General features: G+C 45.2%; 54 protein-coding genes, 1 pseudogene and 1 other annotated feature. Of the genes and pseudogenes, 7 read left to right on the forward strand and 48 right to left on the reverse strand.

The window, feature by feature from the left end; translation table 11 throughout:
* Nucleotides 1–4: 4 nt before the first annotated feature.
* From HC660_RS13670 to hemA, 7 genes are all read right to left on the reverse strand, one after another.
* The gene (locus HC660_RS13670; protein ID WP_168748374.1) at nucleotides 5–2,206 is read right to left on the reverse strand and encodes a LysM peptidoglycan-binding domain-containing protein; all 2,202 of its coding nucleotides are present in this window, start codon (nucleotides 2,204–2,206) and stop codon (nucleotides 5–7) included.
* Nucleotides 2,207–2,341: 135 nt separating this feature from the next.
* Nucleotides 2,342–3,634: a glutamate-1-semialdehyde 2,1-aminomutase gene (hemL, locus tag HC660_RS13675; RefSeq protein WP_168748375.1), complete on the reverse strand. Its 1,293-nt coding sequence runs from the start codon at nucleotides 3,632–3,634 to the stop codon at nucleotides 2,342–2,344.
* A 28-nt stretch (nucleotides 3,635–3,662) separates the two neighbouring features.
* Nucleotides 3,663–4,637 carry a porphobilinogen synthase gene (hemB, locus tag HC660_RS13680; protein WP_010335175.1) on the reverse strand — a complete coding sequence of 325 codons (975 nt, stop codon included), beginning with the start codon at nucleotides 4,635–4,637 and terminating at the stop codon, nucleotides 3,663–3,665.
* Complete coding sequence (gene hemD / locus HC660_RS13685; RefSeq protein ID WP_168748376.1) at nucleotides 4,634–5,422, reverse strand: uroporphyrinogen-III synthase; 789 nt, start codon at nucleotides 5,420–5,422, stop codon at nucleotides 4,634–4,636. The genes hemB and hemD overlap by 4 nt, the downstream gene beginning before the upstream one ends.
* A complete protein-coding gene (hemC, locus tag HC660_RS13690; protein ID WP_168748377.1) occupies nucleotides 5,412–6,353 on the reverse strand; it encodes a hydroxymethylbilane synthase in 942 nt (313 codons plus the stop codon). Before hemC ends, hemD begins: the two co-directional genes overlap by 11 nt.
* A 36-nt stretch (nucleotides 6,354–6,389) precedes the next feature.
* Nucleotides 6,390–7,220 (reverse strand): cytochrome c biogenesis protein, encoded by an 831-nt coding sequence (locus tag HC660_RS13695; RefSeq protein WP_010335178.1) that lies wholly within the window; start codon nucleotides 7,218–7,220, stop codon nucleotides 6,390–6,392.
* A gap of 7 nt (nucleotides 7,221–7,227) precedes the next feature.
* Nucleotides 7,228–8,595, reverse strand: a complete 1,368-nt coding sequence (gene hemA, locus HC660_RS13700; protein ID WP_168748378.1) for a glutamyl-tRNA reductase — start codon at nucleotides 8,593–8,595, stop codon at nucleotides 7,228–7,230.
* 229 nt (nucleotides 8,596–8,824) lie between these two features.
* Here hemA and HC660_RS13705 point away from each other — a divergent pair, with 229 nt between their 5' ends.
* Complete coding sequence (locus HC660_RS13705) at nucleotides 8,825–9,322, forward strand: hypothetical protein (RefSeq protein WP_168748379.1); 498 nt, start codon at nucleotides 8,825–8,827, stop codon at nucleotides 9,320–9,322.
* A gap of 25 nt (nucleotides 9,323–9,347) precedes the next feature.
* Here HC660_RS13705 and yihA read toward each other — a convergent pair whose 3' ends face one another.
* The 13 genes from yihA to ilvB form a co-directional block, all read right to left on the reverse strand.
* Complete coding sequence (gene yihA, locus HC660_RS13710) at nucleotides 9,348–9,935, reverse strand: ribosome biogenesis GTP-binding protein YihA/YsxC (protein WP_010335181.1); 588 nt, start codon at nucleotides 9,933–9,935, stop codon at nucleotides 9,348–9,350.
* Nucleotides 9,932–12,256 carry an endopeptidase La gene (gene lon / locus HC660_RS13715; RefSeq protein WP_168748380.1) on the reverse strand — a complete coding sequence of 775 codons (2,325 nt, stop codon included), beginning with the start codon at nucleotides 12,254–12,256 and terminating at the stop codon, nucleotides 9,932–9,934. Before lon ends, yihA begins: the two co-directional genes overlap by 4 nt.
* Nucleotides 12,257–12,436: 180 nt before the next feature.
* Entirely contained in the window at nucleotides 12,437–14,095 is a 1,659-nt protein-coding gene (gene lonB / locus HC660_RS13720; protein ID WP_010335183.1) for an ATP-dependent protease LonB, read from the reverse strand.
* Nucleotides 14,096–14,247: 152 nt separating this feature from the next.
* Nucleotides 14,248–15,510: an ATP-dependent protease ATP-binding subunit ClpX gene (gene clpX / locus HC660_RS13725; RefSeq protein ID WP_010335184.1), complete on the reverse strand. Its 1,263-nt coding sequence runs from the start codon at nucleotides 15,508–15,510 to the stop codon at nucleotides 14,248–14,250.
* 271 nt (nucleotides 15,511–15,781) lie between these two features.
* Nucleotides 15,782–17,056: a trigger factor gene (gene tig, locus HC660_RS13730; RefSeq protein ID WP_010335185.1), complete on the reverse strand. Its 1,275-nt coding sequence runs from the start codon at nucleotides 17,054–17,056 to the stop codon at nucleotides 15,782–15,784.
* Nucleotides 17,057–17,283: 227 nt separating this feature from the next.
* Nucleotides 17,284–18,288: a DNA damage checkpoint antagonist DdcA gene (gene ddcA / locus HC660_RS13735; protein ID WP_168748381.1), complete on the reverse strand. Its 1,005-nt coding sequence runs from the start codon at nucleotides 18,286–18,288 to the stop codon at nucleotides 17,284–17,286.
* A 121-nt stretch (nucleotides 18,289–18,409) separates the two neighbouring features.
* Complete coding sequence (gene leuD, locus HC660_RS13740) at nucleotides 18,410–19,009, reverse strand: 3-isopropylmalate dehydratase small subunit (protein ID WP_010335187.1); 600 nt, start codon at nucleotides 19,007–19,009, stop codon at nucleotides 18,410–18,412.
* Nucleotides 19,010–19,021: 12 nt separating this feature from the next.
* Entirely contained in the window at nucleotides 19,022–20,440 is a 1,419-nt protein-coding gene (gene leuC, locus HC660_RS13745) for a 3-isopropylmalate dehydratase large subunit (RefSeq protein WP_010335188.1), read from the reverse strand.
* A 51-nt stretch (nucleotides 20,441–20,491) separates the two neighbouring features.
* Complete coding sequence (gene leuB / locus HC660_RS13750) at nucleotides 20,492–21,589, reverse strand: 3-isopropylmalate dehydrogenase (protein ID WP_168748382.1); 1,098 nt, start codon at nucleotides 21,587–21,589, stop codon at nucleotides 20,492–20,494.
* 20 nt (nucleotides 21,590–21,609) lie between these two features.
* A complete protein-coding gene (locus HC660_RS13755; protein WP_168748383.1) occupies nucleotides 21,610–23,166 on the reverse strand; it encodes a 2-isopropylmalate synthase in 1,557 nt (518 codons plus the stop codon).
* Nucleotides 23,153–24,181 (reverse strand): ketol-acid reductoisomerase, encoded by a 1,029-nt coding sequence (gene ilvC / locus HC660_RS13760; protein ID WP_059352245.1) that lies wholly within the window; start codon nucleotides 24,179–24,181, stop codon nucleotides 23,153–23,155. Before ilvC ends, HC660_RS13755 begins: the two co-directional genes overlap by 14 nt.
* A 23-nt stretch (nucleotides 24,182–24,204) precedes the next feature.
* On the reverse strand, nucleotides 24,205–24,723 hold the full coding sequence (ilvN, locus tag HC660_RS13765) for an acetolactate synthase small subunit (RefSeq protein WP_010335192.1): 519 nt from the start codon (nucleotides 24,721–24,723) through the stop codon (nucleotides 24,205–24,207).
* Complete coding sequence (ilvB, locus tag HC660_RS13770) at nucleotides 24,720–26,444, reverse strand: acetolactate synthase large subunit (RefSeq protein ID WP_010335193.1); 1,725 nt, start codon at nucleotides 26,442–26,444, stop codon at nucleotides 24,720–24,722. Before ilvB ends, ilvN begins: the two co-directional genes overlap by 4 nt.
* A gap of 121 nt (nucleotides 26,445–26,565) precedes the next feature.
* Nucleotides 26,566–26,815, reverse strand: a binding site (T-box leader).
* Nucleotides 26,816–27,262: 447 nt separating this feature from the next.
* On the opposite strand from ilvB, the gene cotQ reads away from it, so the two are divergent.
* From cotQ to HC660_RS13785, 3 genes are all read left to right on the forward strand, one after another.
* Complete coding sequence (gene cotQ, locus HC660_RS13775; protein WP_168748384.1) at nucleotides 27,263–27,589, forward strand: inner spore coat protein CotQ; 327 nt, start codon at nucleotides 27,263–27,265, stop codon at nucleotides 27,587–27,589.
* A gap of 170 nt (nucleotides 27,590–27,759) precedes the next feature.
* Nucleotides 27,760–28,215, forward strand: coding sequence for a GNAT family N-acetyltransferase (locus HC660_RS13780; RefSeq protein WP_168748385.1), 456 nt, complete (start codon nucleotides 27,760–27,762; stop codon nucleotides 28,213–28,215).
* Nucleotides 28,216–28,400: 185 nt separating this feature from the next.
* Nucleotides 28,401–29,228: a YsnF/AvaK domain-containing protein gene (locus HC660_RS13785; RefSeq protein ID WP_168748386.1), complete on the forward strand. Its 828-nt coding sequence runs from the start codon at nucleotides 28,401–28,403 to the stop codon at nucleotides 29,226–29,228.
* Nucleotides 29,229–29,643: 415 nt separating this feature from the next.
* Here the strand turns inward: HC660_RS13785 and HC660_RS13790 are convergent, their stop codons facing one another.
* Together HC660_RS13790 and HC660_RS13795 are read right to left on the reverse strand one after the other, a co-directional pair.
* A complete protein-coding gene (locus HC660_RS13790; protein WP_168748387.1) occupies nucleotides 29,644–30,903 on the reverse strand; it encodes a Kelch repeat-containing protein in 1,260 nt (419 codons plus the stop codon).
* 801 nt (nucleotides 30,904–31,704) lie between these two features.
* Entirely contained in the window at nucleotides 31,705–32,520 is an 816-nt protein-coding gene (locus HC660_RS13795) for a helix-turn-helix domain-containing protein (RefSeq protein WP_168748388.1), read from the reverse strand.
* 126 nt (nucleotides 32,521–32,646) lie between these two features.
* Here HC660_RS13795 and HC660_RS13800 point away from each other — a divergent pair, with 126 nt between their 5' ends.
* Nucleotides 32,647–32,841, forward strand: coding sequence for a helix-turn-helix domain-containing protein (locus tag HC660_RS13800; RefSeq protein ID WP_161512377.1), 195 nt, complete (start codon nucleotides 32,647–32,649; stop codon nucleotides 32,839–32,841).
* Here the strand turns inward: HC660_RS13800 and HC660_RS13805 are convergent.
* From HC660_RS13805 to HC660_RS13815, 3 genes are read right to left on the reverse strand one after another with little or no spacing between them, the layout of a single operon-like run.
* Nucleotides 32,838–33,467, reverse strand: a complete 630-nt coding sequence (locus tag HC660_RS13805) for a replication-relaxation family protein (RefSeq protein ID WP_168748389.1) — start codon at nucleotides 33,465–33,467, stop codon at nucleotides 32,838–32,840. The genes HC660_RS13800 and HC660_RS13805 overlap by 4 nt on opposite strands.
* Nucleotides 33,454–34,596: an FtsK/SpoIIIE domain-containing protein gene (locus tag HC660_RS13810; protein ID WP_244956463.1), complete on the reverse strand. Its 1,143-nt coding sequence runs from the start codon at nucleotides 34,594–34,596 to the stop codon at nucleotides 33,454–33,456. The genes HC660_RS13805 and HC660_RS13810 overlap by 14 nt, the downstream gene beginning before the upstream one ends.
* An 8-nt stretch (nucleotides 34,597–34,604) precedes the next feature.
* Nucleotides 34,605–34,892, reverse strand: a complete 288-nt coding sequence (locus HC660_RS13815) for a hypothetical protein (RefSeq protein ID WP_129092576.1) — start codon at nucleotides 34,890–34,892, stop codon at nucleotides 34,605–34,607.
* Nucleotides 34,893–35,172: 280 nt separating this feature from the next.
* On the opposite strand from HC660_RS13815, the gene HC660_RS13820 reads away from it, so the two are divergent.
* Nucleotides 35,173–35,397, forward strand: coding sequence for a transcriptional regulator (locus HC660_RS13820; RefSeq protein ID WP_168748391.1), 225 nt, complete (start codon nucleotides 35,173–35,175; stop codon nucleotides 35,395–35,397).
* A gap of 45 nt (nucleotides 35,398–35,442) precedes the next feature.
* A complete protein-coding gene (locus tag HC660_RS13825; RefSeq protein WP_168748392.1) occupies nucleotides 35,443–35,778 on the forward strand; it encodes a YolD-like family protein in 336 nt (111 codons plus the stop codon).
* Between the two features lie 18 nt (nucleotides 35,779–35,796).
* Here the strand turns inward: HC660_RS13825 and HC660_RS13830 are convergent, their stop codons facing one another.
* The 23 genes and pseudogenes from HC660_RS13830 to HC660_RS13940 form a co-directional block, all read right to left on the reverse strand.
* Nucleotides 35,797–36,111 carry a DUF5362 family protein gene (locus HC660_RS13830; protein ID WP_168748393.1) on the reverse strand — a complete coding sequence of 105 codons (315 nt, stop codon included), beginning with the start codon at nucleotides 36,109–36,111 and terminating at the stop codon, nucleotides 35,797–35,799.
* Nucleotides 36,112–36,236: 125 nt separating this feature from the next.
* Complete coding sequence (locus HC660_RS13835; RefSeq protein WP_017695214.1) at nucleotides 36,237–36,494, reverse strand: holin; 258 nt, start codon at nucleotides 36,492–36,494, stop codon at nucleotides 36,237–36,239.
* A gap of 17 nt (nucleotides 36,495–36,511) precedes the next feature.
* Entirely contained in the window at nucleotides 36,512–37,450 is a 939-nt protein-coding gene (locus HC660_RS13840) for an N-acetylmuramoyl-L-alanine amidase (protein ID WP_168748394.1), read from the reverse strand.
* Between the two features lie 67 nt (nucleotides 37,451–37,517).
* Nucleotides 37,518–37,784, reverse strand: a complete 267-nt coding sequence (locus HC660_RS13845) for a hemolysin XhlA family protein (protein WP_088110622.1) — start codon at nucleotides 37,782–37,784, stop codon at nucleotides 37,518–37,520.
* Between the two features lie 223 nt (nucleotides 37,785–38,007).
* Nucleotides 38,008–38,091, reverse strand: a pseudogene (locus HC660_RS21120) (hypothetical protein); the annotation flags it as partial.
* A gap of 1 nt (nucleotide 38,092) precedes the next feature.
* Nucleotides 38,093–38,461, reverse strand: coding sequence for an XkdW family protein (locus tag HC660_RS13855; RefSeq protein ID WP_168748395.1), 369 nt, complete (start codon nucleotides 38,459–38,461; stop codon nucleotides 38,093–38,095).
* A gap of 12 nt (nucleotides 38,462–38,473) precedes the next feature.
* Nucleotides 38,474–39,892, reverse strand: coding sequence for a hypothetical protein (locus tag HC660_RS13860; protein WP_168748396.1), 1,419 nt, complete (start codon nucleotides 39,890–39,892; stop codon nucleotides 38,474–38,476).
* Between the two features lie 17 nt (nucleotides 39,893–39,909).
* Nucleotides 39,910–42,375 carry a phage tail protein gene (locus HC660_RS13865; protein WP_168749483.1) on the reverse strand — a complete coding sequence of 822 codons (2,466 nt, stop codon included), beginning with the start codon at nucleotides 42,373–42,375 and terminating at the stop codon, nucleotides 39,910–39,912.
* Nucleotides 42,372–43,202 (reverse strand): phage tail domain-containing protein, encoded by an 831-nt coding sequence (locus tag HC660_RS13870; protein ID WP_168748397.1) that lies wholly within the window; start codon nucleotides 43,200–43,202, stop codon nucleotides 42,372–42,374. Before HC660_RS13870 ends, HC660_RS13865 begins: the two co-directional genes overlap by 4 nt.
* Nucleotides 43,202–48,550 (reverse strand): phage tail tape measure protein, encoded by a 5,349-nt coding sequence (locus HC660_RS13875; RefSeq protein ID WP_168748398.1) that lies wholly within the window; start codon nucleotides 48,548–48,550, stop codon nucleotides 43,202–43,204. Before HC660_RS13875 ends, HC660_RS13870 begins: the two co-directional genes overlap by 1 nt.
* 244 nt (nucleotides 48,551–48,794) lie before the next feature.
* Entirely contained in the window at nucleotides 48,795–49,133 is a 339-nt protein-coding gene (gene gpG, locus HC660_RS13880; RefSeq protein ID WP_168748399.1) for a phage tail assembly chaperone G, read from the reverse strand.
* A gap of 82 nt (nucleotides 49,134–49,215) precedes the next feature.
* Nucleotides 49,216–49,824, reverse strand: a complete 609-nt coding sequence (locus HC660_RS13885) for a major tail protein (protein ID WP_168748400.1) — start codon at nucleotides 49,822–49,824, stop codon at nucleotides 49,216–49,218.
* A 2-nt stretch (nucleotides 49,825–49,826) separates the two neighbouring features.
* Nucleotides 49,827–50,171 (reverse strand): hypothetical protein, encoded by a 345-nt coding sequence (locus tag HC660_RS13890; RefSeq protein WP_168748401.1) that lies wholly within the window; start codon nucleotides 50,169–50,171, stop codon nucleotides 49,827–49,829.
* Complete coding sequence (locus HC660_RS13895) at nucleotides 50,168–50,596, reverse strand: HK97-gp10 family putative phage morphogenesis protein (protein WP_244956464.1); 429 nt, start codon at nucleotides 50,594–50,596, stop codon at nucleotides 50,168–50,170. Before HC660_RS13895 ends, HC660_RS13890 begins: the two co-directional genes overlap by 4 nt.
* Nucleotides 50,593–50,934, reverse strand: a complete 342-nt coding sequence (locus HC660_RS13900) for a phage head closure protein (RefSeq protein WP_168748402.1) — start codon at nucleotides 50,932–50,934, stop codon at nucleotides 50,593–50,595. The genes HC660_RS13895 and HC660_RS13900 overlap by 4 nt, the downstream gene beginning before the upstream one ends.
* 5 nt (nucleotides 50,935–50,939) lie before the next feature.
* The gene (locus HC660_RS13905; RefSeq protein ID WP_168748403.1) at nucleotides 50,940–51,179 is read right to left on the reverse strand and encodes a head-tail connector protein; all 240 of its coding nucleotides are present in this window, start codon (nucleotides 51,177–51,179) and stop codon (nucleotides 50,940–50,942) included.
* Nucleotides 51,180–51,181: 2 nt separating this feature from the next.
* Entirely contained in the window at nucleotides 51,182–51,721 is a 540-nt protein-coding gene (locus HC660_RS13910; protein ID WP_425321667.1) for an Ig-like domain-containing protein, read from the reverse strand.
* Entirely contained in the window at nucleotides 51,711–52,865 is a 1,155-nt protein-coding gene (locus HC660_RS13915; protein ID WP_168748405.1) for a phage major capsid protein, read from the reverse strand. Before HC660_RS13915 ends, HC660_RS13910 begins: the two co-directional genes overlap by 11 nt.
* On the reverse strand, nucleotides 52,865–53,611 hold the full coding sequence (locus tag HC660_RS13920; protein WP_168748406.1) for a head maturation protease, ClpP-related: 747 nt from the start codon (nucleotides 53,609–53,611) through the stop codon (nucleotides 52,865–52,867). Before HC660_RS13920 ends, HC660_RS13915 begins: the two co-directional genes overlap by 1 nt.
* On the reverse strand, nucleotides 53,565–54,863 hold the full coding sequence (locus HC660_RS13925) for a phage portal protein (protein WP_168748407.1): 1,299 nt from the start codon (nucleotides 54,861–54,863) through the stop codon (nucleotides 53,565–53,567). Before HC660_RS13925 ends, HC660_RS13920 begins: the two co-directional genes overlap by 47 nt.
* An 11-nt stretch (nucleotides 54,864–54,874) precedes the next feature.
* Nucleotides 54,875–56,656: a terminase large subunit gene (locus HC660_RS13930; RefSeq protein ID WP_168748408.1), complete on the reverse strand. Its 1,782-nt coding sequence runs from the start codon at nucleotides 56,654–56,656 to the stop codon at nucleotides 54,875–54,877.
* Complete coding sequence (locus HC660_RS13935) at nucleotides 56,631–56,954, reverse strand: P27 family phage terminase small subunit (RefSeq protein WP_168748409.1); 324 nt, start codon at nucleotides 56,952–56,954, stop codon at nucleotides 56,631–56,633. The genes HC660_RS13930 and HC660_RS13935 overlap by 26 nt, the downstream gene beginning before the upstream one ends.
* 121 nt (nucleotides 56,955–57,075) lie before the next feature.
* Nucleotides 57,076–57,411: an HNH endonuclease gene (locus tag HC660_RS13940; protein WP_168748410.1), complete on the reverse strand. Its 336-nt coding sequence runs from the start codon at nucleotides 57,409–57,411 to the stop codon at nucleotides 57,076–57,078.
* Between the last annotated feature and the right edge of the window lie 260 nt (nucleotides 57,412–57,671).

Below are 57,671 nucleotides of genomic sequence, written 5' to 3' on the forward strand. Positions count from 1 at the left end.
CGGCTTACGCATGGCTGCTTTTGTATTGAGGGATATAAAGAATTTGCCCTGCTTTCAATTCATCATCCAGCGCCAAAGAATTCATCCTGATCAGCTGCTGGGAGGTAATGTCGTACCGTTCGCATAAACGTTCAATGGTATCTTCCTGCTGAACAATACATATTTTCATTCTAGAAAACTCATCCTCTTCTCTCGTAAAGAGTTTTGTTAAATAAAGAGAATTATGATTTTCCTTTGTTTCAAGTTCCTTCGTTTGAGCAGCAGGAACATCCCTAGCAACAGCATCTGTTTCCTTCCTTTCAGGGTCGGAAGTGTCAGGCAGCTGGTAAGAATGAAAAGACGTCTCTTCCTCAGGTTCTTCAGGTGAAGGTGTTTTTCTCACTTCAATTTCAAAGCTTTCTTCCTTCTGCTCTTCTTCCTCCAGCAGCTTAGGTGCTGAATAGAAGGAATGCTCTTCTGAATCTTGTTCCGGCAGGAAGGTACGATAGGCCGGAGTGAGCTCTTCTTCCTGAGATTCCTCTTCAGCACTTATCTTTTGATTAAAATGCAGGGTTGGAGCTGCTGCTTCTTCCTTTAAAAGTGCAGCTGGCACTTTCTCCTGCTCTCTGCTTTCTTCTTCTAAAGAAACAACGTTTTCAGGTACCGTTTCCCGGACTTCCTCCAGTTGTTCTGCATCCTGTCGGAGTGCAGGCTCGATGTGATCCGATAGCTCCGATTCTGTTTCTTGTGATTCTTGACGCCGAGCATGCTCAAGAATAGGAGAATCTCGCTGTTCTATTTTTTCTTCTCCACGCTCAGCCTCTGCAGCAGGTGATTTTTCCGTCTCTAAAACAAGCGGTTCTGACAGTTCAGCCTGCTCTTCTTCCGTCTCTGCTTTTTTGCGGATCTCTCTTCCTGAAGCAGCCTTTGGGGACTCTGCTTCTATTGTCTCTACTTCCTCACGAAGCCCTGCCTCTGAAAGAATGAGCTCCGGCTGCTTCGCTTCTGCCGCATTTATATCTTCGCTGCCCTCTGGTTCTAAAGCAGGTGATTCTGATCGTACAGTTTCTTTCTCTTGACTCGCCTGCTCTTCACGAAGCCCCGCTTTCGAGACAAGGAGCTCTGGCGCCTCGGCTGGCGCTTCATTCGCTTTTATTTCTTCGCTGTCCTTCAAAGCAAATGGCTCTGACCGCTCAGCTTCTTCCTCTTCATGTTCCTGCTCTTCACGAAGCCTCGCTTCCGAGAAATGAAGCTCTGGCGCCTCGGCTGGCGCTTCATTCGCTTTTATTTCTTCGCTGTCCTTCAAAGCAAATGGCTCTGACCGCTCAGCTTCTTCCTCTTCATGTTCCTGCTCTTCACGAAGCCCCGCTTCCGAGACATGAAGCTCTGGCGCCCCGGCTGGCGCTTCATTCGCTTTTATTTCTTCGCTGTCCGCCTCTAAAGCAAATGGCTCTGACCGCTCAGCTTCTTCCTCTTCATGTTCCTGCTCTTCACGAAGCCTCGCTTCCGAGAAATGAAGCTCTGGCGCCCCGGCTGGCGCTTCATTCGCTTTTATTTCTTCGCTGTCCTCCAAAGCAGATGGCTTTGATTGCTCAGCTTCTTCCTCTTCATTTTTCTGCTCTTCACGAAACCCCGCTTCCGAGACATGAAGCTCTGGCACCTCGGCTGGCGTTGCTTCCGTCTTACTATCTTCGCTGTTCTCTGCTTCTAAAGCAAATGGCTCGGCTTCTGAGACTAGAAACTCTGGCGGCTCAGAAAAACCTTCACTAGGAGCTTCGTAGAGAGGAATGTCCTGCTCCCTGTCCGCTGTGTCATCAAGAAGGCCTTCTATTGCTAGATCAGCTTGGATCGTAAGGATGCGCGAGTCTGTTAGTTGATAGTCAAATGCATCAATAAACACAAAAACTTCATGTAAATGACTGACTTTGTTTTTCGGGATGGTAATATCGACAGGGAAACAATGAGTCAGTTCCGCTGTTCCATCCTCTCTCGTTCTGACCTCCTCGACAAACCGCTTATCAGTATAAAACTCCTCAGCATTTTTGCTTTGATCTATGTTGTACTCACCTGTAAGTTCAAGCGATCCTCTGATTGAAACGTAATCATTCACTTCCTGAACCCTAATATCAGGATCTAATGAAATGGAAAGCAGTTCAGAAACTTCCTGTCCTTTTTGGAAACAGATCGTTTCTTCTACAGAAAATTGCAATCGATGATTTTGCGGCAAGTTCATATCCTCCTTTCATCTAATCCTTAAAATTAGATGTCACTAAAGGTGTATGTATGAATTGGAGAAAATATGAATGAGAATGCACAGAAAAAACCGGTACAAGGAAATCCTTGATACCGGTTTTGATAGTACTTATCCGCGGCTGATCTCAGCGAATACGTTCTCAGCTGCCTGAATTGTTTTTTCAATATCCTCATCAGTATGCGCCGTCGAGAGGAAGAGTCCTTCGAATTGAGATGGCGGAAGGAACACACCTTCATTTGCCATTCCTTTATAATACTTGGCAAACAGCTTCAAATCTGATGCTTTGGCTGTTTCATAATTGATGACAGGTTCATTTGTAAAGAAGAAACCAATCATTGAACCTGCGCGGTTAAAGGTATGCGGAATACCGTGCGCCTCTGCCGCTTTTGAAATGCCTTCTTCCAGTCTGTCGCCTTTTTTCATAAAGGTCTTGTATGATTCAGGCGTGAGCTGCTTTAATGTTTCAAGTCCAGCCGTCATTGCAAGCGGGTTGCCTGACAGCGTACCTGCCTGGTAAATCGGACCGCTTGGAGCAATTTGCTCCATAATTTCAGCTTTACCGCCATAAGCGCCGACAGGAAGTCCGCCCCCGATCACTTTTCCTAAGCAAGTCAGATCAGGCGTTACACCGAAATAACCTTGTGCGCAGCTGTAATCAACCCGGAAGCCAGTCATGACTTCATCAAAAATCAGCAGCGTGCCGTACTGTTCAGTAATATCCCGCAGCCCTTGCAGGAAGCCTTCTTGCGGCGGAACCACACCCATGTTTCCGGCAACCGGTTCTACGATGACGCCTGCAATATCTTCACCAAACTGTTGGAATGCAAGCTTTACACTTTCTAAATCATTGTACGGAACAGTGATGGTGTTTTTCGCAATGCCTTCAGGTACGCCCGGGCTGTCAGGCAGACCGAGTGTTGCTACTCCTGAACCCGCTTTAATCAGCAGAGAATCTCCGTGTCCATGGTAGCAGCCCTCAAATTTCAAAATCTTATTGCGGCCTGTATATCCTCTTGCCAAACGAAGCGCGCTCATGGTCGCCTCGGTTCCCGAGCTGACCATCCGTACAATTTCTATTGACGGCACTCGATCAATGACGAGCTTCGCCAATTCATTTTCCACCTCAGTCGGGGCCCCGAAGCTTGTCCCGTATTCAGCCACTTTTTTAAGGCTCTCTACAACACGGTCATTTGTGTGTCCTAAAATTAAAGGCCCCCATGACAAGACGTAATCAATATACTCATTTCCATCAATATCATAGATTTTAGAGCCTTTTCCGCGCTCCATAAAAATCGGGTCCATGTCTACCGATTTAAAGGCGCGAACGGGGCTGTTTACACCGCCCGGCATGAGTTTTTGCGCTTCTTTAAAAGCTGTTTTTGATTTTTCATAGCTTCTCATCTGCCTCAACTCCTGTCAACTGAATAAGTTACTCCGCAAGCCATTTTGCTGCGTCTTTTGCATGATACGTGATAATCAGGTCGGCACCCGCACGCTTCATACTTGTCAAAATTTCTAAGACAATCTCTTTTTCCTTGATCCAGCCGTTCTGAGCTGCAGCCTTCACCATAGAGTACTCTCCGCTTACATTATAAGCCACAAGCGGCAATGTGAACTCATTTTTTACATCCCGCATGATATCCATATAAGAAAGTGAAGGTTTCACAATCAGGAAGTCCGCACCTTCCTCAACATCTGATTGTGCTTCACGGAGTGCTTCCAGACGGTTGGCAGGATCCATTTGATACGTTTTGCGGTCGCCAAATTGAGGCGTGCTGTTTGCTGCATCACGGAACGGACCGTAAAACTCACTTGAATATTTCACAGCGTAAGACATGATCGGAATATTGATGAATCCTTCTTTATCTAACGCTTCTCTGATAACCGTCACAAATCCGTCCATCATGTTAGAAGGCGCAATGATATCCGCTCCGGCTTTTGCTTGGCTGACAGCTGTCTGCGCCAATAGCTCCAAGGATTCATCATTCAAGATCTGTCCATCTTTGACGAGACCGCAATGTCCGTGATCTGTATATTCACATAGGCATGTATCAGCGACGACAACCAGCTCAGGGAAATGCTTTTTAATTTCCGCAATTGCTTCTTGCACAATCCCATGATCATGGTAAGCTTGCGTTCCGCAATCATCTTTTTCTTCAGGTATGCCGAAAACAATGACGGATTGAATTCCGAGACTGACCAGCTCAGCCACTTCATCCTTTAATAGATCTAAAGATACATGATAAACATCAGGCATTGAAGGAACAGCTTTTTTTCCTTCTAAACCTTCAACGACAAAGATCGGGTAAATAAAATCAGATGGATGCAGACGAGTTTCTTTTACCATCTCTCTCATTGCTTTTGATGACCGCAAACGGCGGTGTCTGTTAAATGATTGACTCATATTCTATCTTCCTTTCTAGACATGCGGCACATTAAATCAAGCATACCGTCAATTGTAAATGTATCAGGCATATACGACGTGATTCCGTACGACAGCAGAGCGTCCCTCGTTAATGGTCCGATGCTGATGCAGGCCGTTTGGTGCGCCTGCCATTTTTTTAATCCTTCTCCAAGAACATGCATAAATGTATGTACGGTTGATGAGCTTGTAAATGTCACAAAATCAAATGAATGCTGCTTCGCGGCATTTTTTAATTCCTTGATGCCATCTTCATCAGGAACGGTTTCATATACGACCCATTCCTTCACAACAAAGCCAAGAGGCGTAAGCTCTTTTTTTATCACATCGCGAGATAAATTGCCTTTTATGACCGTAATCCGTTCTGACGGTTCGGCATGCTGCTTAAGAGCGTCCGCCAGTTGTTCTGCAATATAGTCATGAGGCATTACATCAACCGATACGTCATACGATTCCAAACGGCGTGCGGTTTTTTCACCAACAGCCGCAATCTTTTTATGACCGGGAACAATCAACTGATTTTCTTTTAGATAAGAAAAAAAGAAATCGGCTCCATTTACACTCGTAAACACAAGCCAGCCAGGTACGGCAAGATCAATTCGCACCTGTTCCGCCAGATCATTCGGCAGAGCTCGGCGAAACGTGATCAACGAGGTCAGTACCGCTTTTCCGCCAAGCTTCTCCACTTTCTGCTGAAACGATTTTGCCTGCGTCTTATTGCGGGTGACAAGCACTGTTTTTCCTTTCAAAGGAACATCATTTACCATCCTCATCAAGCTCCCGTTTTACGCGATCGATTAAAGCTTTAGCGCCTTTATCAGTCATGAGAGCCGCACAGCGCTTACCGACTTCCACCGGGTCGTTTCCGGTGACGGTTTCTTTGAAAGTCATTTTTCCATCTGGTGAAGCCACAAGCCCTGTCAGTTCAATTTCCTCCTGGTCGTTTATCACCGAGTAGCCGGCGATCGGCACCTGACAGCCGCCCTCCATCGCGTTTAAGTAGGCACGCTCTGCCAGTACAGTCCGTTTTGTGTACTCATCCGTAAACTGAGAAAATAACGCTAAAAGCTCTTGATCCGATTCTCGGCACTCAATTGCAAGAGCGCCCTGGCCAACAGCTGGAAGACAGCGCTCAGGCTCAAGAAATTCAGTTACGACATCCTGCTTCCAGCCCATTCTGGAAAGCCCTGCCGCAGCTAAAATAATTGCATCGTAATCTTCGTTTTCCAGCTTTTGAAGTCTCGTATCTATATTACCTCTAATCCATTTAATTGTAATGTCAGGGCGCTCAATCAAAAGCTGTGCGCTTCTTCTTAAACTGCTTGTGCCGATAACAGCACCTTCCTTCAATTCAGAAAGCTTTACACGATTCTTTGAAATAAGAGCGTCACGAGGATCTTCCCGTTCAGGAATACAGCCGATCACAAGGCCTTCAGGCAAAACGGCAGGCATATCCTTCATGCTGTGAACCGCCATATCAATGTCTTCGTTTAAAAGCGCTTGTTCGATTTCTTTAACAAACAGCCCTTTTCCTCCCACTTTTGACAGGGTAACATCGACAATCCGGTCTCCCTTTGTGACGATTTCTTTTATGTCAAAAGCAAAAGAAGGATTGATTTCCTTCAGTTTGCGGATGACCCATTTTGTTTGGGTCATAGCGAGTTTGCTCCGTCTGGAACCTACTTTTATCGTTCTCATATTTTCTTTCCTCCCGAATCTGCTTGGGCACATTATTTAACTGAACCAATGGAATTGAGACAGGCTTCCGAGCAGGAAATAATTGATCATCAGCACGAGAAAACAAGCCGTATTCCACAGTGCGGCGACCTTCCCCTGAAGCTCTTTAATCAGCCTGATATAGAGATAGTAGCTGTACAGAAGCAGGACGACAAACGAACCAAGCACTTTGGCGTCGAACCAATACAGCGTTTCAAGTGACACATACGCCCAAATGACGCCGAGAATCAAACTCAGTAAGAGCATCGGGACGCCAATGACATTCAGTACGTACGCCATATAATCAAGCTTAGACAAATCTTCTATTCTCAACAGCCACTTTCCCCATTTTTTCTTTTTTAACAAATGATATTGAAACAAATAGAGCACAGAAAATACAAAGGAAAGGGAAAAAGCGCCATAAGAAAGAATTGCCATTGTAATATGAATCACTAATAGCTCTGATACGAGCTGACCCGAAAAAGCCGCTGACTGCTGCTCCGTCGGTGAAAATGTATGAATGGCGATCATAGCAAACCCTATTACATTTGTAAAAAACACAATAAAATCAACACGCAGCAGCTTTGTCAGCACAAGTGACAGTGTGACAAGCACCCAAGCATAAAAATAAAGCGCCTCCGTCACATTTAATACCGGAAACCTCCCCGTCACCCACATAAAATAGGCTAAATACACGGTTTGCAGAGTCCAGACAATAGAAAGCAACCAGAAGGCCATTTTCCCAGCCTTCCGGTTGTGTTGAAGAAAATCTATAAAATAAAAGAGTACACTTAATGCGTAAATGACGATTGTCCCTTCATTAAGCCTTGCCATTGCAGTATCAATCATTCAGCTTTCACTCACTTACAAGTGGGGCAAACCCCGCTCTTGATTCAGCCTTCTTATAAGAATGGACCTCTTGGCTGCCTTCAACGCTTTTGATCATTTGCCGGCCCGCAGCTTCTTCAATATCAAAAATCTGCATAAATAAAGCCAGCTTTTCTTCAGAATCAGCCTCTGCCGCAAGTTCTTTCACCTTTAATATTGGGTCGCGCAGCATTTGGTTAATGATACTTTTCGTATGTTTATTCAAAAGTTTTTTCTCTCTTGTCGTCAAATGTGGCAGCTTCCGTTCGATGCTGTCCATCGTTTCAGACTGGATTGCCAGCGCCTTTTCACGCAATGCGGAAATCACAGGCACTACACCAAGTGTATTCAGCCATTGTTTAAATTCAACAATGGTTTCTTCGATTAACAGTTCAACCTTCTCAGCGGTTTCTCTCCGCTCTTTCAGGTTCGCTTCTACGATCCCTTCAAGATCGTCTATATCATAAAGGAAGACGCCTTCTAGATCGTTCAAAGCGGGATCCAAGTCTCTTGGCACGGCGATGTCCACCATAAATAAAGGACGGCCCTTGCGAAGCTTATTCGCGTTTTCCATCATTTCTTTAGACACAACAAAATCACTCGCACCGGTAGAGCTGATTAAAATATCGGCTTCTGCAAGCGCGCTTTCAAGCTGATTTAAGCTTCGCGCTTCACCGGAGAAACGGTCTGCAAGTTCTTTCGCTTTCAAGTATGTTCTGTTAATGACGGTCACTTTTCCGATTCCCTGTCCATGCAGATTTTCGGCTGCAAGCTCGCCCATCTTTCCTGCACCAAGGATCAATATATGCTTGCTTGAAAGGTTTCCGAAGATTTTTTTCGCAAGCTCAACGGCCGCATAGCTAACAGACACTGCATTAGAGCCAATGTCTGTTTCGGCGTGAGTCCGTTTACCCACTGTAACCGCCTGCTTAAACAACTCATTAAAAATCGTGCCGATCGTTTTTTCTTGCTGAGCTGTTTTGAAGCTGTCGCGCACCTGGCCGAGAATTTGCGTTTCACCGATCACCATAGAATCCAATCCGCAGGCTACACGGAACAAATGCTCAACAGCCGCATCGCTTTCATAAAATCTTAAAAACGGAGACAGGTCTTCTTTGCTTAAGTGAAACCAGTCAGCTAAAAATTTCTTTATATAATAACGGCCGGTATGGAGCTGGTCGACTACCGCATAAATTTCGGTGCGGTTGCAGGTTGATACGATGATATTTTCGAGAATGCTTTTCTCTGCTTTTAGCTGCACCATCGCTTCTGCAAGCTCATTCGGCTGAAAACTTACTTTTTCACGTATCTCAATAGGGGCGGATTTATAATCTACTCCCACAACAAGTATATGCATAGCTTTTATTACACCCCCAACACCCAAACTTTATTTATAATCATTCTAACATAGAATTCATTATTTATAATAATTATAACATAGTTTCTTTCGCAAAATGTGAACAGATTTCAAAAATCTTGTGCTATATTAGAAAAAGCTTCACGAACAAAATATGTTCCTATTGACAATAACAAAAACAGCAGAAATTTACTAAAAATCAGCTCTAGATAACAAGAAGGTGATATGCATGAAACAAAAATCAATTTTATTTCCTTGTCTGCTGCTCGCCGCTTCCGTATACGCATGGCTTGAAAGCGGCCAAGCCGAACTGTTTTCAGGACAGGATCAATGGCCTGTTCTTCTTATGCTGTTAGGCGCAGCCTTTATATACCAAGGAAAAAAAGAAGCAGTTTCCCCGCATTTCTTTATCGGCTTGCTTCTCTTCGGAATCGGTTTGCACTTTTTCGTTAAGCCAAAGTGGACATGGTGGCCGGATGATTTTGAAATGCTTCTCTTCATGGTCGGCTTCTCGCTGCTCGTTTCAACCGTTCAGAAAACAGAATATGTATATGAAGCTGTTTCGATGATTTGTTTTTCCCTGTTTCTTTACTTTTTCAAACAGATTATGGCTTGGCTTGAGTCTGCGCATATTCCCACGGCCCTGCTGAAAGAGTATTGGCCGTTTGTGTTTATCGTAATCAGTTTATTGTTATTATTGATAAAACGAAAAAAATCTATACGATAAATAAAAAACCGGCAGAGATCAATCTCTACCGGTTTATCATTTTTTTGATCACTCCCCAAGCTTCGTCTTTCCCCTTTTTCGTTTCTGAGGAGTAGAGAATCAGCTCGTCTTCCGGATCAATATTTAATGTCTGTCGGACAACCTTCGCGTGTTTGTCCCATTTCCCTTTCGGAATCTTGTCCGCTTTTGTAGCGATAATAATAACAGGAATGCCGTAATACTTTAAGAATTCATACATCTGCACATCATCATTAGACGGTGCATGCCGCAAATCAACAATCTGCACAACTGCTTTCAATTCCTCGCGTGTCGTGATGTAGGTTTCAATCATTCTGCCCCAAGCTTCACGCTCGGATTTTGACACTTTGGCAAAACCGTAACCCGGTACATCAACAAAATGCAATTCGTCATTAATAATGTAGAAATTTAATGTTTGTGTTTTTCCCGGTTTTGATGATGTTCTCGCAAGATTTTTACGATTAATCAATGAATTGATAAAAGATGACTTTCCTACGTTCGATCTTCCGGCCAATGCAATCTCCGGAAGCCCCCCTTCAGGGTACTGTTCAGGTTTAACTGCACTGATTACGATTTCTGACTTTGTGACTTTCATTTCTTCTCTCCTACTAGGGCATGTTCCAGAACTTCGTCTAAGTGGGATGCCAATATAAATGTGAGCCCCTCTCTGACGCTTTCTGGAATATCCTCTATATCTTTTTCATTATCTTTTGGTGCAATAATCGTCGTCAATCCCGCTCTATGTGCCCCGAGTGCTTTTTCTTTCAGTCCGCCGATCGGAAGCACGCGCCCGCGAAGTGTAATTTCTCCAGTCATTCCGACTTTACGCGATACCGCCCGTCCTGTTAAAGCAGAAACAAGCGCAGTCGCCATTGTTATACCGGCAGACGGACCATCTTTAGGCACCGCACCCTCAGGAACATGTATATGAATATCATACTTCTCATGAAAGTCAGGTTCAATGCCAAGTTCTTCTGTTTTTGAACGCACGTAGCTGAAAGCCGCCTGAGCAGACTCTCTCATGACATCGCCAAGCTTACCCGTCAGGATCAGTTTGCCTTTCCCTGGAGAAAGCGATACTTCGATCGACAGCGTATCTCCGCCGACAGTTGTATAAGCCAGCCCCGTGACTACGCCCACCTGATCTTCCGTTTCTGCTTGTCCATATCTGAACATTCGTTTTCCGATAAAGTCATGAAGATTTTTCTCCGTAACTGTAATCCGTTTTCTATCTTCAGAAACAATGGCTTTTGCAGCCTTGCGGCAGATGGCAGCAAGCTGGCGCTCGAGATTTCTCACACCGGCTTCTCTCGTATAATAACGGATAATATCAAGAATGGCCTGATCACGTAGCTGCAGGTTGCTCTTTTTGAGCCCATGCTCCTTGATCTGCTTCGGAAGAAGGTGATCTTTTACAATTTCAAGTTTTTCCACTTCCGTGTAGCCCGCAATATTAATGATTTCCATTCTGTCTCTAAGCGGTCCCGGGATTGTCGCTAAATTGTTAGCCGTAGCGATAAAGAGCACTTTTGACAGATCAAAGGTCTCCTCAATGTAGTGGTCGCTGAAGGTGCTGTTTTGCTCTGGATCAAGCACTTCAAGCATTGCGGATGACGGATCGCCTCTGAAATCAGAAGACATTTTATCAATTTCATCCAGTAAGAATACCGGATTCAGCTTGCCGGCTTTTTTCATGCCTTGAATAATACGTCCCGGCATTGCCCCGACATATGTCCGTCTGTGCCCGCGAATTTCTGATTCGTCGCGCACCCCGCCAAGTGAAATTCTGACAAATTTCCGATCCATACTTTTAGCAATCGATTTGGCTAAGGACGTTTTTCCGACCCCCGGAGGTCCTGCCAAACAGAGAATCGGGCCTTTTAAGGATTTTGTCAGCTTCTGAACCGCCAAATACTCTAAAATACGCTCTTTCACTTTTTCAAGTCCATGATGTTCTTTGTCCAAAAGATGTTCAGCCTCTTTTAAATCAAGCTTATCTTCTGTCTCATCCGTCCATGGGAGAGCGACCAGCCAGTCAATATAATTGCGGATAACAGAACTTTCGGCAGAACTGGACGGAATTTTTTCATATCTGTTTAATTCCTTAAGAGCCGTTTCCTTCACATGGTCAGGCATACCCGCTTCTTCGATTTTTTCGGTCAGCGATTGAACTTCACCTGTTTTGCCTTCTTTATCGCCTAGCTCTTTTTGGATCGCCTTCATCTGTTCGCGCAAATAATATTCCTTTTGCGTACGCTCCATTGAACGTTTGACACGCTGGCCGATTTTTTTCTCGATCTCAAGCACTTCTTTTTCATTGTTGATAAAATCAATGACCTTATTCAGTCTGTCTTTGACATCGGCCGTTTCTAAAATATCCTGCTTATCCTTTAGTTTAAGAGGCAGGTGAGAAGCAACAATGTCTGCCATTCTACCCGGCTCTTCGATATCAGTAACCGCGGCGTACGTTTCGGCTGAGATTTTTTTCGAAATTTTTATGTACTGATCAAAGTGGTCCAACAAAGTCCGCATCAGCGCTTCGTCTTCTGTATCTTTTGAATCATCTTCTTGGATCAGCTGAATGTCTACCGACGTATAATCCTCATGCTCATTGTAATCAATGATCTGGGCGCGCTGTATACCTTCCACCAGCACACGGATTGTACCGTTTGGAAGCTTCAGCATTTGTTTAATTTTCGTATAGGTGCCGACAGTAAAAATTTCGTCTTCACCCGGTTCGTCTATCGAAATATCCTGCTGAGTAGCTAAAAATATCATATGATCATGCATCATTGCCTGTTCAAGGGCCTGAACCGACTTGTCACGTCCTACATCTAAGTGCAAAACCATTGTCGGGTACACTAATAAACCTCTTAAAGGGAGGAGCGGGATGCTGCGTTTTAATTCTTCTGCCATGTGACTGACACCTCCGTGACTTTAGTATGAACCATTATAATACAACTTTTTCATCCTTGTACAATAAACGGCATGGTTCAGCTTTTCTATAACACAGTCTCCTCGTAGTATACCCTTTCTTTCTCATCTGAAAAAGGAAAAGATGTCCTTCATAAAAAAAACCCTATTTTAAAAATAGGGTCAGACTGATTCTTTATTCATTTGCATGTTTAACGGTTTTTGTTCAGTAGGCGGATTCACTAAAATTTCATCAAGCACTTCCTGGAACGTTTTCACCGCCACAATTTTAATTCCTTCAATCTGTTTTAAAATTGATTGCTGATTTTCATACGGAATAATGACTTTTTTGGCACCTGACTGTTTTGCGGCTTTAATTTTCGGGATCACGCCTCCAATCGGTTTTACAAGTCCGTTTAGACTGATCTCGCCTGTCATAGCTACCTTGTTGTCAATCGGAATTTTATGAACGGCTGAAAAAATTCCTGCCGCCATGGCAATACCTGCTGACGGCCCGTCAATCGGAATGCCGCCCGGAAAATTAATGTGGATATCGTAGTCAGAAGGCTTCATTCCCATTGTACGCAATACGGTTAACACATTTTCAACCGAGCCCTTTGCCATGCTTTTCCGGCGAATTGATTTTGATTGGCTGCCGATGCTTTCTTCTTCTGCTATTCCGGTAATGTTAATTGACCCTTTATCCTGAGCCGGTGTTACGTTCACTTCGATTTCCAGCAGCGAACCGCTGTTAGGGCCATACACTGCGAGTCCATTTACAATGCCGATTTGCGGTGCAGAGCCGATTTTCTGCTCGTGCTTAGGGGTAAGCTGACTGGAATGAATCACCCATTCTATATCCTCAATGGTGATGTCCTTCCGGTCCTCGGTCACCGCCATTCCCGCCGCGATTTGAATCATATTGACTGCTTCCCGGCCGTTCCGTGTATAGCTGGTCAGCAAATCAAGTCCCTCTTCAGAAATATTCTTTTCAATCTTATCCACGGCTGTTTTGGCAACTGATTTCAGCTCATCTTTCTCAAGCTCGCGGAAAAACACTTCTAGACAGCGGGATCGGATTGCCGGAGGGATTTCGTTTGGCATTCTTGTTGTCGCACCGATCAAACGAAAATCGGCTGGAAGCCCATTTTGAAAAATATCGTGAATATGGTTCGGTATTTGTGTATTTTCTTCGCTGTAATAAGCACTGTCTAAAAAGACTTTCCGGTCCTCAAGCACCTTCAGCATTTTATTCATTTGAATAGGATGCAGCTCCCCAATTTCATCAATAAACAATACACCGCCGTGGGCATGCGTGACAGCCCCCTGCTTCGGCTGCGGAATACCCGCCTGTCCCATCGCTCCGGCCCCTTGGTATATCGGATCATGTACAGATCCAATAAGCGGATCCGCAATTCCTCTTTCATCAAATCGAGCCGTTGTCGCATCGAGTTCCACAAAAACAGCCTGCTCTTTAAAAGGTGATTGCTTATGTTTTTTGGCTTCCTCTAACACAAGCCGTGCAGCAGCTGTTTTTCCGACTCCCGGCGGTCCATAGACAATGACGTGCTGGGGGTTCGGTCCGCACAACGCCGCTTTTAACGCTTTAATCCCGTCTTCCTGGCCGACGATATCTTGAAAGCTTTTGGGGCGCACCTTTTCAGATAACGGTTCGGACAAGCTGATAGCCCTCATTTTGCGAAGCTGCTCCATTTCCTTCTTTGATTCCTTATCTATCGTGACTTTTTGTGTCCTCTGATTTTTAAGCAAATTCCAAAAATACAAACCAATGATGATCCCAAAAAACAGCTGAATAAATAATGCGATCCCTGTCCAACTCATGGTGGTCCCTCCTGAAAAACAATTTATGTATCCAATTCATTCCTCTGATTGCTAGTATCTCCCACAGAAGAGGGGAATAAACGTTTTCCGGAAGAGTTTACACAACAAAAAAACCTCCTGAATGTTACCACTCAGGAGGTTCTTTTTCATTTTTAAGCAGACGTTTTATCTTGGCTAACCTCAGTACCGTCCTTTAACAAAAGGCGAGGCGGCTCTCCATGCGTTACAGTCGCTCCAGTAATCACACATTTTTCAATGTCATCACGGGAAGGCAGGTCAAACATCACATCAAGCATAATGCCTTCAATGATAGAACGGAGTCCGCGTGCTCCAGTCTTACGCTCAATTGCTTTTTTGGCAATTTCAGACAGCGCTTCTTCTTCAAACTCAAGCTCAACATTATCCAGCTCAAGCATTTTCTTAAACTGCTTCACAAGAGCGTTTTTCGGTTTTGTTAAGATCGCAACCAATGCTTCTTCATCAAGCTTTTCAAGGCTTGCAATAACAGGAAGACGTCCAATGAACTCCGGAATTAATCCGAAACGGAGCAAGTCTTCTGGAAGCACTTTTGAAAGAAGGTCTTCTTTCTCCAGATCTGCAACCTTATTATCAGAACCAAAGCCAATCACTTTTTGTCCTAAACGGCGTTTGATGATTTGTTCGATACCATCGAAGGCACCGCCGCAAATGAACAAAATGTTTGTTGTGTCAATTTGAATAAACTCTTGATGAGGGTGCTTACGTCCGCCTTGAGGTGGCACACTCGCCACAGTTCCTTCAAGAATTTTCAGCAATGCCTGCTGCACACCTTCACCTGACACATCACGTGTGATAGACGGGTTTTCAGACTTTCTTGCCACTTTATCGATTTCATCAATATAAATAATGCCTTTTTCCGCTTTTTCCACGTCGTAGTCAGCAGCTTGGATGAGTTTCAAGAGAATATTCTCTACATCTTCACCCACATATCCAGCTTCTGTCAGGGACGTAGCGTCAGCAATCGCAAACGGCACATTTAAAATACGGGCTAACGTTTGCGCAAGAAGGGTTTTACCGCTTCCTGTCGGGCCGATTAATGAAATGTTACTTTTCGAAAGCTCGACATCGTCCACTTTGCTGTTGGAGTTAATGCGCTTATAGTGGTTATACACAGCAACAGCGAGTGATTTCTTCGCTTGATCCTGGCCGATGACATATTCATTCAGAATTTCACGGATTTCCTGCGGCTTCGGTACATCTTTAAATTCTACTTCTTCTTCTGTTCCGAGTTCTTCCTCCACAATTTCAGTGCAGAGTTCGATACATTCGTCACATATATATACACCAGGTCCAGCTACAAGCTTACGAACCTGATCTTGTGTTTTTCCACAGAACGAGCATTTTAATTGTCCTTTTTCCTCGTTGAATTTAAACATTCTTTCACCCCTTAATCTTGTCTCACTTTTTCTTTTACCGGCAGAGCAAAAGAAAATGATTCTTGAAACGAACGAGTATGTATTGCATTTTACCATACTTTCCAAAAAGACGGTAACATTGTGTTTCTGACTTGCACATTCTATATGTATGACAAAAAACAGCTCTGCATTAACTATCTTGCCCCAAGAAAAAGAGATATATCATAATTGTACAAAACAAGGCACGAATGATTCGCGCCCTGTTTTATTATTACTATTATTATGCACCATATTAACGGTTTTCTACAAGAAAATCAATTGCTTTGCGAACTTTTAAATCTTCTTTCATCGCGTCAGTAGAACCGATGGCTTGTTTGATATTTTCAACAGGCATGTTGTATGCTTCAGCCATTTTAGAAAGCTCAGCATCAACTTCCTCATCTGTTACTTCAAGGTTTTCCGCTTTCGCAATTGCCTCAAGAGTCAGGTTAGATTTAACGCGTTTTGCAGCATCTTCTTTCATTTGCTCTTTTAACGCAGCTTCATCTTGGCCTGAGAATTGAGTGTAAAGCTCAAGGTTCATGCCTTGCATTTGAAGACGCTGTTCGAATTCTTTCAGCATGCGGTCAAGCTCAGTATCGATCATCGCTTGAGGAACATCGATTTCAGCGTTTTCAGAAGCTTTCAGAACAAGTTCTTCACGCAATTTAGCGTCAGCTTCGTTTTCTTTTGCTTCTTCTAAACGTTTCTTGGTTTTTTCAGTCAATTCAGCAAGTGTTTCCACTTCTTCATCGATATCTTTTGCGAATTCATCGTCAAGCTCAGGAAGCTCTTTCGCTTTGATTTCGTGAATTTTCACTTTGAAGACAGCTGGTTTGCCGGCAAGATCTTCAGCGTGGTACTCTTCAGGGAATGTTACTTCAACATCCTTCTCAGCACCTGCTTCAAGGCCGACTAACTGATCTTCGAAGCCAGGAATGAATGAACCAGAACCCACTTCAAGTGAATAGTTTTCAGCTTTTCCGCCTTCGAATGCTTCGCCGTCAACGAATCCTTCGAAGTCAAGAACAACAGTGTTTCCTTCTTCAACAGCGCCTTCTTCTTTTACAACAAGCTCAGCTTGACGCTCTTGAAGCGCTTTTAGTTCGTTTTGAACATCTTCGTCCGTTACAGCTGTGTCGTCTTTTTCGATGCCTAAGCCTTTGTATTCGCCAAGCTTCACTTCAGGTTTCACTGTTACTTTTGCAGTGAAGATTAAGCTTTCGCCTTTTTCGATTTTTTCAACATCGATTTCAGGACGGTCTACAGGCTCGATTCCAGCTTCTTCAACCGCTTTAGGGTATTCTACAGGAAGAAGAATATCCAAAGCATCTTGGTAAAGAGCTTCTACGCCAAAGCGCTGTTCGAATAAACCGCGAGGAATTTTCCCTTTACGGAATCCAGGAATTGAAACTTGCTTAACTACTTTTTTAAATGCATCATCAAGTGCCGTTTTAAATGTTTCAGCATCAACTTCAACAGTTAAAACGCCTTCGTTGCCTTCTTGTTTTTCCCATTTTACAGACATGTGTTTCCCTCCAAAAATCTATTCAGGTTGTGTCGGTCTTCCATTCTAAAGCAATCATTCGGCTTCGTCCAACAAAAACGAAGCTGCCAAAGATCAGAATCATTATGTATCCATTTTAATAATGAACTGTAAAGCCTGTCCAACCGTATTTCTGATAACCCGTTATACACAAATACAACCATTATATTATAACATAACACATACCGCTTTCAACTATATGGCGTGATTTACAAATAAGAAATTTCTTCAATATCTTTAATCATTGTGCACGCTTCATCAAGTTCTCTGTCGGTAAACTCATACATCATATGCAGCTCTTCGCTTTCAATCTCAATCCCATGCATTTCATAGCCGACTTTATGCAGGGCCGCCGCCCAAAGATCAGCGGACAGCAATTTAGGCTGAAATGGATATAAAACGTACAAATGTCTTCTCCACAGTTCTTCTACCGCTGCATACAGGGTTGGATTTTCATTCCCAAGCGTTTCATCCAGCACCCTGAGAACGCGGTGCAAAATCGGGGAGGCATCAGGCGGGACAGTCTCGCTCGGCTCGATTGTCATAGATTCTCCGAATTTTGTAATGTGGACCGGTTTGCTGTAGTCGTGTTCCGCCATTAACATCACGATCATCGTCTTGATAATCGGGTGGGCAGCGGGATCTTCAAGGATTGTTTTTAACAGCCCCGTATACTTCGCTACATTGCGGTCTTTCAATGAATGGATCAAATTCATTTGTTCCTCTGGGCTGGCTAACACTTTCTCCGTGTCGATCACATCTTCATACTCTTCTGCCCAAGCCTCGTCCTCTCGCTCTGGATCGGTCATTTTACGGCTGAAATCAAGCAGTTTATAAAATTGCTCGGCGCTTTCCGCAGGCAGCTGATTTTCCTCAAGGACGGCTTCAATCGTGCGTTTTACTTCTTCGTATTTCTTAAGCTGTATTAAGATCGTCATGTACACTTGTAAAACTGTAAAATACTGGCCATATCCTTCTTTCAGCATCTTTTCGCATACACGTTTTGCCTCTTCCAATTCGCCCAGCTCCAAAAAGCAAATGGCCATGCCCAAGTGAAGATCTGATTCAGTATCATCATATTTCATTGCTTCTGAAAACAGTTCCAGCGCCTCTTGATACTTTTTCTCCTTCAGCGAGGACATTCCTTTTTCCACTAGACGGTCTTTCAGATGAGGAAAAGGAATAATTTTTGCGTTTTTCTTGTCATGCGTCATACCTATATTCCTTTCAGGCATTTATTTTGTTCAAGTGTATCAACACCCGTACACAAAAACAAGAAAGGAAAGGTTCTGCCAGGCAAAAAAAAGCTGCCGGACAAATTGCCGGGCAGCTTTTTTAAGCTTGAAGCCAAGAGCTTCTCTGCGACTCAAATTGCTTGATTTCATCTTCAAGTAAAAGCGTTAATGAAATTTCATCATAGCCGTTGATCAGCATTTCTTTCCAATGCGGATCGACTTCGAATGAGATCTGGTTGCCTTCGCTGTCGTGAATAAGCTGATTCTCAAGATCGACTGTCATTTGCAGTGACTGATTTTCGTATTGTCCGACAAGCTTTTTCCAATTGTCATATGGCATGCGAATCGGCAGCATACCGTTTTTAAAGCAGTTTTGGTGGAAAATATCAGCAAATGACGGTGCAATAATGATTTTAAAGCCGTAATCATCAAGCGCCCACGGAGCGTGTTCACGCGATGACCCGCAGCCGAAGTTTTCTCCCGCTATTAAAATGGATGCCCCTTCATAAGCCGGCTGGTTCAGTTCAAATTCCGGGTTCGGTTCACCATTCGCATCATATCTCCAGTCAAAGAATGCAAAACGGCCGTAGCCCGTTCTTTCAATTCTCTTCAGAAATTGTTTCGGAATGATCTGATCTGTATCAACATTAATACGATTTAATACGGCCGCTTTCCCCGTATGTGTTTTCAAAGGTTCCATCTCGTGCACTCCTTACACAACTGTTTTTTCCTGATAAAACTTCCTGACATCCACGAAATGGCCGTGAATGGCGGCCATCGCAGCCATCGCAGGGCTGACGAGATGTGTTTTCGCGCCTTTTCCTTGTCTGCCCTCAAAGTTGCGGTTAGAGGTTGACGCACAGCGCTCTCCTTCAGGAACAACGTCATTATTCATGCTCAAACACATGCTGCAGCCTGATTCTCTCCATTCAAATCCAGCGTCTAAGAAGATCTGATGAAGCCCTTCCTTTTCAGCCTGTAGTTTTATGCTCTGAGATCCAGGCACGACGATTGCTCTAACACTTTCAGCTACCTTTTTTCCTTTGATCATATCGGCAGCCTGGCGGAGGTCAGTCATGCGTGAATTAGTACAGGAACCGATAAATACGTGCTCCACTTTGATATCTTCAATTTTCTGATGAGGTGTCAGCCCCATATATTCATAAGCGCGAATCGCTTCTTTTTTGTCATCTTCCGCTGAAAAGCTTTCCGGCGCCGGAACTTCAGAATCGACAGGAAGAACCATTCCCGGGTTGATACCCCATGTCACCATAGGAGAAATGTCATTGCCGTCAAGCACTATTGATTTATCGTAAACAGCGCCTGGATCAGTGCGCAGCGCTTTCCATTCTTCTACGGCTTTATCAAATTCTTCTCCTTTTGGCGTATACTTGCGATTTTTGCAATATTCAAATGTCACTTCGTCAGGCGCAATCAAACCTGCTCTTGCTCCGGCTTCAATTGACATGTTGCAAACGGTCATCCGCTCATCCATCGTCATGTTTCTGAATACTTCCCCAGTGTATTCAATGACGTAACCGGTGCCGAATTTCACGCCGTATTTACCGATAACAGCAAGAATGACATCCTTTGCGGTTACCCCTTTTTGCAGTGTCCCGTCTACACGCACCTCAAGCGTTTTCGGACGCTGCTGCCACAGTGTCTGTGTAGAAAGAACATGTTCAACCTCACTCGTTCCGATTCCAAATGCCAGGGCGCCGAATGCACCGTGAGTCGAAGTATGGCTGTCGCCGCATACGATCGTTTTTCCCGGAAGCGTTAAGCCAAGCTCAGGCCCGACTACATGGACAATCCCCTGATCTACACTGTGAAGATCGGCAAGGCGTACGCCAAACTCTTCGCAGTTCCGCTCAAGCGCTGTCACTTGTCGTTTCGCAACTTCATCCGTTATCTCAAAGCGATTGACGGTTGGAATGTTGTGGTCCATCGTGGCGAAAGTATTTTGCGGTTTTCTGACCTTTCTTCCCTTTTGTCTCAACCCTTCAAATGCCTGAGGGGATGTCACCTCATGGATGAGATGCAAATCAATATAGAGAAGATCCGGTTTTCCCTCACCATGTTTTACAATATGCTGATCCCAAATCTTTTCGATGATCGTTCGAGGCATCATCTTTATTTCCTCCCTCTACCTATGAACTAAGACCGCTTACACCATAAGCTGTCACACGTTAGAAATTGTATTTTCACTCATCAATGCTGTCTTAACTTCCTCTGTAATGGCCTGAGTGCTGCTGTATTCTTCACCTCTTGCCAAGTCTCTTGTTCTTTTTCCAGAGGTAAGAACCTGGTTGACCGCATCTTCTACAGCTTTCGCTTCTTCTTCAAGCCCGAAAGATGTTCTCAAAAGCATTGCCGCTGACAATATAGCCGCAAATGGATTTGCCATTCCTTTCCCTGCTATGTCAGGTGCAGAGCCATGTACAGGCTCGAACAAATGGAGTCCTGAGCTTGATAGGCTCGCTGACGGAAGCATTCCGAGAGAACCTGTTAGCATGGACGCTTCGTCGCTTAAAATGTCACCAAACATATTTTCAGTCACCACGACATCATATTGATTCGGTGCATAAATCAGCTGCATTGCCGCGTTATCAACGAGCATATGCTCAAGTTTCACATCAGGATAGTCTTTTGCGACGTCTTCAGCCACTTCGCGCCACAGCCTGCTTGATTCAAGAACGTTCGCTTTATCAACAGAGGTAACCTTGCCTTTTCTGGCAGCCGCCATTTTAAAGCCCTCTCTGATCACGCGTTCAATTTCTTCCCTCTTATAAAACAGTGTGTCTACCGCTTCTTGCTCACCTTCACTGTTTACATAGCGTTTGCTCGGCTGGCCGAAATACAAACCGCCTGTCAGTTCACGAACGATAACGAAATCAACGTTATCAATATATTCTTTTTTCAAAGGCGAAGCGTCAGAAAGGCTTTCAAACACTTTCACAGGCCGCAAATTCGCAAACAGGTCAAGCTGTTTTCTAATGCCGAGCAGCCCTTTTTCTGGCCTCAGTTCCGAAGGGTTTTGATCCCATTTCGGGCCGCCGACAGCACCGAGCAAAATAGCATCAGCCTTTTTACAAATCGCAATGGTTTCCTCTGGGAGAGGGTTGTTGTGTTCGTCAATTGCCGCTCCTCCAATAAGGCCGTATTCAAATTCAAATTCATGGCTGAAGCGTTCGGCAACACTTTTCAGCACGTCTGTCGCTGATTCTAATACTTCAGGGCCGATCCCGTCTCCGGGCAATAGAGCAATCCGTTTCTTCAAGTTAACCGTTCTCCTTTCTATTATGATCCGACAGCTGTATGGTTTTGCAGTCCGTTCATATTAGACTGGAAAACCAATTGACGGTTGACTGCGTTCAGATAGGCTTTCGCCGAAGCTTCTAATACGTCTTGCGCTATGCCCCGCCCTGCGGATTCTTTTCCGTTTACTACTACTCTTACATAAACCTGGGCAAATGCGTCTTCGCCCTTTCTATTAGACTGAATGCGGTAGTCTAAGAGCTCCACATCTTTATCGATACAGCGTTCAAGGGTATTGTATATCGCTTCCACGCTTCCGGCTCCTGTAGCCGCTTCCTGAATAAGCTGGGCGTTTTCTTGGTTTTTCAAAGAAACCGTAGCTGTAGGGACCTGAGATGTTCCATAATGGACTTGCAGAGAAAGAAATTCATACCCAATCTTGCGGTCTGTTACTTTTTCTTCTAAAATAAGAGAGACAAGATCCTCATCAGTGATTTCTTTTTTCTTCTCAGTCAACTCTTTAAACATCGTAAAGAACTTATTAATCTCTTCACTATCAAATTGGAATCCCAATGCTGTCAGCCGGTCTTTAAATGCATGGCGTCCTGAATGCTTGCCTAGGACAAGCGCATCTGCCGTTACACCGACAAGCTCTGGTGAAATAATTTCGTATGTTGATTTTTCTTTTAAGAAGCCGTCCTGGTGGATGCCTGATTCATGAGCAAATGCATTGTCGCCCACTACCGCTTTATTTCGCGGAACAACCATACCTGTGAACTTACTTACTAAATCACTAGTGCGTTTTATTTCATTTAGCGTAATGCCTGTTTCGACTTGATAGAAATCTTTTCTGGTATGAAGAGCAACTGCGATTTCCTCTAAGGCAGCGTTTCCGGCTCTTTCACCAATTCCGTTAATCGCACATTCAATTTGATCAGCGCCATTTTCGATCGCTGAGAGAGAATTGGCGACTGCCATTCCCAAATCATCGTGGCAGTGAGCTGACAACTTTGCTTGATGTATGTTTGGAACGTTCTCTTTCATATATTTAAAGATATTCCCGTATTCAGCCGGAGCCAAATAGCCGACTGTATCCGGAAGGTTGATGACACTAGCCCCTGCGTCAATCACTTTTTCTACGATTTCTGCTAAAAACGGCAGTTCAGTTCGGCAGGCATCCTCAGCAGACCATTGAACAATCGGGAAACGCTCTTTTGCGTATTTCACCATTTCAACCGCTCTTTCAATGACCTGTTCACGCGTCATTTTCAGCTTGTGTTTTAAATGAATGTCCGATGTGGCAATGAAGACGTGAATTCTTGGCTGAGCACCGTCTTTTAACGCTTCCCATGCAGCATCAATATCACCTTTTACACAGCGGGCAAGACCTGTGACAGAACAATTTTTAATGGTTTTTGCGATTTCCTGCACAGCTAAAAAGTCACCTCGGGACGAAGCGGGAAATCCCGCTTCAATGATATCTGCCCCGAGTCTTTCGAGCTGCTTTGCTATGGCAAGTTTCTCCTGTGTATTTAAGTTCACACCAGGGGACTGTTCACCATCACGAAGCGTCGTATCGAAAAAATTAATTTTGCGCAACGGAGACCACCGCTTCCTTCTTCTTGCCTTGTTTGACAAACGGCATCATTTCACGAAGCTTTCTTCCCACCACTTCGATTTGATGTTCGTTTTCGCTCGTATTGATTGCGTTGAAACGAGGACGGTTTACTTGGTTTTCTACGATCCACTCTTTGGCAAATGTTCCGTCTTGGATGTCTTTTAAGACTTCTTTCATTGATTCTTTTACTTTTGCGTCTACAACACGCGGCCCGGATACGAAGTCTCCCCATTGAGCAGTATCAGAAATAGAGTATCTCATGCCTGCCAATCCTTCTTCATACATCAGGTCAACGATTAATTTCAACTCATGAAGACATTCAAAGTATGCAAGTTCCGGCTGATAACCAGCTTCAGTTAATGTTTCAAAACCAGCTTTTACCAGGGACGTTAATCCTCCGCAAAGTACAGCTTGCTCACCGAACAGATCCGTTTCTGTTTCTTCTTTAAATGTCGTTTCCAAAACGCCTGCTCTTGCTCCGCCGATTCCTTTTGCATATGCCAAAGCTTTATCTTTCGCTTCACCTGTCACATCCTGATAGATTGCGAACAACGCCGGTACGCCTGCTCCCTGCTCATATGTTCTTCTAACCAAATGTCCAGGACCTTTAGGCGCTACCAAGAATACGTCAACATCTGCCGGAGGAACAATTTGGTGGAAATGAACGTTAAATCCGTGAGCGAAGACCAATGACTTGCCTGCAGTCAGCTCATCTTTGATTTCAGCTTCATATACTTTTTGCTGCTGTTCATCCGGAAGAAGAACCATAATGATTTCAGCTTGAGCCGCAGCTTCTTTTACTGAAAATACTCGATGTCCGTCTTCTTGCGCCTGAGTGAAAGATTTTCCTTGTCTGACACCGACAATCACGTCAATTCCGCTTTCTTTCAGGTTCAGCGCATGCGCATGCCCTTGTGAGCCATAGCCGATAATCGCTACTGTTTTCCCAGCCAATACGTTCTCTTTGATATCACCGTTATAATATACTTTTACCATTTCAATCTCTCCCTTGTTATGTTTTATACAATAGATATTGTTTTATTGGATGACGCCTTTTGCTGAGTGCCCCTCGCAAAAGCCGTTGTACCTGTTCTCGCAATTTCTTTGATTCCATAAGGCTTTAGTAATTCAATCAGCGCTTCAATTTTGTTCGATTCGCCAGTCACCTGTACAACGATGCTGTCTCTGCTGACGTCAACGACTGAAGCTCTGAACGGCTCTATCATTCCGTTAATCTCTGTCCTCGTTGACGGTGCGGAAACGACCTTGATTAAGGCCAGCTCCCTTTGGACAATTGATTGATTTGTGATGTCAGTGACTTTCAGCACATCAATTTGTTTGTTAAGCTGTTTTGTCAGCTGTTCAACATCATTTTCTCCTTCAACGTGAACGACAAAGGTGATTCTGGAAACGCCTGTTGTTTCTGTGTGTCCAACTGTAATGCTTTCAATGTTGTAGTGTCTTTTTGTGAATAGACCGGTGATCCGGTTTAACACGCCGGAGCGGTTCACCACAGTCAATGTGATAATTCTTTTCAAGGTTTCACCCCCACCATTTCATGCAGCCCTTTCCCCGGAGCCACCATCGGGAATACTTTTTCTTCACTGGCAACCCGAACGTCAATGACAACCGGTTCTTTTGATGTTAATGCCTCTTCCAGCTTTTCCTTCGCTTCTGCATCAGAGGAGATTCTGATGCCTTTAATGCCGTATGCTTCTGACAATTTGACAAAGTCAGGCTGTGAAGCGAATTTAGATTCTGAATAACGCTCTTCATAGAAAATTTCCTGCCACTGTCTTACCATTCCGAGACAAGCGTTATTCAAGATCACAACTTTAACCGGCAGATTCAATTCGCGAATAACATCAAGTTCCTGAAGCGTCATTTGAAAACCGCCGTCTCCAAGCACCGCCACCACGGTTGCATCTTTATCGGCCAGCTGTGCGCCAATCGCTGCCGGAAGGCCGAAACCCATCGTTCCAAGACCGCCTGATGTCACCCATTTATCTGCCTTTTGGAACGGATAAAATTGTGCTGACCACATTTGATGCTGGCCGACATCCGTTGCGACAATGGCTTCGCCCTTTGTAAATTGATGAATGTACTCAATCAGTTTCTGAGGTTTAAAGCCTTCTTCTTCATTGTCTACATACCAGAGCGGATACTCTTCTTTCCACTCGGCAAGCTGTTTTTTCCATTCACTTGAATCGCCTTGTTTGCCGTTTTGTTTGATCAGCTCTTGCAGGACAACTTTGCTGTCGCCGACAACCGGAATCTGTGTTTTCATGATTTTTCCGATTTCAGCCGGATCAATATCAATGTGGGCAATCTTTGCGTTTCTCGCAAAATGCTTCAGGTTTCCGGTGACGCGGTCATCAAAACGGGCGCCGATACTGATTAATAGATCACAGTCATGAAGGGCCATGTTCGCTGTATAAGTGCCGTGCATACCCGCCATTCCTAAGAAAAGCGGATGGTCTGCCGGGAACCCCCCGAGCCCTAAAAGCGTGTGTACGACCGGAATTTGCTGCTGCTCGGCATAATTTTTTAATTCTTCTGACGCTTTTCCGTGCAATACGCCCGCGCCCGCTAGGATAACCGGTTTCTTTGCGCTGCTTACGGCTTCCACAAGCTTGCGGATCTGCAAATAATTCGGCTCCGTTGTCGGCTGATATCCCGGGAGATTCATCTCGTGATCATAGCTGAATTCCCCTTCAATTGTTGCAACATCTTTCGGAATATCGATTAGTACAGGTCCCGGTCTTCCCGTTGTCGCAATATGGAATGCTTCTTTAATGATGCGCGGCAGGTCTTCCGGCTGGCGGACCTGATAGCTGTGTTTTGTAACCGGCATTGTAATTCCTAAGATGTCCGCTTCCTGAAAAGCGTCGGTGCCGATAACGGAGGTTGCCACCTGTCCTGTAAAGACGACTAAAGGCAGTGAATCAATCATAGCATCCGCAAGTCCAGTAACAAGGTTTGTCGCTCCCGGGCCTGATGTCGCAATAACGACCCCAGGTTTTCCAGAAACTCTCGCGTATCCTTCCGCTGCATGAATAGCGCCTTGCTCGTGTCGGGGAAGGATATGTACCATTCCCGAATTGTACAACTTATCGTAGATCGGAAGTACAGCTCCGCCCGGATAGCCGAATATCATTTCTACTTTTTCTTTCTTTAATGATTCAATCAGCATTAACGCTCCGCTCATCGTCTGTGTACATTTGGCAGATGCTGAATCCACCTGTACATTAGTCCCCATTTTTAGTTCCTCCTTTTGGATATTCATCCTCTAAAGATCATCAATTATTAGCTTTATAGCTGATTATTCAATAAAAAAAGCCCTTCCGCCCACAATCAGCCGCGCAGTGAATGCGATAGCCAAAAGGGGCGAAAAGGCTCTTCTTTCCGCGGTACCACCCTTGTTTACGGCCTTTGATACGGCCGTCTCATGGATATTCCTATCCGTTTTAATAACGAGTAAACATCATCGTTCACCCGGCCAAGTCCTACTGTGATTTCAGACTGGCACTCTGAGGCGAGTTCACCTTGTAAAGCTTCGCCGGTTCTCAGCTAATCCGGTTCTCTGTGGAAAGCTTTTTCAAGGCTACTTATCCTCATCTGCGCTTTTCATATTGAGTCTCTTGAACATCTATTCTGCCGTCCAAGAAGATCGTTTTTTTTCATTTTTTTAGTATCCTACTGCAATCATTTGCGCTTGTGAAACTTGCGTTTATCTTTTGTTGAACTCATATTACGCCGCTTTGGACGCAGTGTCAACAGCCTTTTTTAAAATTATTAGACAATTTAGATTAATCAAACTATACTGTATACGCTTTCATTATTGGTATATAAGGCATTTCAAAAGATAAAAGTTTTTGTAATTTTTTTATTAATCTATCAAGTTTACACTCAAATTTTTCAATTTCATATAAATATGTCACATAATATGACGTGTTATTGTTTCGTTGAGACGTCTATATGAAAGATCTTCTCGCAAAAAACAATTTCCGTTCGGATAGGCTCTTTCATTATTTTTCGTCATACACTGGTGTTATCTTGCAAAGAAAAGGTGATACGATGAATAAATCTTTTGCAGACATCCAAGGATTTCCCGGGGGTTTTCCAGGCTTTCCCCAGCCATTTTATCCAGCAGCCCCTGGCTTTTATCAGCAAGGCCACCAGCCATATGGAGGCTTTGGATACGGACAGCCGTTCAGCCAGGCATACAGCCCGCTAAGCACCCCCTCTGCTATGTACTCTTCATTTCCATATGCTTCAGGATTTTACGGGCAGCAATTTTCAGGTGCCGGCTATAGCGGTCATGGCGGCGGTTTTAGTATCCCGGCGACGCACGCCGGAGGGTTCAGCGGAGCATCTGGTGTACACGGAGGATTTCGATATTAAATATCATCAGGTGCCGAACATCTATGTTCGGCACTTATTAATTTATTCATCTTTACATAAAGCTAATAGAATGTGAGGTTTCCTATCTTACTATTTGGAAGTAAAAAGGATATATTTTAAGATAAAGGATAAGTATGTTCAGAGTGACGGTTTTTGAGGAGGAAATCATTTTGCATATTAAAGTAGATGATTTGACCGGACATCAAGTGATCGAATTAGTAAGTGAGCATTTACATAGCATGACTCTCATGTCTCCGGCTGAAAGTATTCATGCCCTTGACATAGAAAGGCTGAAAAAACCTGAAATTACATTTTGGAGCGCATGGGACGACAATGAATTAGCCGGCTGCGGAGCACTAAAAGAACTGGACAGCCGGCATGGAGAAATTAAGTCGATGCGAACCTCTTCTTCCCATTTAAGAAAGGGCGTCGCCAGCAAGGTTCTTCAGCACATTATAGAAGAAGCCAAGCGGCGCGGCTATCAGCGCTTGAGTTTGGAAACGGGGTCGATGACTTCTTTCGAGCCGGCAAGAAAACTTTATGAAAGCTTCGGATTCCGGTATTGCCAGCCGTTTGCAGACTATACGGAAGATCCGAACAGCGTGTTTATGACAAAGGAATTGTGAAATATAAAGGATAGATAAGTGCGGGACTATGTTTCTGTCTTATCTATCTTTTTTATTTTCTCCCGTCTTTCGCATAAATGCTGTTAGCGCACCAAGTGTTTTCGATTTTGTTTATTTTAAAACGTAACGGGAATTAAAGACGACAAGAACGATAAAATTTTATTTTTACAGAGGAGGAGATTAATATGACAAAAAGTGTAGTTGGTGTATACGAAACTCCGCAAGAGACTATTGCAGTGATTGAAGGCTTACTAACAAAGGGGTATGATTCTGACGATATTTCTGTAGTCACAAATCGCCGGGATACCGATTATCTCGAATCTCGTACAGGGACAGAAGTAAATCAAGCCCTTGAAGCAAATGATAGTGATTCTGAATCCTTTTTCGATAAACTGAAAGATTATTTCACAATGGATGATACAGGCGCACACAGCAAAGCATTATCAGATCTGGATATCTCAAATGACGAAATAGACAAGTACCAAGAGGACCTGGATGACGGAAAGCTTCTCGTAGCCGTTGATACAGACGCAGACTTAGATACGCCTATTGATAACGGCAATGCCCTTTCAGGCGGCTTTGCAAATGCAAATGAGACAGTGGACTATACAACAAAAGAAGAAAAGACCCTGCCGCTTCGAGAAGAACAGCTGAAAGTGGATAAAGAAGATATCCAAACCGGTGAAGTGGAAATCGGAAAAGAAGTCAAAACAGAACAAAGAGATATAGACGTTCCGGTAAGACATGATGAAATTTACGTTGAACGCCGTCCGGTGGATGAAAACACGGCAGACGCTTCTCCCGTAAATGACTCAGAAACGGTCAGAGTTCCTATCGTTGAGGAAAAGCTTGAAGTGACCAAAAAACCCGTTGTTACGGATGAAGTGGTTATCGGGAAACGGACTGTCGAAGAAAATGAGCATATTTCTGAAACTGTGAAAAAAGAAGAACCTCGTCTGAATAAAGAAGGAAATGTCCGCGACCTGGATAATGATACGTTAAATAACAAATAAAAATATCCAAAAAAGGCTGACTTGATGTGATTTTAGGTCAGCCTTTTTTTAAAAAACTTTAGAAAAAATGTTGCTATCCGAGTTATTCAAACAATAGAGAGGCTTGGTTCAAACCATGTGAGGTCTTCAATTAATACGTTATTACAAGCCTATTTCCACACTATGTTGAAAACTGAATAGTATCTATTAAGGAAAAGCGAACATAATTTGGACATTTTTTCAATGCTTGCCTCAACGTCATACCACGAAGCAAGAAATCATTAAAAGTACAAGTGCAATGGCAGAGTACTATCATTTGAAATCCCCTAAATATCTCCAGCTAATGTTCGTTAGTTATACACACTTTCTATCCTTTTTTCTCAACAGTGAAGACACTGCAAACCATCCACCCAGCACTATACTGGATGGATGGTTATTATTTGTATTTATTTACTTCATACATCAAAATATTTTTAAATACAACATAGTCCTTTTTACTTTCGAAAGGCCCTTTGTTGTTGTCATGCTCATCAATTTCATAAAAGCCTGGCCCCTCTCCAGCATCACGTTGCTCGTACCATTTAAGGAATGCGTTAACTTCTTTCACGGAGAGCTGGTACTCTTTTTGCAAGCCGTTGACCATGGTGATGACAAGCAAGGCGTCGCCGTCGTCAGATGGTGTTTCCTCATCTGGCTTCGCTCCGTTACCGTTGTCTGTTCCTGGATCAGGAGCAGTAGAAGCATCTTTAATTGTGTATTTTTCAACAGAGTTAAAAAAGTTACTTTCAGAAGGACTCTTTGTAGCTCCTCCAACCGCATAAAGATCATTATTTATTACTACAGTTCCTGCCCCCGCGCGAGCAAACTGCATTTTTTCATCCATAGTCTTTGTTGTATTAGTTACAGGATCGTACACTTGGACGAAATTAGTTGCGTTGGTATTAGTCGCGAAGAAGCCTCCAATTATATAAATCTTACCGCCGGAAGCTACAGCAGAAGCATACGAAGTATTAATTAAAAACCCTTTCTTAATCCATGAATTCTTCACCGGGTCATACTCATAAATGGTATTACTTCCGGAATTTGCGCTAGCGCCACCAATATAATAAATTTTCCCATTCACTACCGCGGATGCCGCTGCTTTTGAATTCGGTTGTCCATTCGCCTTATTTTCCCATTTATTTGTTGTGGTATTATAAGCAAAATGATTAGGTGTAGATGTTTCTTGCTGCGTCATTAGATAAATAGTATTATCAATAGCTACCGCTGTCCCTAAGAAGCTTTTTTTGGGGACATCTGCTCCTTCTTCCCATTTATCAGCTTTGGTATCATAAATTAATAGTTTTGAAGAATTTTCAGTATGACTGGTTCGATATGTATTACCCCCCATTACATAAATCTTATCTTTAACTACCGCAACGGCCGAGCCAGCTAATTTTATTGGCATATCTGATTTCTTTGACCATTCATTTTTTTTAGAATCATAAACAAATGTAGTATTTGTGGCCAAAGTTTTACCGTACCCACCAATAACATATATTTTGTCTCCGACAACAGCTGTAGCTGCATGGCTTCTAGGTTCCGGCAAATCAGCCTGACTCACCCAGCCCTTTTTCTCTTCAGCTGCATGCGCTTGATAAAAAGGGCTCACGATTGAGCAAAGAATCAATGCAAATATCAAGATTATTTTTTTCAAAAATATCACTCCTTTTATAAAATTAGACAATGCTTTTATTATATCGTCTCATCTTATCAAAGGTTTAATTTTTGAAAAATTATCAATACCTTTCCTTTTAACCCCATTACCTTAAATTTGAGGCCTCTTCTATAAATGATAAGCCTAACCCGCTCAAACTGTTCAATTATATCCATGATCTCCTTTATCATCAAAGGATGTTGTAATGTACAGCGTAACATCAGGCAACAATTTTTAATTACCCTGAGCCACAGTGTAATCTGTCCTCAGTAATCCATTATCACTTTCAAACATTTAATAGATTTGATCAACACTTCAATATTACTTAAAAAAGTATTGTTTTTATCCTTTGACGCAAGCTTCATCTCTTTATCATCTGGAATGACACTTTAAGAGTCGCAGATGCAATATCTCCGATGTTTCTCGCTTGTCAAAATTAAGGTCTGAAAATTTCATTTTCCTCAGGTAACATTTTCAAGCGCATCCTCTGTTTTTCAATCAATTGACCTAAGAATTTTCAACATTACCGAAAATAAAAAAAGCCTCAAACCGTATTATAGGTTTAAGACTTTTGGGTACGTCCCAGGAGAGATTCGAACTCCCGACCGACGGCTTAGAAGGCCTTTCGTTATGTCTTCGGTATGTCAAAACGTTGATTCAATCGGATTTCAAGGTCCGACGTACAAACGCTAGTCTTACGTTCATGATCGAATGGTGCCTACGTTCTCTATTATTACGAATAGTAGGCGAAATAGTCAAGCGCAAATATTAATAGAAGAAACTCGCTATGTCAAACGCAGGTCACTCCGCAGATTCAAACGCCTTCCTGAACCGCTCCATAAGCGATCCGCCACGATTTAAGCGAACCTTAACCGTCCAAGCCGCCTTCCTAAACCCAGCGTATAGGTAGTCGTCGAAACGCTTAATTTCGTGCGATTTCGCTTTCATAATCGTTGCGTGCCACGCTTCAACGAAAGGCTCCGCATGTTCTTCGAGTCTGATCGTTCTATCTACGCTTGCCTTAGCGCGCAAAAGAATTCCGTAGTATTTATAAATCTTTTCGGCGTCAAAGTAGCGAGCCATTGCGTTATAGATTTCGTTAGGCAGCGCGCCTTTTAACGCTTCAGCCGGGACCGTCGCCGTATCTAATACGTTATTTTGGTTTTTAGAACGCTTAATTAAATCCGATGGTTCGTTTTTCGTTTTCGGCGTTTCAACCGTTGATTCCGTAGGCTTCTCGGCTTGTCCGCGATTGGACATTGTCGACTGGTCATCCGCGGCTTCACTAGAGTTACTGACCGGCAGGATCACGATAATGTTCGCGCCTTTTCCCCCGTTAATCTTCCGCGTCGTAGCGACCTTCTTTACGATGCCGAGCCCCGCCAATTTATTCAGTGCCCGTCGTGCCGTCTTAACCGATTTCTCGATCAGGCCCGCCAACGTTTCCGCTTTGAGGTGCGCTGCCCCGCTAAACTTAACCGCGTAACGTGCGATCATCTTGAGCGCTTGGCGATCCGTATCGTTAAGCTCGTATGTATTGCGCTTGATATGTTCGTAAACAGCTTCGTTAACTTGAGCCGTAGAGTCGAACGTTTGGTGTTCCGCTAAGTAATGCATCGATTTCGCCTCCCGTAACTTATGTTTAACGTAAGTATAATTACGTTTTGTGAAATTGTCAATTACATATTGCGTAATTCAGCGAATTAAATTATACTTAACGTAATCGAACCGGAGGTGTTAACGATGAAGCTTCGGCTTAAAGAAATTCTTAAGGAACGTCATATCGAACAAAAAGACCTTGCCGTCATGACTGGTCTGTCTACGCGAACGATTAGCGAACTTTGCAACAACAAAACGAAGCGCTATCCATCGGACGCGCTTGAACGAATTGTATTGGCGTTAGAGATTACGGACGCAAACGAACTTTTCGAGATTTAGCTGGCCGGTTGAGGTTGCGGCTTTGTTATCGACTGGATGAACGCAGTAAAGGTCGGCGCCTGGAATACCTTAAATGGAAACGAAGGCAATCCGTATCGCGTATCCGACAGAATCAATACGTGCGGAAACATAATCCGTTCGGGATTCTGCCACGGTTCCAGTGCGATAATGCCCGACTGGAATAACGCTTCGTATCGGTCTAACTTTTCGCGCATCTGTTTTTCCGAATAGACCGACCGCTGCACCTCGATAAAGAAAGGTGTCCGCCGATATAGTGCAAATATATCCGGCTCGACCGTACCTTTATCGCCGTATTTCGGCTCCACCAAGAACGACTCTAACGCCTGCCCTCGCATCTCCTTATAAACGTTACCTATTGCAAGAAAATGATCGATCTTGGCGCTGTTCTTTTTCATCGTCGTTTCGCCGCCAAAATAAACGTAAGGTTGGCGCGCCGTAGATCGCTGAATATGTCCGTCTCTAAGTAAACGCAGCAGAACGTTATTGGCTGCGTATTTTGGTCTGCGCAAATTTCCGAAATGTAGCTCGGCAATCGTATCGCGATCCATTACGCGAAATTTATTAAGATCCGCAATGATCGCTTTATCTCGGTTAGTAAGGGCCATCGATAAACACGTCCTTTTCCGTTAAGATTTCCGGCTCTGCTGCCGGTGGCGTTACGTCTTTGGTCGGTGACTTCATTACACAGTACGGATTCAGTAGCGCCTTCGCCTCGTTCATTTCGAGATACGGCGCCTGTAGTTCGTAGGTTTTGTCGGCCGCCATTATAAACCGCCCACTTACGTCTAGTTTCTCGGCGCCTGGCGTATTGACGATTCGGGCCTCCGTTATATCACGAAGCTTAAAGCCCATGCTTACGGTTAGATTTGCGCGAATAGTTGTATCAAGCGTTTTGGCGTTAGGTCGCTGCATCGAAAGAATCGCGAATACTCCAAGCGTACGGCCTATCGCGACGAGCTCCGCTAATACGTCCATGATCTCGGCGTCTTTTCTTAATAGAAGAAACTCGTCAATACAGACGACTATATACGGTCGTTTACGGTCATCCGGGAGCTCATCGATATGGCTTATTTCGAACTGCTCCGTAAGGTTACTGCGCTCATCTAACTCGCGTTTTATACTTCGTAACATTCTTCGTATATCTTCCGCGCTCGTTAAAACGCACTGTACGTGTTCGACTTTCCGGAATACATGGAACTCCGATTTCTTACAGTCCGCGAGGTATAACTGCAGCCGGTCGGGTCGGTTCTGTTTTATTAGCGTCGTCAGGATCGATCGTAGCTGCGTTGACTTTCCGCTACCCGTTTCGCCCGCGATAAGAATATGAGGCTGCGTCAATAAATCGAAGCTAACGTACCGGCCGTGGCGATCTTTGCCCGCAATAATGCCGAGCTTGTGTCGCTCTATAACCGGCTGGATATCCGCAAAGTCATAGCGCAATACTGCTGGCATCTCGGCGCTATAAACCGTTAATACATAGCGTTTTAGATCGCCGCTTAGTTCAACGTTGCGTCCGAATACTTGCCGGAACACGAACTCTTTTTTCGCGATTTCTTTCGGGTCCATTCCGTTTAGTAACGTAAATACATAACGCGTTCTCTCTTCGTTAATATCAACGTCATGGATTTTCGGATATCGGCGCGCTTCTTTTCCGTTAGACAAGCGTTTGGCTGCGTACAGGCCGGCGGCATCAAAGGCGTACTTTAGCGTCTGCTTGGCGTGAAGATTGCGCAAAAACCGTTTCATATCGCGTTTAAAAAACGAAGTAGCAACACGGCATACCCCGCAGGTAGGACGAACCGTAAGAGTCCGTTTACTGCGTCTCCAATATACGCAAATTTGCCACCGAACAAGCGCCCTTCTAGCCAAGCCGCTCCGATGCAGACCAAGCCCGCACCGCCTACTAACGCGTACAAGCCGACTACCTCCGGAGACATATCGAAAAATCCCGCCGCTGTGAATCCGCCGGGCACGAACGAAAACGCCCGTGTGAGCCCCGCCCTGTCGTTCTTTCGTCTCGCTTCGCTCATCTCTCTCACTCCTTAACAATTTTCGTAAACGGCTTCGTTCCGGTCGTTATGCGCGATAAAGTGCGGTAGTTTAACACGGTAATATCCGTTACGGAAGTCGCCACCAAGTGCGGTAACCTTTTCGCACCTCTGCCGAACCTACCCGCACCCTACCGTTTAGCTGCCGTGTATTTGCCGTTTAATAAACGTTACGCGATACGGATCGTCCAATATCACAGTTTTTTGCCCACGTTTAACTTTCCGATTTTTTGGACACGCTGATTTTAGGAGGTGTTGTCCGATGTTTGGACTAGGTAAACGACGTAGCCGATTCGGCCACTTTTTAGATCGAGAAGGAATCGCACAAGAAGAGGTTCGCCAGAAGGCCGGCATAGGTCACGGCACAATGACGAGCATGTGTAATGATCGCGATTATGCACCGCGTATTTCAACGTGGGTTAAAGTACAGCGCGCTTTAAGGTCGCTGGGATACGAAGTCGATCGAGAGGATTATTTTGACTGTTGATAACCGAACACACATTCGCATATAATAAATGCGGAGGTGTTCGCCATGGAGATCGAGGATAAACGGTGGGCGATGCGCATTATATTGCCGGAGCACAGAGCCGGCTTAGCGCGTCAAGCCGAAGCGAAACGGAAGGTTGAGAAGCCGCAACTGGATGCGCAGCAGATCGAGGATATGGAAATAACGGTCGCTGAGTCGATGGAGTTCGGTGCGCCGCTCGCATTCGAGGTTTACGACGATGGCTACATACGAGAAGTAATTGGCGCAGTACATTACGTGGACCACATACGGAAGGAGTTTCGTGTGAAGGACGCCAAAGGCGATACAAATTTCGTGAGGTTTGCGGATATCATAAACGTAAAAAACGCCCCATCCGGTTAAGGACGGGGCTGCTTTCATTTATTCGATTTTATCCGGGTGGTCGATCCAGTCTACGGCGATATTTTGCTTACAGCGCTTGCATGTTGAGTTTACACTGCCGGAAGCTACTCCGTTGTGTTTATAACCGCAGTTAGGACACGTGTACTTTGCGCCGCCTTTCGCGACTGCAAAAAACGGTAAACTAAATATAATTAGCATAGCACCCGCAAATATTCCGATTATCGTTAGGCTTATAAGAAAGCCGGCAAAAACGAGTAGGATACCGACTATCAAACTTACTAATCGACTAGCACCAAACCGCTGCTTCGCTACAGTCACCGTTTTATATTCCAACCGTATTCCTCCGCCCTTTGTAAGTTAGTAAAATTATACTACGGCGCCAAACTTATCCGCAATGAGTTTTTATGTACGCGAGCACCTACGTTATCATACGTAAGCACTCGCTAAAAGTTTCGTTATTATTTCGTTGTGCCTTCGCGCTTGGCTCCGAGTTCAAAAAGACCTGTCGCCGCTAATCCCGCAAAGCCACCGGCCCATAACCGCAACACCAAATCGAGGTCAGTAAACGGATAAGCAACCGCGCCTAGTCCGATACCGATCACGAAGCTTAGCGCAGGGATTACATTAGTCGGAAGCTTAACCGTTTTCTTAACGAGTTGAACAAGCGCCGTTAAAATAGGCGCCAGTACAGTCGCGAAAATTAAAACGTCTTGCATATTATCGTCTCCCTCCGTTATTTTACCGTTGCGCCCGTTGATTTCGCCGCGTAAATATTTACTTTACCGAACTGATCCGTCTTGATCGTATAAACATCCGTTTGTGGGTTCGCAAGGACTTCGTATTTCAGGCCGCCGAATTTCTTAGGACGTAATGATCCGCATTCGTTTCCTTTAACTGGCGCTTTGTTTGTCGGATAGATGCGCCATGAATCGGCAGAAGCCGGAAGGTAAACGTATTTCTTACCGCTGGATGACGGCTTAGAAGAACCGCCTTTAAGCTTCAGCACCTGGCCGACGGAGATTTTATTCGCGTTCTTGATTCCGTTGTACGATTGAAGCTTCGCCATACTTACGCCTGTTTTCTCTGCGATTTCGGAAAGCGTGTCGCCCTTTTTAACGGTATAAGTGGCGCCAGAAGTCTTAGGCGCTGAAGCAGCCGGTTTAGACGTTTTGCCGCCGAGCGCTTTTAGTTCTGCCGCAATGGCCGCTTTTACAGATTCCCAGCGTCCCTCAGCAAGCACGCGATGCGGACAATACTTACCGGACCAATCCTGATGCTTACGTACGCGATCGACACCCCAGCCGCGCTCTTTTAGTAATTGCGCGATAAATTTAATCGCCAGCTTCTCGGCCGCTTTATACCTGGCACCGCCTGACTTCGAATAACAAACCTCTACGCCGATGGACGTACGGTTTCCGGAATTCATGCTACTACCATCGCCGCAATGCCACGCGTTACGGTCAGTCGGCAGTCCTTGAACGACTTCCTTATCGTCCACCGCGAAATGATAAGACACTTCATTGTTGTTTCCGAGCATATACCGGATCTCTGCGTCTGCCGATGCGTCATTCGCCGTATTGTGGAACGTGATGTACTTCGCGTTCATTGAATACGGACACTTAACGGAATACTTGCTTGATGCGACCAGATTCTTACGTACTGAAATCGCCATTTTATCGTCTCCTTTCGAAATTAAAAAGCCCGCCGGGACTCTCACCTGACGGGCGTACTGCGTTTATTTACGTAAAAAGCGCGATACCTACCGTAAGCAACATCCCTACTACGGTTAGCATCACGCCCCATACCCATTTCGTATTAGCTTTCATGTCCGCTATATCTGCACGATTCTCTTTCGCCAACGCCAAGGCTTCTTCGGACTTCTCGTCAGCACGTTCAGCCTTCGTTTTCACTTCGTTAAAAAAATCGACTTTGGTGTCTATTCGAACAAGCCATTCGCGAATGTCCGCTATTTTATCGTTGAGCTCGTTGTTACTCGGCTCCGACATTGGGCCGCCTCCTTTCCGTTATTTACTGAGTCTCAGTAGATCCGTCAGTCGATCCAGGAGACCCTTCGATGGGAGTTTCCGTATCGCCACCGGTAGTTCCGTCGGTCGTCGGTTCCTCAGTCGCTGGCGGCGTTTCCGGTGTTGGTTCCGCCGGCACAGTTCCGGAATAAACTTCGCCAGTGATTGCGGCATATTGTTCGCGAGTTATTTTACCGAGCTCGACGAACCGCGCGACCTGTTGCTTATCGTAGTAACCTTTCGAGTAATAAAGCTTGATAGCGTTATACAAGAACGTATTCTCCTCCAATTTACAAGACCCCTTTCTCCGTTGTTAACACGATAAGTTCCGCGATAATCTGATGTGCTGTTTCGGCGTCTTCTTTTGCTTTTTTGACTGCTTCGGTTGCTTCGTTTAGTTGCTTGATTAGTACCGAGTTCGCCTGCTGCGTCGTTGTAAGTCCGGCCTGTAGTTCCTCGACGGATGTTCCGGCGTCAGGTGCCGGTTGTTCGAGGTATTTTTGATAAGCCGCTTCTAATTCGGCTGCAGATGGAATCGGCGCGTCTAGATACCATTGGTTTTCGTCTACCCACTGTTGATCGCCGTCGGCCATTACGACATAGTCACGGTTAGGAACAGCATTCGGGAATAATACCGACATTGCTAATCCGATGTTCATTGTAAAACCTCCTTAAATCCCCATCGGAATGTCACCGATGCGGTAAATATCGAAATAGTTATACCAGCCGGAGTTTGCCGTAATCGTTAAGTCCTGACCAGCTCCGACGAAGATAAACATTTCGATATAATCTCCGACTTCTAACGGAACAGTAACACCACTAGCATAATGCCCTTGGTTAAATTCGTCTGACGCAGGATTATAGGGATCTTGTCTGTTTTGGTGGATAACTTTAAATCTTGTTCCATTCTTGTATAAATTTAGCTCGACGTTGTTATAATGTTTTTTCCGATTTATATATAAACCGGTACCGACCATGTACATACCTCGAACCTTTGCGATAAAACGGTTATTTGACGTATTAAATTGAGAAAGAGAGTCAGAAATAACTCGATCAAACTTAACTTTTTGGGTAGCACTTTGTATTAATGTTTGTTCATTTGTTACTGATACATTACACCAAGAATTCGCGCCGAAATTAGAATACCACTGTGTCCAGCCAGTTCCGGAAATCCAATGCCGCGCCCATGATCCTTGGTTTGTTACCGTGCTACCTGTAGCATACAAATACTGAGTCATTCGAGCGTTGTTCATTTTCACAGTTTCAACCATTCCATAACTCAACGGGAAGCCTGTTGGTGAAGTCCCTAATTCTTGGATAGTTACTCCTATAGGGTAACTTTCTCCGCTTATAGTGGCATCTGTTATCTTAGTTGACGATGTATTTAACTTTTGGGAATTAATCGCAGAAATAGCCGCATCAGTTTCTGTTTTATCCGCAGAAGTCGCCCATAATCCCCACGATTGACTACCTGAACCGTAGTTCCTGATATACGTACTTTGCTTGTTTGCTGTTGTTACATTTCCTCGGTACGGTGTATACCTTTGCAGAGTTCCGTTCGAATAAGCAGCTTTTAAAACTTCAAGCCAACCAGCAGTTTGAACCGGAGCATTTAATATCTCCCACGTTCCATTGTTGTTATCGCACCAATAAACACCCGGATCTGTAATGTTATTTAAATCGCCTGTCGTCAGTGCTTGTTTCGCCAAACCTGAGTCGGCCGTCAATTTAAAATTTTGTCCGTTATCTGTTTTCTGCGCATATCTATCCAAACGCATCTTTAACGAAGTATCCGTAGTCCCATCGTAACTCGTCCGCGCTGCCACAACCTCCGCATTACTATCGCCCTTACTCGCTTCAATTACGAGATTATCAACGTAAGCATTGACTGCTTTTAGCGCAGTATCAACGTTAGTACCTTCGTAACTTATTTGTGACGCCGAGTGTGCGATTTTTGCGTTCTCATGCGTATCTAGATCGCTGCTTTGCTTATTTAGCGCATCCTCGATAGTTTGCGCGTCTTGTTCTTGCTGCTTAAGGCGCGTCGCATTTTCATTCGGAGAATACGTTTTTATCAATTTAATCGCCATGATCGTCCTCCTTTGCGTTAATCTGACGGATTGGCCGTCATTAATAAGACGGATATTTTCGAGCCGGCCGTTACGTATGTGCTGTTCGGAACTATCCTCGCCCCATTACGCGCAAAGCCAAGTGTTAAAATATTGCTCGTATCGCCGCCCGGATTTAAATCGGTACCCACGAGCACATTCGCCGCCTTCAAGTTAATGTCCGCCTCGACTTGCGCATGTAACAAGCTGTAGTATTTTTCGTTAAACGCGACCTGCAAATCGTTACCGCTAATAGTTACGTTGGTAACTAGCTTTTGCTGCGTAGCTACGTATCTTGCCGCGTTAGATACCGTCCAGGCCGTGCCGTTATATTCGAGGATCAACGTTTGAGTAACCGCTCGCAGTTTCTTTGTTGCGTCATCATTTGCGTAAAGATCCGTATTAAAACTTGCGCTCGTATTCAACTTTTCGGAAGGTTCCCGATAAGCGTAAATTTTCGCGATACGTTTGCCGACCGCTCCGGTCGCATAACCGGTTATTACCGTTCGCGTTTTCGTATTCGGATCGACATAGACGTGAACGCCCTCCGGTTCGCGGAAATCGTCCTCCCAACTAATCGCCGTATTCTTAGCGAAGATAATTCGTTTTTCGTAAATCGTAGTGTTCCCGCGAATATCATAAACGCGAAGCATGTTCGGATCGGTCGCTTCGTTTGCGTCGCCTGTATACCAATAGACGTACGGATAGTCCATATACGCGCCCTGAAAGATCGTGCCCGATGGAAGATCGACCGTCATTTCGTCTACCGTTTTAAGAACGTCTTTTCTGGCGCTCTCTAAATCTTGCGCAACAACTTTGTTTTCGCGACGGAAGAATAGTAGATTATGTTCGATATCAAGCGAAACTACCGTGTATTCTTCTCCGCCAAGGTTTTTGGTCCGCTGAATGCTCGGATCGTTGTAACGGATGGATGCGCCTGGCTGATACGGAAAGCGAGCGATTGTATGTGTTCGTTGTACATCCGACGTATAATAATGGCTCCAGATATACATTTTGCCTTCGGATGCCGACCAATCGAGGCCGATATTCGTACCGTGGCCGCCTTCAAGACAGACCATATAATCGAGCATCTTACCGGATAAATCCATTCGCGTAATAACAAACGATTCCATGTTCGGGTTCTTGCCGTCACCATTCCATACTTGAGTTGCGTATATTTGATTATTTACGCGGTCAATATTAAACGACTGCATAACGGTCGAGTGCGCCAAGTTAAGGCGCGCATATAACTCCGGCGATTGCTTCGTAAAATCTACGTAAGTGGCCGCTTCGAGAACCTGCGTTGTGGTCGTCATATCGCTTGAAATTTCCCGCCTTATTTCATTGGTGCGCGATTGGATATAGTTCTCTTGATTACGAATCCGCAACATCTCTTCGACCTGCATATCGAGCACCGATTTGCTTACGTTTGCAAGCGTTAATTCCGGCGCATCGTATTTGTCCAACGGATTGTATGTCATTTCGACGATCCGGACCGTATCCTCATACGTAGTTCCAGCGATGAGTGTGTCCGCAATAATGCTAATTGAATCGCCGATATCAAATTCGTCTTCGCGTCCGTCCAGCAACGGATCGTAAAACGCGATAGGCCTAACGGAAATAGTTATTTGCGGATAAGGATTTACGATTTCCTTTAGCGCTGCCTCCATGCTCGATTTTGACGTATAGCGATCGTCTACTATCGAAGCGGCATACCGAGGTCGGCCGTCGAGCAAGAAGTAATTTTCGTCCGGATGGATATATTGAAACGGCTCAAATGCGTACTTGCCGGTATTATCATCTTTCTTTCCGAATCCCCACGCCCGTGTCGTAATACTTTGCGATGAAGTTTTTATCGTTATGCCTTCGATGTTATAGCGCGTATCAAGCCTAAAGTTTCGCGCCTGGCCAAGTTTTTTGTGAACGTAAATCATATCGTTATCGACTGCGAGCTCGACTTTGTAATCCTCGACAATTTCGTCCATAAGTTCAATGCCGTTTTTATTACCGAAGTTTTCTTGAACTACGGAAGAAACATTCGCAGCATCCCCTGAAATATCGTACCTGAAGCCGCTTCCTGATAACGCATGGCTTAGCGCCTTGGATAACGAAAGCGTGCCGGATAGTTCTTCGTTAACAAAATGGTTATTGAGACGCATCGTATACATGTGGTGGGCCGTAATGACCTTCGTTAAGGATTCATCGACTTGTTCTTTTTCAACATCCGTAATGAAATAGCGCTGAGCTCCGTACGTCTTTTCGTCGACTATCAGTAGGTTAGTTTCCGTTAATAGATTAAACGCGAGTTGGTTGTCATACGTAAGCTCGATCGTAAAGCTAAGTTCCTTTTTCCCGTCCGTCCCTACTTTGAGAGACGGCGCTACATCTATATCGAGGATTTCCTGTTGTTCCCCGGTATCTACCGACTGTACGAATAGTTGTTTGATAGACCGCCCCTCCTTTATTTATAGTAGAAACGTGTTTTAAACCGAATATCAATCGCGCTCGCGTTCTGTACGTAAAAGCTGTTATAGCCGGGCGCCATAGACGGAAAACGACCGGAGGTTTTAACCCCGGCCGAATCATTTACAAATACGTATTGGCGTCTTATTTCGACTTTCTGCGTCGAGTTAAGCGTTGTTTTAATCGTCAAGGATTCGCCTGTCGTGCGATTGGCGACCGTTATATTGGTGCCGGCCAAATACATCTCGACCGTGTAGTCGTGCTCTGTCGGGTAAATCGTAACGTCCGACGCGTTGTAGACTTTAAAATCCGCTACATCCTTAAATCGGTAAGGAATATCGTTCTGATCCGGAATATTCATGCCCGGAAAGAAATGCTCGCCGGCAACGTTTAGCGCTGTCTCGGACGTGTATTTCGATTCCGACAAACCGTCTAGCGCGATGAATTCGAGTTCGATTTCTCTATAGTTTTTCTCCCGATTCTTTTCGCGATCAAATACGTCATCACATACGACTTTCCAACGAACACCTGGCGTAAATGTATGCGTAATATAATACGGCACGTCTTGAACGAAAAGCTTCGCAAGAGCATCCCGATATAAATAGAAATGCTCCGGCGATCTTGCGGACAAAAGAAAAACGGCCTTGATTTTGCGCTCTTTGTACTTAACTCGTCGTTGGCGCTGAACAAGACCGTTCCTATTCGCTAAATCTAAAGTTGTTCTGCCGATGCTCGGAGAATCCGGCGTAAAGCTTTGAAGCCTAACGAAAGGGAGTAGGCTTCGTAGCGATTGGTCGCCGTTTCCCTGATCTACTAACAAATCGAACATTACCTAACCCCCTTCGAAAACTTCTTGGCGTTCATAATACGTGCGCTACGATTGTCTAACGCTTTGCCGTCGAGGTATAGCGCCGTTTCTTTCTCGCCGAGCGCCTTTGTCGCGTTTAGTTGTTCGCTAGAAATCGCGTTTTGTTTTTCGAGTAAGTTAATAAGTTGCGCTGTGAGAGCCGCGCTTTGCCCTTCGTTTGAAACGCCGAGCTTATCACCCGTAGACTTCCAAAGCTGAATCGCCCGCTGACGGTTGTTCTGCAACGGTATGACTGCTTCCGGACCTTCTTCCGCAACCCAAGCGAGTTGTTTTTGCGTTACGATGTCTCCGATTTTATAACCTTTGTACGGACCGCCTGCGCGCATTGATTTGATGCCCGGCGTATTGAACACCGTTCCGTAGCGCGAGATGATATACCGAATGGCTGCAACCGCGTTGTGTACCGGATTCATGATGTCGCCCATGCCTTTCATCTTGTGCGAGTCAAACGTAGTTCTAATCGTCTGCATGAGCCCCATCGATGGAGTTCCGCGCTTCCAGTTAATGTCCCACTTGTTTATCGTAGATGGGCCGGTACGTCCTCCGGATTCCTTCATAGCCATAGTCGTTAATGGACCGAACCAACTACTCGGAACTTTCGTAATCGCCATCGCTTTTCGAATCCACTGCTTAACGTTGCCGGTTGCCTTTTCGCCACTTCCGAATCCGCCGCCAAAATCTTCGATATGCTTCTTAACGAAACCCACCATCGACGACTTAACCTTTTCGTAGGCTCCCTTCGCCATGTTGCCGAATACGCCAGAGATTTCCGGGAGCTTCAGACCGAGGCTACCGACAACTTTCGAGACTAGTTTCTTCGGATCTGATACGTAGTCCCATACGTCAAACGCGAATTCTTTGACCTTGTTTACGGCGCCTTTCGCTACGTTTACAACGGTGTCTTTTGCGCCAGAAACTGCGTCGATGCCTTTTTCGAATAGGTTTTTCTTCTTCGTACCTTTCTTGAAGGCCGGGATTCCTTGCGCGATAAGCTTTTTCGTCATATCGTGCGGAAGGACTTGCGTCCCTTTCGGTAAGTTAAACAGCGTATCTCTGCCGGGGCTTAGGCCGGTAAATCCGGAAGGTGTGCGGAACAGCTCTGGACCGCCTCCGTCGCCAAGTATCGCTGGACCGCCTGGATGTCCGCCTGCTGACGTACCTTTCGCGTATCTAGGAATCTCTAACTTCGGAATGTAATGCTTTTTGTCAACGCCAATCAGACCGAGAACCTTGTTGATACCGCTCTGCGTAAGTCCGTTTACGACGCCTTCAAAGCCGCCGATCATTTTGTTGCCGAGAGCTTTGACGCCCTTCACAGCTTTGTCAGCCATACTCTTAATACCGTCGCCAATTCTTCCTGGAAGCTTTTTAGCACCGTCTACAATATCGTTAAATCGATTAATAACATTACGCTTTAATTCTAAAGTTAGACGAGCTACTTTTGATTTAAGGTATAGCCATCGAGTAGATATCGCTTCTACCATGTTTTTAATCTTATCTACTATTGGACCAAAAATTGACTTTAGGATATTTAAAACTGCGTTCCATGCTGCCTTCCAGTCTCCCTTTAGAAGGGCGGAAAATAGTTTAATAACGTTTGTAACGATATTTAGCGCTGTTCTGATTACTGAAACTATTATCGGAAAAACCATTTGAACGATCTTTAGAATAAACTTAATAGCCGGAATCAAGACGTTTTTAATTATGGCTGCAGCTGATTTAAGCACAACAATTATTATTTGCGCCGCTACTTTAATAATCGGAACTATTAATGGAAATACAGCTTTTACAACTTCTAAAATTAACGGAAGTACGTTAATTACCAGATCCTTAATTACTGTCGCGACTAACTGGATGATAACAACTACGACTGGCATTGCTGCTTTAATGATTGCCAGAACAACCGGAAAAATCGCTTGAACTGCGCTCAGTAAAATCGGCAGAACTGTAGTCGCGATCATCTGAATCACCGGTGCAATTGCTTTAATAAGACTCAAGACTACTGGAAAGACTGCTTGGACGACACTGAGAATAATCGGCAGTAATGACGTAAACCCTTCGACAAGCACCGGAAGTACCGCCGTTACGATCGCCGTAATTACCTGTAACAGCGTACCTTGAACCTGAACCCACACGCTTAATAGACCGCTTACCAAACTGATGATTCCCGGAAGCACTTGCGCAAAAGCACTCGCCAATTGTCCGAGTAAAGGCGTAATCTCAACGACTGCTTCCGAAAACGCCACGCCGAGTGTCCCCGCTAAACTTACGAATGTCGTACCTAATTGCGCGAATGCTGGTCCGAGTTCTGCGATTGCCGCACCTAAATCCGCAAATGCCGGTCTTAACGTCGCTAGACTCGTAACCATAACGTTCATTGTCTCCGCAAACTGTGGCGCTAGTTCAGCCGCAATCTGACCGAAGTATTGACTAAACGCATCAAATACCGGTTGTAACGCCGTCATTGCGCTGCTGATTACGCTTGATACTTGCGTCCAAACCGTCGTCACCGAGTTACGGAATTGCTCGTTCGATTGGTAAAGACGATATAAGAACCCGGTCAAGCTAACCAACGCCGTAATAGCGAAACCAATCGGTCCCGATACGCCTGCTAACGCTAATCCGAACGCTGTGATCGTCGGCGCAACGATAGAAACCACGCCGCTCACGCTTGAGAAAGCCGTCTTAAGCTGCGCAAAGAAAACCCCGGCCGCATCCGATACTTTAGCTGCGACACCTTGGCCGAAGAATTCCGACGCTTTTTGACCGATCGAGTAAAAGAACGATCCTATGGCGCCGGTCGCCGCACTAAATCCGCTTTGAATTGCGGTTCCTATGTTAACGGCTCCGGCTGCGAATCCGTTCCACATGGCCGGTCCTTTTTCGAGCAAATACGCTGCGACACGATCGACCGCCGCTACTATTCCGTCGAACGCTACCTTTGCGCCTTCATATGCGGCCACAGCGCCGGCTTTTATTCCGTTAAATACTACGCCGAGAAGCTTCTGCAAGGATTCCGAATGTTTATATACGAGTACAAAAACGGTCACTAACGCCGCAATGCCCGCGATTGTTAACGAGATTGGACTCGTTAAGGCCGCTAAGACTGACGTAAATATACCCATCATACCGCCAGCCGCCGCAATTTGGACGGAAAGTAGCCCCCACGCGACATGTAGCGATCCTATACCAACTAATGCGCCTCCTATACCGGCTAGTAGAACTCCGATAACAGTTACAACGCCGAGAATCGCTGCAGCTACCGCCATAGTGATAGCGACGAACTTCTGCATACCTGGCGATAAGTTATTGAACGCGTCGACCACTTTTTGAAGCACGCCAACTAGCGCTGACACAACCGGAGTAAGTGCGCTTCCGATATTTATCTGCGCTGTTTCGAATGCGCCCGAAAGCTCTTCGATTCGCCCTTTTAAGTTATTCATACGCTCGGCAGCGACGTCGGCCGCTTTGATTTTATCCATCGCTTTCGCCATGTCATCGAAGCCTTTGGCGCCTTGCTTGCCGAGAATTAAAGCGCCACGAATAGCATCAGATCCGAATATCTTGTATAGCGCTTCCTGCTTATCCTTCGCAGACATTCCATCGAGAGCTTTCGAAAGTTCGCCGGAGATTTCCGTCATACTTTTGATGTTTCCTTGCGCATCAAAAAACTTATTATCCATGATCCCTAACGCATTAGAGGCGTTCGTAAATGCCTTTTCGAAACTTTTCGTACCTTTCTTTGCGCCCGAAGTCTCTGCCACGTATTTTTCTAACGCGGTATAAATGTCTCCGAGGTTTTTGCTGGCCGGCTTAAAGCCTTTTTCAGATAAAACTCCGAATGCTTTGTTCGTATCCAACGTAACAAGTCCGAGAGATTCCATCGTCGTATACGCGCCATCTGTCATCGGAACCAAACGGCTGAGCATCGTTTTGAGTGACGTACCAGCATCCGAACCTTTTAGTCCGTTCTGCGCGAAGACAGCTAATGCCGTCGACGTATCTTTAAACGATAGCCCCATTCCGGCAGCTACCGCAGACGTCATCGAAAGTCCGTATTTCATCTCCTCGACTGATGTTGCCGATGCGTTGGCGGCACCTGCGAGAATGTCAGCCGCTTTTGATACGCTCAGGTTATCGTCTTTGAAAGCGTTAAGCGCTGTTGATGCGATTTCAGCTGCGTCTGCCAGTTCAAGGCCGCCCGCCGTTGCTAACGAAAGCGCGCCGGAAAGGCCGCCGTCCATAATGTCTTTCGTTGATACACCGGCTTTGACGAGTTCTTCCATACCTTGCGCCGCTTCTAATGCGCTGTATTTCGTATCCGCACCGAGCTTCACCGCTAGGTTCGTTAAAGCATCGCTGTATTTGTTCGCCTCTGCCGGGTCCATGACCGACTTAACGTTTGACATTTGCTGCTCGAAGTCCATCGATTTCTTAGTCGCAAGACCGAGCGCACCACCGACCGCTAATGTTGCCGCACCGAAAGACGTAGCGATATCCGCACCGATTGACTGTAAGTTACCGCCTACCGTCCGAAGGTTCTCACCGCTTTCTTGCGCCCGCGTTCCCATCCGATGCCATGCGTTAGCTTGCTGATCGATTTGCGTGGTGGTCGCCCTTAATTGCGCCTGCGTTTCGCGCAGTTGTGCGGTGGCTTCGTTCATGCGTGCGCTAAGTTCTTGCGTTTCTTGTGCATCGGCGCCTTTTGCGCGTTTGGCTTCGAGATATAAACGGCGAAGGTCTTTAAGGCGCTGTTGCTGAAGATCAATCGATTTATTTAAGTGGTCGGCTTTCTGCCTCAGTTGGTCCGAGGTCGATCCGAAGTTATCAACGCCAGCCGTTGACGCTCTAAACGCCGCATCAAGCGCACGCATTTTCGTCGTGATCGTATTTACGCTTGCGTTAAGCTTGGCGCCTAGCTGTGCGAAACCTGTGCTCTGTTCCTTAATCCGTTTATTTACGAGGTCAAGTTGATCCTCGGTCTTTTTCATTGCCGCTAACGCTTTGTTATATTGCGTTAATAGCTTGACGGAGGCAGCCGCATCTTTCCCTTTGGTTCGCGCGCTCTCTTCGTATTGACGTTTAAGATCGGATAGTTTCGCTTTGTGCACTTGCATCGTACGGTTAAGTACGTTGGCCTTTTGGTTTAATGTGTCGAGGCTGTTATCAAATTTACCTGCGCCAGCCATCGTCGCTTTAAATTCGCTGTTTAACGCACCAAGTTTACGGTTGATATCCGCAAGGCCCCGCGTAAGGTCAGCGCTTTCTAACCCGATACTGACGCGTAAGGAGCCGAGTGATTCTGCCATGCTTTACCTCCTTTCTAAAAACCGAGTACCTGATCGATATAGACTTCCTTCGTACTGCCACCCGTTGAACCGGATTTGCTGGTTTTACCGTTGTCCGAGTATTGCATGAGTTCGAAAAACCAACCGATATCCATTTCGTCGAGGTAATAAATATCTTGTGGCCGCTCCATGCTATCGAGATAAAGCTTTTTAATGTCATGTTCAAGCTTTTCGAGGAAGTCTAAGGGGAAAAGGTACCCCGGCGTTAGTTTTTTGCCGGAGTCTCCGCAGTGGCTTCGCCTTCTGATTTCGCAGCTTCTGATGGTTCAACGCCCGCATTAACCGTTCCTACAACACCTTGGATCGTGTCGGAGATTGTTGAGATCATTTTTTCGGAAGAAATCCCGTCGTAGAATTCGTCAAGTGAGAACTGACCGTCATAAACGCGAACAACGTAATCAACGAGGTTATCAAGATCGCCTACGTCTAGGTCATCAAAGTTGCTTGTTTTCGAAAGTTTAATAGCTTCGCGAAGCATTCTTCCTTTAATAAATGGCGCGCTAAATACCTTTTCTTCACCGTTAATAAGTAATGTGATTTGCATATGAACACTCTCCTAGTTTTTGTTTTTAAGTAGTCAAATAAAAAGAGAGCCGACCGTAGCCGAACTCTCCGTTATAAATCTATTAAGCTCCTGTATTCTCTTCCGGAGGAGGCGCAGGCGTAGACGCAGCTGGTTCGTAAACTTTCGTGAACCATTCGTTAACGACTGTTTTATTAACCCCTTCGCCTTCTGTAAACACAGAACGAGACCAAACTTCATCGTACGCACGACGCATAAATGTTCCTGTGATTGAGTCTGTTTGGAATTCCGGACTATCTGTTTTAGTCGCGAAAGATTCTTCTTGTAACTGGAATTTCCCTTTATAAAATGCGTATAACTTATAACCCCCGCCAGACACTTGCGCCCTAAACAACAACGCACCATATGGCGCCAGATCTGTTGCTTTCTTTTCGAGTACGCCATCGGCATTAATGGTATGACCAAGTAAAAGCGCCTGTACGTCATGAGATAGCTGATCGACTCCGATTTCGATTTCGGTTCCTCCGAAAGCTGTCTCGATTTCAGACGGTCCGTCATCCGCATTCAAAGTTTCGCTGTTTGTGTTCGGTGAAACTGACGCTTCGATTGCTTTACCAACCTTTACAGGCACGTCGTAACTGACGCCTGTTTCGTCATCCTTAATCAATTTCGCAAAGTAAACGTCACGTAAACCAACCCGTGTTCCTGCCAAATTTATTCCTCCTCTGTATTTTGCGCATAATAAAAACGGAGCACCTTGTGGTATATCTCCGTTTCGTTTTCGTATAGGTCGTACTGCCCTAAGCGACCGAAGCCCGCATCTACGAGCTGTTTCTTAACGCCGGTTTCTAGCCGCGCATATTCGCTTGGGTCCTTCGTATAAATGTCAACTTGAACGTAAAATCCCGTCGCTTCTTCGGCGTCCTCCGCATTGAGGGCGCTCTTTTCGTCGTAGAAGAAAAACCGAATGTAAGTTTCGTCCTCTCCGCGATACTTAAGAAAGACAACAGGCACGCCCAACGGTTTAAGCGCCGTATTTACAATCGCCCGCGCACTCATCGGAATAACTCCCTTTCTAAATAGCGTCTGATTTCGCGCTGTGCTTCGTTCTTTTTCGCGTTGAAAGACGGCTCAATGAAAGGCATCGCCTGGTGTCCGGGGTGATCGACTTCTCTTCCGTAAAACGTAGAACCGTCGCTCATGACCTTTTTGTTCTTCGCTTTCTCTAAGTGCGGACTTGTGCCGAACTCAGCGAATCGCGATATAAAGTCGAGGTCGCTCGGGCCAATTTCGATAATGTCGTCTTTAACGTCGCTGACCATGATCTTACTTTGAGCGCTAGGCTTTCGTGCCTCCATCTCGTCAAATACCGGTTTAGCACCGGCTTCTAACGCGCCTTTCTTAACGGTCTGAGCTTCGCGGCCCATCCGATTAAGCCTCGCCATTAACTCGCGCATTCCTTTAACGTTTGATCTCGAACTCACTTAACGTTGACCTCCTCCCCGATAATCGTGAAGGTAACGTTCGCTTCGTTATCGTTGATGATGCTTTTTATCTCGAACTCTCGTCCGTCATATCTAACGCGCATCTTATTGTTAAGTAGCGACTTCATCCGCTTTGAATACCGAATGATAAATCGGGTCGTTCTCTCGGCCTGAATCGTAGCCGCCGCGATATATTCCCGGCCCTGTAACGTCTTTACTGCCGCCCATACCGTAGCAACTGGCGTCCAGCCGTCGATCTCAAACCCTTCGTCATTCGTTGTGTTTCCGTACTGCAAAAACGTGATTCGCTTATCTAAACTTCCGATATTTACCGCCATCGCGCTCACCTCAACTGAAGAATGATGCCGGCGATTTTAGTTCCGCTGTTGGCTGTCGTCCTATTTTCATAGGCATCCGCAATGTAAATCAGCGCCGCCATTTTGTATAGGTCCGATTCGGTGTCCTTTACGCCTGCGTTTTCCATATGCTTGGCTGCTGCGGAAATAAAAAAGGAGACGAGGTTGTCGTCCTCATCTCCGTCAATCCGCAAGTATTCTTTTGCTTCCTCAAGCGTAAGAGCCATCGTTATTCACCTGCCGGTGGTGTCGGTTCGTTAACGGTAATAGCAACCGTCGTCTTAACCGAAGGTTTAACCTTGGACGCGACTGTGATCGTAGTAGTGCCCGCCGCTTTAGCCGTTACTAAGCCGGAGCTTGATACGGTTGCTGTTGCGGTGCTGCTAGACGTATAGGTAACGTTTTGGTCTGCGCCTGAAGGCGAAACTGTTGCGTTAATCTGGTACGTATCGCCGACCGTTAAGGTCTTGGAAGATTCCGTTACATTAACGCTTGTAGGTTCGGTCGCTAACGTTGTAACCGAAAGTTCGGCGCTAAGTGGTGACGGATCGCCGACGTTAGGAATTGCGCGAACCTGGTATTTATACGTTGTTAATTGCGTCAAGCCGCTGTCTGCAAACGATGTTCCTACGCGCGTTCCGATAGATAATCCGTCTCTGTATACCTCGTATTCTTTAATGCCCCCGTTAAAGGCTACGGCGTCCCAGCTAAGGGACACCGATGTATCTTTAGGAGTCGCCGTTAACCCTTGGGGCGCATTAGGGCGCAGTTACAACGGACGCGATACGGAAAGCGGATTTAAGTTTGATTTTGTGATCGAACCAAGCAGTCAGAACGAATAAGTTCTCGCCTGTGCTGATATCTTTGTCGCTTTCGTATTGGATCGCTGGATCGTAGTTAAAGTGAGAGTAACGGAAATCACCGACGATAGGCTTAACCGCAGCATCAGAGAATACAACCGGTTTACCGATGATTTGCTCTGGTTGAGCGTTGTAAAGCGTTGCGCTGCCGTTCGCAAGAGTTTCGATCATTTCAAGGTAATCAGAGTAGCGCATCATAACTTTTGCGTTATCACGGAAATCTTCTGCAAGATCAGCGATCGCCGCTTTGATTGCTTTATATGTGCTATCTCCTGGAACTTCTTTGATTCCGGCACCGTAGAAGGACATTTCTTCTTCGCCAGTTTTCGGAGTCACAGCGAAAGAAACTTTCTTTTCTTTTGCAGCTAAACCGGACTGAAGAGCTCTCTCAACTGTTGAAACCAAATCTGTATCAGTCGCAGCCAAAATAGTTTCAGAGATTTTAGCTTTAACTTTGAACTTACGACGACCGAAAGTAACGACTGAACCTTCAACTTCGAGTTCCTTAGCAGTCTGTGTATCTTGAATGAAGTCGTCATCATCTAAAGAAAAGTCCACTTTAGGAATTTCAAGATTAGTAACGTTAGTGTAAGTTGATACACTGCGTAGTGGGTTTGTTACAAAAGGTTCATGTAAAAGCTCTTGTGAAACTGTTTTAGGAAGGAGTTTTTCGCCACCAGTTCCATTGTTATCTCCTAAAACCGCTCTAACTTCTTGTGCAGGAACTTCTTTACGTACAGCTGCGCGAATGAATCCGGCTTTAGCTGAAATTTTTTGCACCTCAGGATCGTTACTAGATAGACCCGCAGATACACCAGCTTGTGCTTTCTCTAAGCTCGCTTGGATTTTAGCTTTTTGCTCGCGCTCTAAAGAATCATGTTGGTTTTGAAGGATGTCCATACGCTCTTTAAGGTCATCTTTCTTTTGTTTAAGAGCTCTAACATCTTCGATAGAAGCGTTCGGATCAGCAGCTTTGTTCATGATTTCTTTTTCTACTGTCGCCAATTGTGTACCTACTGTGTTTAAGTTAGCCTTCAGATCAAATAGTTCCATTAAATAATTCCCCCATTTTTGAGTTTTAGTAAGTTGGTTTGTGCTTCCGCGATAAGTTGCTCGCGTTCCAGGCGCTCTTTTTCCGCCTGTTTTTCGTCTTCTTGCGTTTGATTAAGTAAAGCGTCCGGAGTATTACGGTAACTCGCGAATAACTTCGTATCTACCTTCGCAGCCACTGAATTCGGCGCTTCGATGCTGTCGCAGAGCCCTAATTCGAGACATTCTTGGGCTGTAAGCCACGTTTCTGCGTCCAAAAGCGCGATTAAACGGTCGCGGTCAAGCTTTTCGCCTGCTTTTCCGAGATAAGCCTCGATAAGACTTTCGCGAATACGGTCCATGTCATCGGCTTGCTTACGGAGTTCGTCCGCATTACCCTGCGCTAACGTCCACGGGTTGTGGATCATCATCATCGCGTTTGCGGGCATAAAAATAGCGTCACCGGACATTGCGATGACGCTTGCGATACTGGCCGCCAGCCCGTCTACGTAAACGTTAACGTGGGCTTTGTGCCGTTTTATGATGTTGTAGATCGAATTTCCTTCGAAAACGGACCCGCCAGGCGAGTTAATATAGATATTTAGCGTAGAAACGTCGCCCAGTTCGTCTAAATCCGCCTTAAAAGTCTGCGCTGTTACTTCGTCGCCCCAAAATTGAGCCGAACTGATTTCGCTGTAAATGTAAACCTCGCCAGCCTTAGCGTCATTCTTCGCCGCTTTGATCTCCCAGAACTTCTTTATCGTCCTCACCTCCCTTCGAGTCTTCGTTATCATCTTCGTTAGTTTTTAACGTTGGAGGCGTCGGTGCGTCGGTGCTCGTAATTTTCTGCTGTGCGACTTGATCGATCGGGAATAAGTCTTTGCTCAAATAAAGCGTATCTCCGCCTTTTTCTGGCGGTAAATCCTCCCACGCACGCACCTCATTCGGCTTAAACCAGCCGCTCCGGATGCCTTGTTGATAGAAATTACCGCGAGTCTGCATGTCTCCGCGCAATAACGCGTTCATACTGAACTTAAAATAATAACCGGCCTTGCGTTCCTTTTCGGTCAGCAGCTTCCGGTTAAATTCCTTTTCGTATTGAGTTGCGATAGGCATCAGCGTGCCTTGTACATAGTCAATGTAAAGTTGCTCCATATTAGATACGCTGCCCTGCGTCTCACCGAGCATGTATAACGGAATGTTAAAAGCCTGCGCAACCCTTGAACGGGTCACTTTTTCGACCTCAAACGCCTTTGTATCGATGAATTCCTTCTTTAAATCCTTAATTTCAACGCCAGGTTCTTGAATTAAGATGCCGCCATTGTTCGAATAGAAATTCCGGAAGTTCTCTAACATCGCTAGTTTCCGGTCATCATCGAGTTGGTTGGCGACTTTGAGAATAAACGATATCTTGGCGCCGTCCATCTGTCCGAGACTGAACGTCCTTACATCGCGATCAAAGTCGAGCGCATTCCGCAGTACCTTTAACGGCGAGATTCCTTTGAGGCCGTCAACCGACGTATACTTAACGTGAATCATATCCATGTTGTGAACTAAGTAGTTTCCATTGTCTCCGAATATCTCGTACCAGAGCTCACGAGACGTTTCTTCAATGACCGGCTGCACCCTCGAAGGGTCTAAAACGTCTAATCCGATGACTTCGTAACGAATGTCGTACCGTTTTATCGCGTAAGCATTGCCGTAAACAGCTCGATGTGTCTCTAAAAGTCCGATCATTTCACCGGACGTCATGTTATGGTTCGGCGCGTACGTTAATAGTTCGGATGCCTGCGACTCGATCGGCTGATAATTTTTATACGCTTTGATCGGTAAGCTTGCCATCGTATTTGATAACCGCGATACAGCCGAAAAGACTGTTTCGTTATCGGCCAGCGTTGTCTCTCCGTAATTGCCGAAAATACTGGCGCGAGGAATAAACCAATGCGGTAGGTCCTTTTTAACGGCCGCCTTTACTTCGGTTGCGCCTCCGAAAAAGCTTCGTACGTTGCTCCAAAAGCCCATTTTCTCACCTCCTAACCGTTTAATAGATCGTTAATCGAGATAAATCCGACGCTTCCGCCTTCAACCGGCTTCGTCATGTCGAGATATACCTGCGAATGGGCGTTAAGGAACGCAGCAAAGCCGTCTATTTTTCGGTAGCGCGTCTGCTTGGTCGGCAGCCAGTTTCCGTTTCGATCCTCGACGAGTTTGACGTTGTTTAAGTACCACGTAAAGAGTTTGTTCTCGTTATATACGACTCTCCCGTCGAGCAATAATTCTTTGACGTTCTTCAACGGATCGCTCAGCGTAATGTAACCCTGCCGCACGACCTCCGTTTGGAATCCGTAGTTCTGCAGGTCCTGGACCAACCGCATCGCATTCGCCGGGTCAAACGTGATCTTATCGATCTGATATTTGCGCGACATTTCCACGAACCAATCGTAAACGTACTCGTATTCCACGTATTCGCCCGGAATAATCGTCAAATAACCGTCATCTTGCCACTCTCGGTACGGTATTTTCTCGTTATCTTTCTCGACTTTTGCCGCCGGGACCCACGAATGAGACAAAACAAAAACGCGATTATCCGGCAGTAAAAATTCCAGACACGCGCTCGTAAAGTCTTCCGTTTGGGATAAGTCGAAGCCGCCGATACATCTCATGCCACGCAATGGTTCCGGATCAACATGACCGTTATTGCGTTTTATAACCTCGAAGTCTACAAAGCTTTGTTCACCGTTATCTACGAACATATTAAACTGCTTCGTAATCCAGTCGTTTCTTTCTTGCGGGATATCCCTATCCGACCGGTAATCCTGAACCATCGTCGGAAGTTTCATCGTTACCCCCATATTCGGGTTCGCTTTTATCCATTCAGTCGGCTGATCAATCTCCTTTTCGTCGTCTAATTCCGCAATAAAGTAGAATTTTCGGTCCTGTTCATTCGATCCTTCAAGAACATCGGAGGCAACTTCGTAATATTCAACTAACGGACCGTCTAAAACGTATCCCGCAGTCGTAATATAAATAACCATCGGCTGTCTTCGCGCAGCCCAAGATCGCTTAATTACGTTTATCAGCTTGAACTCTTTGAACTCGTGGATCTCATCAAAAATTCCAAGGTGAGTATTAAGTCCATCAAGCTTTTTACTATCGGATGCTCTAGGTTCAATACGACTCAAAGATTTATTATCGAAGATCCCTTTTTGGTTTTCCTTCATGTTTCTCTGAAGTGCCGGCGACTTCTGAACCATCGCCCGACTTTCATCGAAAAGCTCCCCGGCCTGCTGTTTCGAGTTGGCTAACACGTAAACACGCGCCCCAGGTTCGTTATCTTTTGATATCGCGAAGTTAGCTAGACCACTAATCATCGTCGTTTTACCATTTTTACGTCCGATAAATACAAGTCCTTCGCGGAAACGTCGTAGTCCAGTATCGCGATGGACCCAACCGTACAACGACCCAATCACGAAATGCTGCCACGGCTGAAGCGTTAACTTTGAGTAGTCACCTTTCGAAGGCTTACAGTATTTCTCAATATACCGAATTGGCCGGTGTCCCTTTTCGATATCAAATACATAAGGAAATTCGTCAGTACCAGCACGCTCTAAGTCTCTAAGATGACGTTTGCATGCCATAACATTTTTCGCACTTGCTTTAATTTCTCCCGCGACAACTTTCTCTGCGTAAAAGGTTGTAAGTAGATTTTCGGCCGGTTTTTCGCATATAAATCCGGCCATTTTTTGCGTTTTTAGCCAGTTTTCGAACCATTTTTCGAGCTCTGTAGGACTAGAATTCGTCGTAATCGTCGTCATTTTCACCACCACCCGCGTTTAATTCTTTGCGCTGTGCCGGCGTAAGATCGAGCGATTTCAGAAGGTTATTCAACGTCGTAACCGTCTTCGTAAGCTCAATCGCTAACGGATTTTTGACGAGGTTTTCCGCGCCTGCTTTGTTCGTATGCCGCATCATTAAAGGGTTTTCCGCCACTTCCTTTTTTAATCGGCGGTAGAACTTATGCGTATCGACGTATAAATCGATAAGCTCTTCGTCCGATTCCGTATACCTGTCGCCAAGATATTCGCGCAGTCTTTTCGCAGTTGGTACCGCCATATGATCGCTCCTTTCATCCGGGGATTTACCCCCTTTAATGTAAAATTTCCGGTCGCGCTACAAGCGAAGGGGCCCCGCCGGTCCCTACGTTTTTGCTTTCGAAATCCCAACGGTAGGGGGGCTATAGCTCCGGATTAGCCTGCGCCTTCACCACGTTTATTCTGCGTTTCTTAGCCGTTTTCGCAGCCGGTCCAGCGCCTTTTTCCGGGTGCCTTCGGTTGTGGCACGGATTGCACAAACTTACGAGATTTTCGAGTGTTAGCGCGAGTTCCGGATGATCGCGCAGTTCTTTGATATGATGAACCGTCTGAGCCTTCGTTATCTTACGTTCTTTGAGACAGTCTTGGCATACGCCGTGGTCGCGCTTCAAGGCTAACGTTCTGCATTCCGTCCATGCCTTCGACTTATAGAACGCTCGTGCTTCGGGATCGCGCTTGTGTTTGTCGTAGTAGTTCAAGGCATCGCCTCCTTTCACATACTAAAGCGTCAATCACTCTACAGTGACTTAGGCCTTCGTTTGTTCTTATCATTCTTTTAAGTACAATCGCGATAAGGTACTTAATAGACTACTAATATCTGCGTATCGTATGAGCGTAAGCGAATAGAGGCGCTATTATTTGTTTGTTATTATTAGTTCGTTATTATTACGTTTGTTATTATTACCGTCACTATACGGTGATTTAGGTAAATCACTCTACAGTGATTAACGTAAGTCAC

Source organism: Bacillus mojavensis (assembly GCF_012648005.1).
Taxonomy (GTDB): domain Bacteria; phylum Bacillota; class Bacilli; order Bacillales; family Bacillaceae; genus Bacillus; species Bacillus mojavensis.

Coding starts and splice junctions, on each gene's coding strand:
- hemA (WP_168748378.1), bottom strand. CDS start 8,595: ATGCATATACTTGTTGTGGGAGTAGATTATAAATCCGCCCCTATTGAG.
- HC660_RS13705 (WP_168748379.1), top strand. CDS start 8,825: ATGAAACAAAAATCAATTTTATTTCCTTGTCTGCTGCTCGCCGCTTCC.
- clpX (WP_010335184.1), bottom strand. CDS start 15,510: ATGTTTAAATTCAACGAGGAAAAAGGACAATTAAAATGCTCGTTCTGT.
- ddcA (WP_168748381.1), bottom strand. CDS start 18,288: ATGACGCATGACAAGAAAAACGCAAAAATTATTCCTTTTCCTCATCTG.
- HC660_RS13795 (WP_168748388.1), bottom strand. CDS start 32,520: ATGCATTACTTAGCGGAACACCAAACGTTCGACTCTACGGCTCAAGTT.
- HC660_RS13900 (WP_168748402.1), bottom strand. CDS start 50,934: ATGGCGGTAAATATCGGAAGTTTAGATAAGCGAATCACGTTTTTGCAG.
- hemD (WP_168748376.1), bottom strand. CDS start 5,422: ATGGTAAATGATGTTCCTTTGAAAGGAAAAACAGTGCTTGTCACCCGC.
- HC660_RS13785 (WP_168748386.1), top strand. CDS start 28,401: ATGACAAAAAGTGTAGTTGGTGTATACGAAACTCCGCAAGAGACTATT.
- cotQ (WP_168748384.1), top strand. CDS start 27,263: ATGAATAAATCTTTTGCAGACATCCAAGGATTTCCCGGGGGTTTTCCA.
- HC660_RS13805 (WP_168748389.1), bottom strand. CDS start 33,467: ATGGCCCTTACTAACCGAGATAAAGCGATCATTGCGGATCTTAATAAA.
- HC660_RS13835 (WP_017695214.1), bottom strand. CDS start 36,494: ATGCAAGACGTTTTAATTTTCGCGACTGTACTGGCGCCTATTTTAACG.
- hemC (WP_168748377.1), bottom strand. CDS start 6,353: ATGAGAACGATAAAAGTAGGTTCCAGACGGAGCAAACTCGCTATGACC.
- hemL (WP_168748375.1), bottom strand. CDS start 3,634: ATGAGAAGCTATGAAAAATCAAAAACAGCTTTTAAAGAAGCGCAAAAA.
- HC660_RS13890 (WP_168748401.1), bottom strand. CDS start 50,171: ATGAGTGCGCGGGCGATTGTAAATACGGCGCTTAAACCGTTGGGCGTG.
- HC660_RS13915 (WP_168748405.1), bottom strand. CDS start 52,865: ATGGAACTATTTGATCTGAAGGCTAACTTAAACACAGTAGGTACACAA.
- HC660_RS13845 (WP_088110622.1), bottom strand. CDS start 37,784: ATGTCGGAGCCGAGTAACAACGAGCTCAACGATAAAATAGCGGACATT.
- leuD (WP_010335187.1), bottom strand. CDS start 19,009: ATGGAACCTTTGAAAACACATACGGGGAAAGCGGCCGTATTAAATCGT.
- HC660_RS13800 (WP_161512377.1), top strand. CDS start 32,647: ATGAAGCTTCGGCTTAAAGAAATTCTTAAGGAACGTCATATCGAACAA.
- HC660_RS13855 (WP_168748395.1), bottom strand. CDS start 38,461: ATGAACATCGGATTAGCAATGTCGGTATTATTCCCGAATGCTGTTCCT.
- hemB (WP_010335175.1), bottom strand. CDS start 4,637: ATGAGTCAATCATTTAACAGACACCGCCGTTTGCGGTCATCAAAAGCA.
- HC660_RS13875 (WP_168748398.1), bottom strand. CDS start 48,550: ATGGCAGAATCACTCGGCTCCTTACGCGTCAGTATCGGGTTAGAAAGC.
- HC660_RS13840 (WP_168748394.1), bottom strand. CDS start 37,450: ATGGCGATTTCAGTACGTAAGAATCTGGTCGCATCAAGCAAGTATTCC.
- tig (WP_010335185.1), bottom strand. CDS start 17,056: ATGTCTGTAAAATGGGAAAAACAAGAAGGCAACGAAGGCGTTTTAACT.
- HC660_RS13695 (WP_010335178.1), bottom strand. CDS start 7,220: ATGATTGATACTGCAATGGCAAGGCTTAATGAAGGGACAATCGTCATT.
- HC660_RS13860 (WP_168748396.1), bottom strand. CDS start 39,892: ATGGCGATTAAATTGATAAAAACGTATTCTCCGAATGAAAATGCGACG.
- ilvB (WP_010335193.1), bottom strand. CDS start 26,444: ATGGGGACTAATGTACAGGTGGATTCAGCATCTGCCAAATGTACACAG.
- HC660_RS13820 (WP_168748391.1), top strand. CDS start 35,173: ATGTTTGGACTAGGTAAACGACGTAGCCGATTCGGCCACTTTTTAGAT.
- ilvC (WP_059352245.1), bottom strand. CDS start 24,181: ATGGTAAAAGTATATTATAACGGTGATATCAAAGAGAACGTATTGGCT.
- HC660_RS13935 (WP_168748409.1), bottom strand. CDS start 56,954: ATGGCGGTACCAACTGCGAAAAGACTGCGCGAATATCTTGGCGACAGG.
- HC660_RS13905 (WP_168748403.1), bottom strand. CDS start 51,179: ATGGCTCTTACGCTTGAGGAAGCAAAAGAATACTTGCGGATTGACGGA.
- lon (WP_168748380.1), bottom strand. CDS start 12,256: ATGGCAGAAGAATTAAAACGCAGCATCCCGCTCCTCCCTTTAAGAGGT.
- yihA (WP_010335181.1), bottom strand. CDS start 9,935: ATGAAAGTCACAAAGTCAGAAATCGTAATCAGTGCAGTTAAACCTGAA.
- HC660_RS13815 (WP_129092576.1), bottom strand. CDS start 34,892: ATGAGCGAAGCGAGACGAAAGAACGACAGGGCGGGGCTCACACGGGCG.
- HC660_RS13825 (WP_168748392.1), top strand. CDS start 35,443: ATGGAGATCGAGGATAAACGGTGGGCGATGCGCATTATATTGCCGGAG.
- leuC (WP_010335188.1), bottom strand. CDS start 20,440: ATGATGCCTCGAACGATCATCGAAAAGATTTGGGATCAGCATATTGTA.
- lonB (WP_010335183.1), bottom strand. CDS start 14,095: ATGAGTTGGACAGGGATCGCATTATTTATTCAGCTGTTTTTTGGGATC.
- HC660_RS13870 (WP_168748397.1), bottom strand. CDS start 43,202: ATGTTCGATTTGTTAGTAGATCAGGGAAACGGCGACCAATCGCTACGA.
- HC660_RS13930 (WP_168748408.1), bottom strand. CDS start 56,656: ATGACGACGATTACGACGAATTCTAGTCCTACAGAGCTCGAAAAATGG.
- HC660_RS13925 (WP_168748407.1), bottom strand. CDS start 54,863: ATGGGCTTTTGGAGCAACGTACGAAGCTTTTTCGGAGGCGCAACCGAA.
- gpG (WP_168748399.1), bottom strand. CDS start 49,133: ATGCAAATCACATTACTTATTAACGGTGAAGAAAAGGTATTTAGCGCG.